The organism is Leisingera sp. (assembly GCF_034669605.1).
Taxonomy (GTDB): Bacteria; Pseudomonadota; Alphaproteobacteria; order Rhodobacterales; family Rhodobacteraceae; genus Leisingera.
Genome location: NZ_JAXMOX010000003.1, coordinates 1 through 54,238, shown reverse-complemented (window position 1 = coordinate 54,238; position 54,238 = coordinate 1). Strand labels below are relative to the sequence as shown.

General features: G+C 58.6%; 54 protein-coding genes and 2 pseudogenes. 33 read left to right on the top strand and 23 right to left on the bottom strand.

What is annotated here, in order from left to right; genetic code table 11:
* Both VOI29_RS00795 and VOI29_RS00790 read right to left on the bottom strand, forming a co-directional pair.
* A pseudogene (locus VOI29_RS00795) lies at positions 1-287 on the bottom strand (hypothetical protein); the annotation flags it as partial.
* A 51-nt stretch (positions 288-338) separates the two neighbouring features.
* Positions 339-1,049 carry a uroporphyrinogen-III synthase gene (locus VOI29_RS00790; RefSeq protein WP_323775562.1) on the bottom strand — a complete coding sequence of 237 codons (711 nt, stop codon included), beginning with the start codon at positions 1,047-1,049 and terminating at the stop codon, positions 339-341.
* Between the two features lie 89 nt (positions 1,050-1,138).
* Here VOI29_RS00790 and tsaD point away from each other — a divergent pair, with 89 nt between their 5' ends.
* The 5 genes from tsaD to VOI29_RS00765 are packed head-to-tail and all read left to right on the top strand — an operon-like array spanning position 1,139 to position 4,334.
* A complete protein-coding gene (gene tsaD / locus VOI29_RS00785) occupies positions 1,139-2,236 on the top strand; it encodes a tRNA (adenosine(37)-N6)-threonylcarbamoyltransferase complex transferase subunit TsaD (RefSeq protein ID WP_323775560.1) in 1,098 nt (365 codons plus the stop codon).
* Positions 2,233-3,195, top strand: coding sequence for an NAD(P)H-dependent glycerol-3-phosphate dehydrogenase (locus VOI29_RS00780; RefSeq protein ID WP_323775559.1), 963 nt, complete (start codon positions 2,233-2,235; stop codon positions 3,193-3,195). Before tsaD ends, VOI29_RS00780 begins: the two co-directional genes overlap by 4 nt.
* Position 3,196: 1 nt before the next feature.
* On the top strand, positions 3,197-3,469 hold the full coding sequence (locus VOI29_RS00775) for a YciI family protein (RefSeq protein WP_323775558.1): 273 nt from the start codon (positions 3,197-3,199) through the stop codon (positions 3,467-3,469).
* Positions 3,469-3,891: an EVE domain-containing protein gene (locus VOI29_RS00770; protein ID WP_323775557.1), complete on the top strand. Its 423-nt coding sequence runs from the start codon at positions 3,469-3,471 to the stop codon at positions 3,889-3,891. The genes VOI29_RS00775 and VOI29_RS00770 overlap by 1 nt, the downstream gene beginning before the upstream one ends.
* Before the next feature lie 47 nt (positions 3,892-3,938).
* Positions 3,939-4,334, top strand: coding sequence for a DUF1761 domain-containing protein (locus VOI29_RS00765; protein WP_323775556.1), 396 nt, complete (start codon positions 3,939-3,941; stop codon positions 4,332-4,334).
* A gap of 220 nt (positions 4,335-4,554) precedes the next feature.
* On the opposite strand, the gene VOI29_RS00760 is transcribed toward VOI29_RS00765, so the two are convergent.
* The 4 genes from VOI29_RS00760 to VOI29_RS00745 all read right to left on the bottom strand — a co-directional run bounded on the left by VOI29_RS00760 (position 4,555) and on the right by VOI29_RS00745 (position 7,849).
* The gene (locus VOI29_RS00760; RefSeq protein WP_323775555.1) at positions 4,555-4,818 is read right to left on the bottom strand and encodes a hypothetical protein; all 264 of its coding nucleotides are present in this window, start codon (positions 4,816-4,818) and stop codon (positions 4,555-4,557) included.
* A gap of 242 nt (positions 4,819-5,060) precedes the next feature.
* The gene (locus tag VOI29_RS00755) at positions 5,061-5,771 is read right to left on the bottom strand and encodes a PRC-barrel domain containing protein (RefSeq protein ID WP_323775554.1); all 711 of its coding nucleotides are present in this window, start codon (positions 5,769-5,771) and stop codon (positions 5,061-5,063) included.
* Between the two features lie 222 nt (positions 5,772-5,993).
* Positions 5,994-7,382 carry an adenosylhomocysteinase gene (gene ahcY, locus VOI29_RS00750; RefSeq protein ID WP_323775553.1) on the bottom strand — a complete coding sequence of 463 codons (1,389 nt, stop codon included), beginning with the start codon at positions 7,380-7,382 and terminating at the stop codon, positions 5,994-5,996.
* A gap of 152 nt (positions 7,383-7,534) precedes the next feature.
* Positions 7,535-7,849: a hypothetical protein gene (locus VOI29_RS00745; RefSeq protein WP_323775552.1), complete on the bottom strand. Its 315-nt coding sequence runs from the start codon at positions 7,847-7,849 to the stop codon at positions 7,535-7,537.
* A gap of 234 nt (positions 7,850-8,083) precedes the next feature.
* Here VOI29_RS00745 and VOI29_RS00740 point away from each other — a divergent pair, with 234 nt between their 5' ends.
* The gene (locus VOI29_RS00740; protein ID WP_323775551.1) at positions 8,084-8,680 is read left to right on the top strand and encodes an HD family hydrolase; all 597 of its coding nucleotides are present in this window, start codon (positions 8,084-8,086) and stop codon (positions 8,678-8,680) included.
* Positions 8,681-8,683: 3 nt separating this feature from the next.
* Here the strand turns inward: VOI29_RS00740 and VOI29_RS00735 are convergent, their stop codons facing one another.
* A complete protein-coding gene (locus VOI29_RS00735) occupies positions 8,684-9,238 on the bottom strand; it encodes an ActR/PrrA/RegA family redox response regulator transcription factor (RefSeq protein ID WP_024092171.1) in 555 nt (184 codons plus the stop codon).
* 81 nt (positions 9,239-9,319) lie between these two features.
* Positions 9,320-9,940, bottom strand: a complete 621-nt coding sequence (locus VOI29_RS00730) for an SCO family protein (RefSeq protein ID WP_323775550.1) — start codon at positions 9,938-9,940, stop codon at positions 9,320-9,322.
* A gap of 116 nt (positions 9,941-10,056) precedes the next feature.
* Here VOI29_RS00730 and regB point away from each other — a divergent pair, with 116 nt between their 5' ends.
* From regB to VOI29_RS00680, 10 genes are all read left to right on the top strand, one after another.
* The gene (gene regB, locus VOI29_RS00725) at positions 10,057-11,451 is read left to right on the top strand and encodes a sensor histidine kinase RegB (protein ID WP_323775549.1); all 1,395 of its coding nucleotides are present in this window, start codon (positions 10,057-10,059) and stop codon (positions 11,449-11,451) included.
* Between the two features lie 89 nt (positions 11,452-11,540).
* Positions 11,541-13,088 carry a PAS-domain containing protein gene (locus tag VOI29_RS00720; RefSeq protein ID WP_323775548.1) on the top strand — a complete coding sequence of 516 codons (1,548 nt, stop codon included), beginning with the start codon at positions 11,541-11,543 and terminating at the stop codon, positions 13,086-13,088.
* Positions 13,089-13,137: 49 nt separating this feature from the next.
* The gene (tsaE, locus tag VOI29_RS00715; protein ID WP_323775547.1) at positions 13,138-13,614 is read left to right on the top strand and encodes a tRNA (adenosine(37)-N6)-threonylcarbamoyltransferase complex ATPase subunit type 1 TsaE; all 477 of its coding nucleotides are present in this window, start codon (positions 13,138-13,140) and stop codon (positions 13,612-13,614) included.
* Positions 13,611-14,609: an aminoglycoside phosphotransferase family protein gene (locus tag VOI29_RS00710; protein WP_323775546.1), complete on the top strand. Its 999-nt coding sequence runs from the start codon at positions 13,611-13,613 to the stop codon at positions 14,607-14,609. The genes tsaE and VOI29_RS00710 overlap by 4 nt, the downstream gene beginning before the upstream one ends.
* Positions 14,609-15,301, top strand: coding sequence for a nucleotidyltransferase family protein (locus VOI29_RS00705; RefSeq protein ID WP_323775545.1), 693 nt, complete (start codon positions 14,609-14,611; stop codon positions 15,299-15,301). The genes VOI29_RS00710 and VOI29_RS00705 overlap by 1 nt, the downstream gene beginning before the upstream one ends.
* On the top strand, positions 15,291-18,224 hold the full coding sequence (addB, locus tag VOI29_RS00700; RefSeq protein WP_323775544.1) for a double-strand break repair protein AddB: 2,934 nt from the start codon (positions 15,291-15,293) through the stop codon (positions 18,222-18,224). The genes VOI29_RS00705 and addB overlap by 11 nt, the downstream gene beginning before the upstream one ends.
* The gene (gene addA, locus VOI29_RS00695) at positions 18,221-21,574 is read left to right on the top strand and encodes a double-strand break repair helicase AddA (RefSeq protein ID WP_323775543.1); all 3,354 of its coding nucleotides are present in this window, start codon (positions 18,221-18,223) and stop codon (positions 21,572-21,574) included. Before addB ends, addA begins: the two co-directional genes overlap by 4 nt.
* A 62-nt stretch (positions 21,575-21,636) precedes the next feature.
* Positions 21,637-21,957 carry a thioredoxin gene (gene trxA, locus VOI29_RS00690; RefSeq protein ID WP_323775542.1) on the top strand — a complete coding sequence of 107 codons (321 nt, stop codon included), beginning with the start codon at positions 21,637-21,639 and terminating at the stop codon, positions 21,955-21,957.
* 157 nt (positions 21,958-22,114) lie between these two features.
* Positions 22,115-22,462, top strand: a complete 348-nt coding sequence (locus tag VOI29_RS00685; RefSeq protein WP_323775541.1) for a Lin0512 family protein — start codon at positions 22,115-22,117, stop codon at positions 22,460-22,462.
* Complete coding sequence (locus tag VOI29_RS00680) at positions 22,459-22,830, top strand: Lin0512 family protein (RefSeq protein ID WP_323775540.1); 372 nt, start codon at positions 22,459-22,461, stop codon at positions 22,828-22,830. The genes VOI29_RS00685 and VOI29_RS00680 overlap by 4 nt, the downstream gene beginning before the upstream one ends.
* A gap of 52 nt (positions 22,831-22,882) precedes the next feature.
* Here the strand turns inward: VOI29_RS00680 and VOI29_RS00675 are convergent, their stop codons facing one another.
* A complete protein-coding gene (locus VOI29_RS00675) occupies positions 22,883-23,074 on the bottom strand; it encodes a DUF1127 domain-containing protein (protein WP_323775539.1) in 192 nt (63 codons plus the stop codon).
* A 220-nt stretch (positions 23,075-23,294) separates the two neighbouring features.
* On the opposite strand from VOI29_RS00675, the gene hslV reads away from it, so the two are divergent.
* The 4 genes from hslV (at position 23,295) to VOI29_RS00655 (ending at position 27,448) form a co-directional block, all read left to right on the top strand.
* On the top strand, positions 23,295-23,858 hold the full coding sequence (gene hslV, locus VOI29_RS00670; RefSeq protein WP_323775538.1) for an ATP-dependent protease subunit HslV: 564 nt from the start codon (positions 23,295-23,297) through the stop codon (positions 23,856-23,858).
* Position 23,859: 1 nt separating this feature from the next.
* Positions 23,860-24,930, top strand: a complete 1,071-nt coding sequence (locus VOI29_RS00665) for a hypothetical protein (protein ID WP_323775537.1) — start codon at positions 23,860-23,862, stop codon at positions 24,928-24,930.
* Between the two features lie 13 nt (positions 24,931-24,943).
* Positions 24,944-26,254: an ATP-dependent protease ATPase subunit HslU gene (gene hslU, locus VOI29_RS00660; RefSeq protein ID WP_323775536.1), complete on the top strand. Its 1,311-nt coding sequence runs from the start codon at positions 24,944-24,946 to the stop codon at positions 26,252-26,254.
* Positions 26,255-26,332: 78 nt separating this feature from the next.
* Complete coding sequence (locus VOI29_RS00655) at positions 26,333-27,448, top strand: alpha/beta hydrolase (protein ID WP_323775561.1); 1,116 nt, start codon at positions 26,333-26,335, stop codon at positions 27,446-27,448.
* A gap of 6 nt (positions 27,449-27,454) precedes the next feature.
* Here the strand turns inward: VOI29_RS00655 and VOI29_RS00650 are convergent, their stop codons facing one another.
* From VOI29_RS00650 to VOI29_RS00640, 3 genes are read right to left on the bottom strand one after another with little or no spacing between them, the layout of a single operon-like run.
* Positions 27,455-28,042, bottom strand: a complete 588-nt coding sequence (locus tag VOI29_RS00650) for a Smr/MutS family protein (protein WP_323775535.1) — start codon at positions 28,040-28,042, stop codon at positions 27,455-27,457.
* Positions 28,043-29,095, bottom strand: a complete 1,053-nt coding sequence (locus VOI29_RS00645; protein ID WP_323775534.1) for a murein transglycosylase A — start codon at positions 29,093-29,095, stop codon at positions 28,043-28,045.
* Positions 29,092-29,748 carry a Tim44/TimA family putative adaptor protein gene (locus VOI29_RS00640; protein ID WP_323775533.1) on the bottom strand — a complete coding sequence of 219 codons (657 nt, stop codon included), beginning with the start codon at positions 29,746-29,748 and terminating at the stop codon, positions 29,092-29,094. The genes VOI29_RS00645 and VOI29_RS00640 overlap by 4 nt, the downstream gene beginning before the upstream one ends.
* A gap of 114 nt (positions 29,749-29,862) precedes the next feature.
* Between VOI29_RS00640 and VOI29_RS00635 the strand changes: the two genes are divergently transcribed.
* On the top strand, positions 29,863-30,363 hold the full coding sequence (locus VOI29_RS00635; RefSeq protein ID WP_323775532.1) for an FxsA family protein: 501 nt from the start codon (positions 29,863-29,865) through the stop codon (positions 30,361-30,363).
* Between the two features lie 55 nt (positions 30,364-30,418).
* Entirely contained in the window at positions 30,419-30,907 is a 489-nt protein-coding gene (secB, locus tag VOI29_RS00630; RefSeq protein WP_323775531.1) for a protein-export chaperone SecB, read from the top strand.
* A 75-nt stretch (positions 30,908-30,982) separates the two neighbouring features.
* Here the strand turns inward: secB and dnaQ are convergent, their stop codons facing one another.
* The 4 genes from dnaQ to VOI29_RS00610 are packed head-to-tail and all read right to left on the bottom strand — an operon-like array spanning position 30,983 to position 33,720.
* Entirely contained in the window at positions 30,983-31,708 is a 726-nt protein-coding gene (gene dnaQ / locus VOI29_RS00625) for a DNA polymerase III subunit epsilon (RefSeq protein WP_323775530.1), read from the bottom strand.
* Positions 31,701-32,294 (bottom strand): dephospho-CoA kinase, encoded by a 594-nt coding sequence (coaE, locus tag VOI29_RS00620; RefSeq protein ID WP_323775529.1) that lies wholly within the window; start codon positions 32,292-32,294, stop codon positions 31,701-31,703. The genes dnaQ and coaE overlap by 8 nt, the downstream gene beginning before the upstream one ends.
* The gene (locus tag VOI29_RS00615; protein WP_323775528.1) at positions 32,291-33,124 is read right to left on the bottom strand and encodes a shikimate dehydrogenase; all 834 of its coding nucleotides are present in this window, start codon (positions 33,122-33,124) and stop codon (positions 32,291-32,293) included. Before VOI29_RS00615 ends, coaE begins: the two co-directional genes overlap by 4 nt.
* Complete coding sequence (locus VOI29_RS00610; protein WP_323775527.1) at positions 33,121-33,720, bottom strand: nucleoside triphosphate pyrophosphatase; 600 nt, start codon at positions 33,718-33,720, stop codon at positions 33,121-33,123. The genes VOI29_RS00615 and VOI29_RS00610 overlap by 4 nt, the downstream gene beginning before the upstream one ends.
* 410 nt (positions 33,721-34,130) lie before the next feature.
* On the opposite strand from VOI29_RS00610, the gene VOI29_RS00605 reads away from it, so the two are divergent.
* The 7 genes from VOI29_RS00605 (at position 34,131) to VOI29_RS00575 (ending at position 41,574) form a co-directional block, all read left to right on the top strand.
* The gene (locus VOI29_RS00605; protein ID WP_323775526.1) at positions 34,131-34,586 is read left to right on the top strand and encodes a CopD family protein; all 456 of its coding nucleotides are present in this window, start codon (positions 34,131-34,133) and stop codon (positions 34,584-34,586) included.
* A gap of 174 nt (positions 34,587-34,760) precedes the next feature.
* A complete protein-coding gene (gene rho / locus VOI29_RS00600; protein ID WP_323775525.1) occupies positions 34,761-36,032 on the top strand; it encodes a transcription termination factor Rho in 1,272 nt (423 codons plus the stop codon).
* A 31-nt stretch (positions 36,033-36,063) separates the two neighbouring features.
* Positions 36,064-37,350, top strand: coding sequence for a tRNA uridine-5-carboxymethylaminomethyl(34) synthesis GTPase MnmE (gene mnmE / locus VOI29_RS00595; protein WP_323775524.1), 1,287 nt, complete (start codon positions 36,064-36,066; stop codon positions 37,348-37,350).
* Between the two features lie 13 nt (positions 37,351-37,363).
* A complete protein-coding gene (mnmG, locus tag VOI29_RS00590) occupies positions 37,364-39,238 on the top strand; it encodes a tRNA uridine-5-carboxymethylaminomethyl(34) synthesis enzyme MnmG (protein ID WP_323775523.1) in 1,875 nt (624 codons plus the stop codon).
* Positions 39,235-39,852 (top strand): 16S rRNA (guanine(527)-N(7))-methyltransferase RsmG, encoded by a 618-nt coding sequence (rsmG, locus tag VOI29_RS00585; RefSeq protein ID WP_323775522.1) that lies wholly within the window; start codon positions 39,235-39,237, stop codon positions 39,850-39,852. The genes mnmG and rsmG overlap by 4 nt, the downstream gene beginning before the upstream one ends.
* A complete protein-coding gene (locus VOI29_RS00580) occupies positions 39,845-40,654 on the top strand; it encodes an AAA family ATPase (RefSeq protein WP_323775521.1) in 810 nt (269 codons plus the stop codon). The genes rsmG and VOI29_RS00580 overlap by 8 nt, the downstream gene beginning before the upstream one ends.
* Positions 40,655-40,680: 26 nt before the next feature.
* Positions 40,681-41,574 (top strand): ParB/RepB/Spo0J family partition protein, encoded by an 894-nt coding sequence (locus VOI29_RS00575; protein WP_323775520.1) that lies wholly within the window; start codon positions 40,681-40,683, stop codon positions 41,572-41,574.
* Here VOI29_RS00575 and VOI29_RS00570 read toward each other — a convergent pair.
* The 4 genes from VOI29_RS00570 to rph are packed head-to-tail and all read right to left on the bottom strand — an operon-like array spanning position 41,564 to position 44,393.
* On the bottom strand, positions 41,564-41,917 hold the full coding sequence (locus tag VOI29_RS00570) for a YbaN family protein (protein WP_323775519.1): 354 nt from the start codon (positions 41,915-41,917) through the stop codon (positions 41,564-41,566). The genes VOI29_RS00575 and VOI29_RS00570 overlap by 11 nt on opposite strands.
* A 4-nt stretch (positions 41,918-41,921) precedes the next feature.
* Positions 41,922-43,076, bottom strand: a complete 1,155-nt coding sequence (gene hemW / locus VOI29_RS00565) for a radical SAM family heme chaperone HemW (protein ID WP_323775518.1) — start codon at positions 43,074-43,076, stop codon at positions 41,922-41,924.
* Positions 43,069-43,683 (bottom strand): RdgB/HAM1 family non-canonical purine NTP pyrophosphatase, encoded by a 615-nt coding sequence (gene rdgB, locus VOI29_RS00560; RefSeq protein ID WP_323775517.1) that lies wholly within the window; start codon positions 43,681-43,683, stop codon positions 43,069-43,071. Before rdgB ends, hemW begins: the two co-directional genes overlap by 8 nt.
* Positions 43,680-44,393 (bottom strand): ribonuclease PH, encoded by a 714-nt coding sequence (gene rph / locus VOI29_RS00555; RefSeq protein ID WP_323775516.1) that lies wholly within the window; start codon positions 44,391-44,393, stop codon positions 43,680-43,682. The genes rdgB and rph overlap by 4 nt, the downstream gene beginning before the upstream one ends.
* 143 nt (positions 44,394-44,536) lie before the next feature.
* Between rph and hrcA the strand changes: the two genes are divergently transcribed.
* Entirely contained in the window at positions 44,537-45,601 is a 1,065-nt protein-coding gene (gene hrcA, locus VOI29_RS00550; protein ID WP_323775515.1) for a heat-inducible transcriptional repressor HrcA, read from the top strand.
* 9 nt (positions 45,602-45,610) lie between these two features.
* Positions 45,611-46,174 (top strand): nucleotide exchange factor GrpE, encoded by a 564-nt coding sequence (locus tag VOI29_RS00545; RefSeq protein ID WP_024092134.1) that lies wholly within the window; start codon positions 45,611-45,613, stop codon positions 46,172-46,174.
* 90 nt (positions 46,175-46,264) lie between these two features.
* Here VOI29_RS00545 and mutS read toward each other — a convergent pair whose 3' ends face one another.
* Together mutS and VOI29_RS00535 are read right to left on the bottom strand one after the other, a co-directional pair.
* A complete protein-coding gene (gene mutS / locus VOI29_RS00540) occupies positions 46,265-48,895 on the bottom strand; it encodes a DNA mismatch repair protein MutS (protein WP_323775514.1) in 2,631 nt (876 codons plus the stop codon).
* A 101-nt stretch (positions 48,896-48,996) separates the two neighbouring features.
* On the bottom strand, positions 48,997-49,830 hold the full coding sequence (locus VOI29_RS00535) for a flagellin (RefSeq protein ID WP_323775513.1): 834 nt from the start codon (positions 49,828-49,830) through the stop codon (positions 48,997-48,999).
* Positions 49,831-50,130: 300 nt separating this feature from the next.
* On the opposite strand from VOI29_RS00535, the gene VOI29_RS00530 reads away from it, so the two are divergent.
* Together VOI29_RS00530 and VOI29_RS00525 are read left to right on the top strand one after the other, a co-directional pair.
* Positions 50,131-52,386 carry an NADP-dependent malic enzyme gene (locus VOI29_RS00530; RefSeq protein WP_323775512.1) on the top strand — a complete coding sequence of 752 codons (2,256 nt, stop codon included), beginning with the start codon at positions 50,131-50,133 and terminating at the stop codon, positions 52,384-52,386.
* A gap of 6 nt (positions 52,387-52,392) precedes the next feature.
* On the top strand, positions 52,393-53,265 hold the full coding sequence (locus VOI29_RS00525) for a ribokinase (protein ID WP_323775511.1): 873 nt from the start codon (positions 52,393-52,395) through the stop codon (positions 53,263-53,265).
* A gap of 156 nt (positions 53,266-53,421) precedes the next feature.
* Here the strand turns inward: VOI29_RS00525 and VOI29_RS24510 are convergent.
* Positions 53,422-53,793: pseudogene (locus tag VOI29_RS24510) on the bottom strand (transposase); the annotation flags it as partial.
* Positions 53,794-54,238: the final 445 nt, after the last annotated feature.

Here is a 54,238-nt window from a genome sequence, read left to right as displayed (position 1 = left end):
GTCTCGGTCTCGGTCTCGGTCTCGGTCTCGGTCTCGGTCTCGGTCTCGGTCTCGGTCTCGGTCTCGGTCTCGGTCTCGGTCTCGGTCTCGGTCTCGGTCTCGGTCTCGGTCTCGGTCTCGGTCTCGGTCTCGGAAACTGACGACTCAACATCCTTAGACCCGTCAACCGCCTCGGCGGCGCTATCGTCAGGCACATCCTGTACATGCGCTTCCGCAGTGTTCTCAACCGGCTGGGAGTCACCGGGGCCAGGCTCAATCACGTCTTCCGGATTTTTCTTGTCAACCACGCCGGCCACCCCCTCGATTCCTAAAATGCATTTCTGCGAACACGCCGGACCCTACTCTGCGCGCCTCTTGCGCTCAAGCCGCGACAGCTGTGCTGCGGCATCAAGAACCGCCTCCGCCATGGCTTCGGCACTTGGCTCCTTACTTACGCGCAACACCTTGCAATTCAAGCTTTTCAAAGGCCCAGCGACAGCCCCGCTCAGCGCAATCAGATGCAAATGCGCAGCATCCCTGCACAGACTGGCAAAATGACACGCCGTTCTGGGTGAAAAAAGCGGCACGATCACATCCGTTTTCGCAGAAAGCGCGGCTTGCGCCTCCACTGACAACGGTAGAAGAACCTGATTGTACACAATTTGCGCACTGCAGGGGATACCGCCATCGGTAAGCCGTTGTGCAATCCTGCCCCGGGCGTGGCCGCCCCGAAGATGCAGCAGCGGTGCTTTCGGCGGCTTTTGCAGCAGCCTACCGACCAATTCATCCGCGCATTGCCCGAGACTGATCGCCTGCCAGCCGGCGTTCACCGCAGTCGCGGCGGTGCGCTCGCCGACACAAAAAGCCGGCAGACGGACAGCAGTTTCACGTGAAGCGGCTTCCACCCCGTTGGCCGAAGTGAAGATCACGCCTTTCACGCCGTCCAGGCTGACCATTGCCTGTATCGGCCGGATCTGCATCAGCGGTGCATAGATCACTTGCAGCCCAGCACGTGCTTCTTGAGGCAGTCCGGCCACAAACCGCTCTGCCGCTGCCAGCGGGCGTGTCATCAGCAAAGGCACCATCACGGAGCTCCCGGGATTGTTTGCAAGCCGCTTAGGTGGTAGCCCCGGCGGCAACGCGATGCAACGGTAAGGCTATGACAAAGACTCTGACCATTCTTGGCCTGGAGAGCAGCTGTGATGACACCGCCGCCGCCGTGGTTCGGCAACCGGAGGGCGCGCGGCCTGAAATCCTGTCATCAGTCGTGTTCGGCCAGACCGAACTGCACAGCGCCTTTGGCGGCGTGGTGCCTGAGATCGCCGCCCGCGCCCACGCCGAGAAACTGGACATTTGCGTGCGTGATGCGCTGGCTGAGGCTGGGCTGGCCTTGACAGACATGGATGCGGTTGCGGTCACCGCAGGTCCCGGGCTGATCGGCGGGGTGATGTCAGGCGTCATGTGCGCCAAGGGGATTTCCGCCGCCACCGGCCTGCCGCTCGTGGGTGTGAACCATCTGGCGGGCCATGCGCTGACGCCGCGGCTGACAGATGGCATTGCCTATCCCTACCTTATGCTGCTGGTCTCCGGTGGGCATTGCCAATACCTGCTGGTGCGCGGGCCGGAGGATTTCACCCGCCTCGGAGGTACCATCGACGACGCTCCGGGCGAAGCGTTTGACAAAACCGCCCGCCTGCTGGGTTTGCCGCAACCAGGCGGACCCGCGGTGCAGGCGGAGGCGGAAAGCGGCGACCCCGAGCGGTTCCGCTTCCCGCGGCCGCTGCTGGACCGGCCGGATTGCAACCTGTCATTCTCCGGCCTGAAGACCGCACTGATGCGGATGCGGAATCAGATCGCGGCGGAAAAAGGCGGCCTCACCCGCCAGGACCGCGCCGATCTCTGTGCCGGGTTCCAGGCCGCCGTGGTTGATACGCTGGCCGAGAAAACCAGCCGGGCAATCCGCTTGTACTTGGAAGTGCAGCCAGCCCGGCCAACTGTGGCTGTCGCCGGCGGGGTGGCGGCAAATACTGCTATTCGCACCGCATTGGAGATTGTTTGTGCCGAGGCTGGAGCGGCTTTCACTGCCCCTCCGTTGCGGCTTTGCACCGATAATGCGGCGATGATCGCCTATGCCGGTCTGGAGCGTTTCAAGGCAGGCGCGCGCGATGGCCTGGACCTGACCGCCCGGCCCCGCTGGCCGCTGGATCAAAGCAGCCCTGCGTTGATCGGATCGGGCCGCAAAGGGGCAAAAGCATGAACATTTCGGTGTTGGGATCCGGCGCCTTTGGCACCGCTTTGGCCATTTCCCTGGCAGGCAACGGGCCGGTGACCCTGTGGGCACGTAATGCCGTAAAGGCTCAGGCGATGCAGGACAGCCGCCGCAACGGGACCCGCCTGCCTGGTGTGGCGCTGCCGGGAAACCTTTCCGTCACTGCGGATATTGCCGAGGCCTGCGATTCCGGCGTGCTGCTGCTGGCTGTACCTATGCAATCACTGCGTGGCACTCTGGAAGATCACAAGGTCAACCTGGCCAGAAAGACGATTGTCGCCTGCTGCAAGGGCATTGAGCTGGACACCGGCCTTGGGCCCATTGCCGTCATTCAAGAGGTCCTCCCCCAAGCCGCTGCGGCATTGCTGACAGGGCCGAGCTTTGCTGCGGATATAGCCCGTGGCTTGCCGACCGCCCTGACCTTGGCCTGCCGCGAGGCGGATCGGGGCAAGGAGCTTCAGGAACAGCTAACGACAACCAACCTGCGCCTGTACCGCACAACGGACACCATTGGAGCCGAGATTGGCGGCGCTTTGAAGAACGTGATGGCGATCGCCTGCGGCGCGGTGATCGGCGCCGGACTGGGGGACAGTGCCCGCGCGGCACTGATGACCCGAGGCTATGCCGAAATGCAGCGGATGGCGCTGGCCTGCGGTGCAAAAGCAGAGACGTTGGCCGGACTGTCAGGCCTTGGTGATCTGGCGCTGACCTGCAGCTCCGACCTATCCCGCAACTACCGTCTTGGGCTTTCAATCGGCCGGGGGGAAGAGTTTGATTCCAGCATCACGGTGGAAGGTGCGGCCACATCGCGAGCTGTCGCAGAACAGGCCCGAAGGATGAATTTGGACATGCCGGTGACAGTCACGGTAACCAATTTGCTCGATCAGCGCTTGACGATCGGCGAAGCGGCGGCACATTTGTTTAAAAGGCCATTAAAAGAGGAATAAAATGCTCATCGCATTGATCGCCCGCGACAAACCAGATCACCTGCAGACCCGCCTTGATAATCGGGACGCGCATTTGGCCTATATCAACGACACCGGCGCCGTGGCACAGGCGGGTCCGCTGCTGGATCAGGATGGCAATATGGCCGGTTCCCTGGTTATTCTGGACGTCGAAGACATGGCAGCCGGCGAAGCCTGGGCAGAAAGTGACCCCTACAACAAGGCGGGCCTGTTTGAAGCTGTCGAATTGATCACCTGGAAGAAGGTCATCGGCTGATGCGTTACTGGCTGTTCAAATCCGAACCCTCGACCTGGAGCTGGGAAGACCAGCAGGCCAAGGGCGACACGGGCGAGGAATGGGACGGCGTGCGCAATTACCAGGCGCGCAACTTCATGCGCGACATGAAGATCGGCGACCGCGGCTTCTTCTATCATTCGCAGAAGGAGAAATCGGTGGTCGGCATCGTCGAGGTCTGCGCCGAGGCGCATCCGGACAGCACCACTGAAGACGACCGCTGGGAATGCGTCGACATCAAGGCGGTGCGCAGCTTTGTGACCCCCGTCAGTCTGGACCAGATCAAAGCGGATCCGCGGCTGGAGGAGATGGTGCTGGTCAGGAACTCCCGCCTCTCGGTGCAGCCGGTGAGCGAAACAGAGTGGACTGCCATCTGCGCGTTGGGGCAGACAGATCCCGGCTGAACTGACAGTTTGCTCCTTTAGCAACTTTACGCCGTGAGGAGAGCAGCATGGAATTTCTGAGTGTGATCGTGGCGGCTGCGGCGGCTTTTGCGCTGGGGGCCGGGTATTACAGCGCCCTCGCCAAACCGTGGACTGAAGCTGCCGGTGTCGAATGTGATAAAGACGGTAAGCCAAAAGGCGGGCAAAGCCCGGCGATCTTTGCGTTGGCTTTTGTGCTGCAACTGATCGTTGTTGGCATGATGCGCCATGTTTTCACTCTGTCCGGCATTGAGACCCTTGGCGCGGGCCTGGTTGGCGGCGCCGGCATCGGCTTGTTCTTCATCAGCCCCTGGATTGCTTTGAACAACATGTATGGAATGCGGCCAATGAAGCTGACGCTGATCGATGGCTGCTATGCGACGCTGGCCTGCGCAGTTGCTGGCTTGGTGCTGTGTCTGTTCTGAATTGAAAAAGGGAAGGACCTGAGGACAATCAGGACCTTCCCTTCCACCCCGCGTGCTCCACTATCCACCACACGCGTTTGAAAATCTGGTACCTGGCCGTCCTGGCCGGTGTCTTAGGTATAGGCTGCACCGGAATGATTCCGCAAAGCATTTACCTAGACAATGCAAGCTAATTTAAAAGCGCTCGGGTGTTTCACCCATTTGTACCACATGCACCAAGCTACCGACTGGATTGAGGGTTCGTACCGGTTCCAATATCGGCATCTCCGAACCCTAGATCATCCAAGCGCAGACACAGAAACGCGCCGAGATACTCGTCCGGATCAAGCCTTAAGAGGCGCAGACCGCGCAAGCCAAGCACGATCTGGCCCATTTCAATGCAATGATGGAGTTGTTCGCTGCTACAGAACGGCAGTGCGCCCGCTGCATGGTCAGCCTCGGGTTCTTCATGACGGGTAAAATCTCCGGAATTTGCGTCTGCCATCTCAATGTTGATGGGAAGATAACGACGCGGAAGTTGGCGAAGTACGGCCCCGACGCGGAGCCTTCCGCTGCGATTACGTTCCCCATTCACTTTCAAATCAAGCCTTGGTGCATTTGCTACCTAAAACAAGGGTAATCGACAATTCATCCTTAGACGTGTCTCCGTTCACATCCGGCTTCAGCGGCACAGAATCTGATCTCGGCTGCGGGGGCGCCGCACCAAGAGACGCCCCCGCAATTGCTTTACATGTAGTCACCGAGAACGACTTCGCTCTTCACCGGTTCAATTGCGCTTTCGTCAATTTCCGGCATCGCTTTCAACTGTGATTCTGACTGCGCGGTCAGCCGCAGCTGGCCGTTTTTTGTCACCTCGAATTCGGACAGGGGAATAGCAACCGAATGTTCCCCCAAGCCAAGAAATCCGCCGACTCCGATCACGCCGGAAAGCTTGTCGTCGTGAACGACCACATAGTCGATTTCACCAACGTCAGCGTCAGATGCGCTCAGCACATTCTTGCCGACAAGATCGCCAACGGTCATGGCACGCAGCTTCATTTCACCTTCGGCTGCGGGAAGCGACGGCGAGTTGGTTGATTCTGCGGTCTCGCTGATATTCGTGCCAGCAACCGGCTCGGTGCCTTCGCCCCCGTCACGCGACGGCGACTGATCCACCCCGGCTGATGCACCGGCGGGATCACTATCGCTGGCTTCCGTGACAGACTTGGTGTCGCCAACTTCTTCAAGGACGGTGCCGTCCCCTTCGTTGCCGCGGGACGGAGACGTATCGACACCGGCAGATGCGCCAACAGAACCGTCGTCATTGGCAGCAATGACCATCTCCGCTTCACCGCCTGAAGAAACACTGTTGCCAGCCGCGTACCCGGCGCCTGCAATGAGCGCAGCAGCGGCGGCGGTCAACATCATACGGGCGCTCGGCTTCATTTCGGTCTTCATGAGAATATCTCCTCAGCATTAAGTTGTTGATGCTGGGACAACGCAGCCTTCCCGAAATCCGTTCCGTCACAAACGAGATTTCTCGAAACCTTCACGTGTGAAAACCTGATAGTCTCCCGGTTCTCCTGACGCCTGGAAGACCGGGACCCTGCGCAGGCAAACCTGAAATGAAAGTGGCCCCGCCATTTGGCGAGGCCGTTCAATCTAGTGCGGTAACCGGATTTAGTAGCGGTAGTGTTCCGGCTTGAAGGGGCCTTCCGGCTTAACGCCGATATAAGCGGCCTGCTCAGCGCTCAGCTCAGTCAGTTTGACGCCAATGCGGCCCAGGTGCAGGCGGGCGACTTTCTCGTCCAGATGCTTGGGCAGGATGTAGACGTCATTGTTGTAGTGTTCACCGCGGATCCACAGTTCGATCTGGGCCAGAACCTGGTTGGTGAAAGAGGCCGACATCACAAACGATGGGTGGCCGGTGGCGTTGCCCAAGTTCAGCAGGCGGCCTTCGGACAGGAGGATGATGCGGTTGCCCGAAGGCATCTCGATCATGTCCACCTGTTCCTTGATGTTGGTCCACTTGTGGTTCTTCAGCGCGGCGACCTGGATCTCGTTGTCGAAGTGGCCGATATTGCCGACAATCGCCATGTCCTTCATCTCGCGCATATGGTCGATGCGGATCACGTCCTTGTTGCCAGTGGTGGTTATGAAGATGTCGGCGGAGGAAACTTCGTCCTCCAGAAGCACCACTTCAAAGCCGTCCATTGCGGCCTGCAGAGCGCAAATGGGATCAGCCTCGGTGACCTTCACCCGAGCGCCGGCACCGCGCAGGGAGGCGGCAGAGCCTTTGCCAACATCGCCGTAACCGCAGACCACGGCCACTTTGCCGGCCATCATGGTGTCGGTGGCGCGGCGGATACCATCGACCAGCGATTCCTTGCAGCCGTATTTGTTGTCGAACTTGGACTTGGTGACCGAGTCGTTGACGTTGATCGCCGGGAACGGCAGCTGGCCGTTCTTTTGCAGATCATACAAACGGTGCACGCCGGTGGTGGTTTCCTCGGAAACACCCACGATCGCATCGCGGGTCTTGGTGAACCAGCCGGGCGAGGCCTCCATGCGCTTCCGGATCTGCGCCTTAATAACGGCTTCTTCCTCGGACTGCGGCACCGGGATGATGTCCTCACCAGCCTCAGCGCGCGCACCCAGCAGCACATAGAGGGTGGCATCGCCGCCATCGTCGAGGATCAGGTTCGGGCCTTCCGGGAACATGAAGGATTTATCGAGGTAATCCCAATGTTCCTCAAGGCTTTGGCCCTTGATGGCAAAGACCGGGATACCGGCCTCGGCAATCGCGGCGGCGGCGTGGTCCTGGGTCGAGAAGATGTTGCAGGAAGCCCAGCGCACATCTGCGCCCAGTGCCACCAGCGTTTCGATCAGCACCGCGGTCTGGATGGTCATGTGCAGCGAGCCGACGATGCGCGCGCCCTTCAGCGGTTTGCTTTCACCGTATTCCGCGCGCAGAGCCATCAGCCCCGGCATTTCGGTTTCGGCAATGTCCAGCTCCTTGCGGCCGAAGCCTGCAAGCGCGATGTCCTTGACGATATAATCCCCTGCCATAGTCTGCTCCATTCCGGTTACGAGTACAGTTGCAGCAGGGCCTAGCACTGCAATTGTTGATATTCAACGAAGATAGCCGCGGCCGGAGCCTGTGGCTCTGGCTTTTCAGGGTGGAGAGCAGGCTGTGGGGGGAGCCCGTCAGGCAGCCAAAGTCAGCTTGGCGTGCCTGGGTCCGGCACATTTTCCGAAATGTGGAAGAATGAGGAACCGGTTGCAACAACACAGCTGACCCCATTTGCATGTGTGACCAGAACCGTAAAAGTTCCGGTTTCGTCCGACGACCAGACCTCGATCACAGTGGCCTCGGGACGGCTTTTCTGCAATCCGCCAGCGGTCAGCCGTTCAGAGTATCCGCTTTCCAGCTTCTGGGTCATGACCTCGCGGTCGCCGCAGCTGGCTGCCAAAGCCGGCGGCGCCGTCGCTGCCATGCCGAAAAGCAGAGTAATACCAAGGAGACGCTTAAACATGACAAACTCCTTTCCATTGCGTTTCACGTCAGGAAAAGGGGTTGCCCCAGAGAGGGGGCGGTGCCCCTTGTCTACCTATAATATTGGGCCGCACGGTGCCCGTTTCAAATTCACAAGGCATGAACACTCCGTTTTTGCTTGTGTTCTGACACCCAGCAGCCAAACCCGGCCAGTATTGCCCGGTTGCCGCACAGCGGGTAGTCAAAGGGGAAAGTGCCGCAACAGGAAAGCCTTATGCCCGCCAAACCCGCCCGAGCCTGGCAGCGTATGCTGTCCGGCCGCCGCCTTGATCTGCTGGACCCCACACCGGTGGATATCGAAATTGAAGACATCGCCCATGGATTGGCATTCGTTGCCCGCTGGAATGGTCAGACAATGGGCGATTTTGCCTATTCCGTGGCCGAGCATTCGCTGCTGGTCGAGGACCTTTTCACCCGGATGAATCCCAAGGTGCCGGTTAAATGGCGGCTGGCGGCACTGCTGCATGATGCGCCTGAATACGTGATCGGAGATATGATTTCTCCAGTCAAAGCAGCGGTGGGGCCAGGGTATGGCGAACTGGACTCGCGGCTGACGGCGGCCATTCACCTGCGGTTTGGTCTGCCTGCTGCTTTGCCAAAAACTGTCAAGGCGCACATCAAACGGGCAGACAAGATCAGTGCCTGGATGGAAGCGGTGCAGATCGCCGGGTTTTCAGAGACAGAAGCCAGCAGCTTCTTTGGGCGTCCGAAGCCAGAAGTCACCGACGGTCTGAATATTGTGCTGCGGCCGCCGCTGGACACCCGCATGGCGTTTCTGGGCCGCCATGCGGAATTGATGGGTCAGCTTTGACGCTCAGCGCGGACTGCGCTTGGCCAGGATCCGCTGCAGGGTGCGGCGGTGCATGTTCAACCGCCTTGCGGTTTCCGAAACATTGCGGTCGCACAGCTCATAAATCCGCTGGATATGCTCCCAGCGCACCCGGTCGGCGCTCATCGGGTTTTCCGGCGGCGGCGGCAGCACATCCTCGTTGGCCAGCAAAGCGTTCATAATGTCGGTGGCATCGGCCGGCTTGGACAGGTAATCCGTCGCGCCGATTTTGACCGCCGCAACCGCTGTGGCAATGGCGCCATAGCCGGTCAGAACTACAATCCGGCTGTCCGGCCGCTTCTCCCGCAGCACCTCGACCACATCCAAACCGTTGCCGTCTTCCAGCCTCAGGTCAACAACCGCAAAGGCCGGCGGGCGTGCCGTTGCAATGGCACTGCCTGCGGCAACCGACCCCGCGGTCTCCACCGTGAAGCCGCGTTTTTCCATTGCCTTTGCCAGACGCCGCAGAAACGGCTCGTCGTCATCGACCAGCAGCAGTGTCTTGTCGGGTCCAATGTCCTGCAGAGCAGTTTCGGCCATGCCCGGTCCTCCGCGAAGTTATTATCTGTTCACGCAAGAATATGTCCGGGCAGGGGAGAAAGGTCAAACAGCTATCCTGCCTCAGATTTTTTCGATGAAACAGGCGGTCTTGTCGGCCATCTGCTGTGCCGATTCATCGCGGCGGAAGAATTCCACAAAACCGTCCTCCGGCAGTACCAGATAGGAGAAGGTCGAATGGTCGACGAGATAGTAATCCTCGTCTCCTTCATTCTTCTTGAAATAGGTCTTGTAGGCCTTGCTGGCGGCTTTCACCTGATCCGAGGACCCGGTCAGCCCGATCATCTTTTCATGCAGGTTTTCGGCGAAATCGCCAACCGCTTCAGGGGTATCGCGGTCCGGGTCGATTGAAATAAACACCGGCGTTACACTGATGCCCCGCTCTGCCAGCACATCCACCGCATCCGCGTTGCGGGCCGAATCCATCGGGCAGACATCCGGACAGAAGGTGTAACCGAAGTAAACAATAGACGGCTCGGTGATCACATCCTTGTCGGTGACCGTCTCGCCCTTGGCATTGACCAGCTCGAATGCCCCGCCGATGGTATCGGTGCCGCCGGCAATCTGGCTGCTGCGGCACTGTGCGAATTTGTCGCCTCCGCCGCCCCCTCGGGTCATAAACCAGGCACCGCCCACAAGGGCGGCAACAAAAGCAGCAGCAAGAAGAGCATAGGCGCGGGTCATGAGATCACACTTTTCGTCAGGGAAGGGATGTTGATCGTTTACGGCGCCAGACCTATCAAGAATTACAGCTGATGCAACTGGCGCACGGCGTCACATCTGCGGGAGCAGTGAACCTTATGAGCGATCGCATCTTCAAACTGATGAACGGCCAGGAACACAGCCACTGGATCCGCCTGCGGACCCTGATCCTGCTGCGCTGGGTGGCCATTGCCGGGCAAATCACCGCCATTGCCGTGGCGCAGTACCGATTTAACCTGCAGTTGGAGCTGGGCCTTTGCTACTTGGCCATTGGCATTTCAGCCGCCGGCAATCTGATCGCCATCTTCGCTTTCCCGGAGAACAAACGCCTGACCGAGTTCGAGAACTTTCTGATGGTGCTGTTCGATCTGCTGCAGCTGGCCTTCCTCGTGTATCTGACCGGCGGGCTGAACAACCCGTTTGCCTTGCTGGTGCTGGGGCCGGTGACCATTTCCGCCGCCGTCATGGGGCTGCGCTCCACGCTGATCATTGGCGCCACCGCTGTCATTCTCGTTACCCTGATGGCAGAGTTTCACCTGCCGCTGCACACTGAACATGGTTTCATCCTGCGCATTCCCGATGTGTTCATCTTCGGCAATTGGATCGCCATCGTTATCGCCATTCTGTTCATCGGCGCCTATTCCTTCCGGGTCAGCAACGAAATGCGCTCTATGTCGGATGCGCTGAGCGCTACCCAGCTGGCGTTGTCGCGCGAGCAAAAGCTGACCGATCTGGGCGGCGTGGTGGCGGCGGCGGCGCATGAGCTGGGCACACCGCTCGCCACTATCAAACTCGCTAGTGCCGAGCTGATCGAGGAGTTGGACGACCGCCCTGAACTGCGCGAAGATGCCGCGCTGATACGGGAACAAGCCGACCGCTGCCGCGATATCCTGCGCAGCATGGGCCGGGCCGGAAATGACGATTTGCATTTGCGGCAAGCGCCCTTTTCAACCCTGGTTACCGAAGCCGCAGAGCCGCATATGAACCGCGGCAAATCCGTCATCTACCATGAAGAGCCGCTGGAGGGAGGTGACTGCCAGCAGCCTACGGTGATGCGCAAGCCCGAGATCATCCACGGGCTGCGCAACCTGGTGCAGAATGCAGTGGATTTCTCCCGCTCCACAGTCTGGATCGATGCCGCTTGGAACCACGACAGGATCATTTTGAGGATCTGCGACGATGGCAAAGGATTCCCTCCGCATCTGCTGGGCCGAATCGGCGATCCCTTTGTGCGCCGCCGCCGGGGCGAAAGCGAGCTGAAGCAGCGGCCCGAATACGAAGGCATGGGGTTGGGTCTGTTTATTGCCAAGACGCTGCTGCAGCGCACCGGCGCACAGCTGAGATTCGCCAATGGCGCGGACCCCTTCCAGACCCTCAGCCCCTACCGCGAACGGCGCGGCGCCGTTGTCGAAGTCTCCTGGCCGCGCCGAAAAATCGACGCCATGGCAGACGGTGGCCCTGTCATTGGGAAAAATAAACCTTTAGAAATTTAATTATTCACTTTTGGGCAACCAATTAAACTTCACTTAACTATTATTAGGGAACCATGCGGGTACACGAGAGCTGAACTAGGCAGGACGACATGCAGGACTTCGCTTCGATCGAATGGTTTGTACTGGCAGCGCTTTGCGCTGCAACCGCGGCCGCGGCGGTCTGGTGGCTGTCACCCGATCCGCGCCGCAATGGCATGGAACATGATCTGCTGGCCGGCGACGGCCGCACTGATGCCGTGTTCCTGTTTGACGAAAACAGCTTGATCGGCTGGTCTTCGGGCGCGCGCAAATTCATTGGCGACCAAGCAGAGAATTTTGACTGGGGCATGCTGCGCGACCAGTTGGCCCGCAACTACCCGGGCCTGCCGCAATCGCCGGGTTTCCTCAAGGATGTCGGACCGCTGGTGCTTTCAGGCACCGCCTCCGCCGAAAGCCGCGAGGCGCATTGCGAATGGATCGACGGGGTCACCCGCGTGCAGCTGCGCCGCAGCACCTTGGAAGAGCAGAACAAATCCCTCGATCAGGAGCTGACCACCCTGCGCGCTGCCGTGCATCAGGCGCCCTACCCGGTCTGGCTGCAATCAGAGGAGGGCAACGTTACGTGGTCCAACCTTGCCTATGACGACCTGAGCCAGAAGATCCGCGGCCGCAATGCTGATTTTGCCGCGCCTTTATTCACTGACCTCCACGACCCGATGACCAGCGGCAAGCCGGAACGGATCTATATTCCGCTCCCGGAAAGCAAAAAAAAGCTTTGGTATAATGTTTCCACCACCGAAACCGAGGCCGGCTGGCTGTGCCATGCGGTGGATGTGAATGCCGTGGTCGATGCCGAAGTTGCCCAGAGAAACTTCGTACAGACCCTGGCCAAAACATTTGCCCAGCTTTCGATCGGCCTTGCGATCTTTGACCGTAACCGTCAGCTGGTGCTGTTCAACCCTGTGCTGATCGACCTCACTGCCCTACCCGCCAATTTCCTCAGCTCGCGGCCCAACTTGCTCACCTTTTTTGACCGGCTGCGCGACCAGCGGATGATGCCGGAACCCAAAAGCTACTCCAGCTGGCGCCACCAAATGGCCGATCTTTTGGAGGCCGCCGCCGAAGGCCGGTACCAGGAAACATGGTCGCTTCCGTCGGGTTCCGTCTACAAGGTTTCGGGCCGGCCGCACCCGGATGGCGCTATTGCCTTCCTGTTCGAAGACATCACTGCCGAGGTCACTCTCACCCGCCAGTTCCGCTCGGAGCTTGAGATGGGCCAATCAATCATGGATCAGATGGACGAGGCGATTGCAGTTTTCGCCAGCGATGGCAGCATGACCTTCTCTAACAGTGCCTATGGCAGTCTCTGGCAGATGGACCCGGAGGCCAGCTTTGCGAAAGTGTCGATCATGGATGCCAGCCGGATCTGGCAGGATACCTGCGCGCCGACCCCGGTTTGGGGCGAGATCCGCGATTTTGTCGCTGGCGGCGATGGGCGCGAAGCCTGGTGGTCGCGTGTTCAATTGCGTGAAGGCACGCGCTTGATCTGCAAGGTTTCCGCGATCCAGAATGGTGCCACGATGGTCAGTTTCCGGGCACCGGAAACCATCGCCTTGCCGGAAGGCCAGCAGCGCTTCCCCGCGATCAGCCAGAGCTGAGCCTGAAATCCGGCTTGCAGCAGAGTGGCGGCGGCGCCATTCTAGCGCCATGACAACAGATACCGCGTCCTGCACGCTGAACTCACCGGACGATACGGCCCGATTGGCCGCACAGATCGCCGGGGCCCTGCGCCCCGGCGATTGCCTGTTGCTGGAGGGGGTAATCGGCGCCGGCAAAACCCATTTCGCCCGCCACTTGATTCAGTCGCTGATGCAGTGTCCAGAAGACGTCCCCTCGCCCACTTTCACACTAGTGCAAACATATGACGTGCCCGCCGGCGAGCTGTGGCACACTGACCTCTACCGGCTGTCCTCCCTGGACGAGATGGAGGAGCTGGGACTGACTGACGCTTTTGAGACCGCCATCTGCCTGGTGGAATGGCCCGACCGGCTGGCGGAACTGACGCCGCCTCATGCCCTGCGCCTCACGCTGGCGCTGAACCCGGAACACGAAGACCGCCGCCATTTGACGCTCAGCTGGAGCGATGCGAAATGGCAGCCCCTGATGGAGCGCATCTGCGCATGAATGACCGAACTTCCCGATGCCAGGCGTTTCTATCGGCAACGTCTTATACCGGATGGCTGCGCAGTCCGTTGGCCGGCGATGCCTCCAACCGGCGCTATGAACGGCTGACCGCCGGTGATGGCAAAACCGTTGTGCTGATGGACGCACCGCCGGAAAAGGGCGAGGATGTCCGCCCTTTCATCCGTATTGCCAACTATCTGCGTCACCAGGGCCTCAGCGCCCCGGAGATTCTGGCGCAGGACGTTGAGAATGGCTTTCTGCTACTGGAAGACCTGGGCGATGATCTTTTTGCCCGTGCCATCCAGCGGCAACCGTCGCTGCAGAAGGAACTTTATGAGGCGGCCACTGACGCCCTGGTTTCCTTGCATCGTGCACCGATACCGGATCTGCAACCATATGGCCCGAGAATTATGGCGGAAATGGCCGGTCTGGCATTGCTGAAATACCGGGACGGCGTCCTCGGCGGCCATGACCCGGATCTGCAAACCCGGTTCGAGGATCAGTTCGAAGACATCCTGCGTGAAACTGTCAAAGGCGATCCTGTTCTGATCCAACGTGACTATCACGCCGAAAACCTGCTGTGGCTGCCGGACCGCGACGGAGTGGCGCGCGTTGGTCTTCTGGACTTCCAGGACGCCCGCGCCGGCCACTGTGCCTACGACCTGGTGTCGCTGCTGCAGGATGCCCGCCGCGATGTGCCGGCCGCCGTCGAAATGCAAATGATGGGCCGCTATATCGCTGCCGCCGGAGTGGATGAATCCGGCTTCCGCACCGCCTATACAGTACTGGGCGTGCAGCGGAATCTGCGTATCCTTGGCGTATTTGCCCGGCTCAGCGTGGAATACGGCAAACCCCTTTACTTGGACCTGATCCCGCGGGTTTGGGATCATTTCATCCGCGGGCTGGAGCACCCTGCACTGGCCCCGGTTGCGGGTCTTCTGCGTGAAAACCTGCCCCCCCCATCTCCGGAAAACCTGGACAAGCTGAGGCCCTGATGCAGCGCTCCCCCGATGCCGTCATGCTGTTTGCCGCCGGGTTCGGCACCCGTATGCGGGAACTTACCCGCGACAAGCCGAAACCGACGATCGAAGTCTCGGGCCGGCCGCTTATCGCCCATGCGCTGGAATTGGCCCAAGCCATCCGGCCGGCCCGGATCGTGGCAAATCTGCATTACAAGCCAGAGCCGCTTAAAGCTATATTAGAGCCTGAAAAGGTACTCATCAGTCTCGAAACCCCCGAGATTCTCGACACCGGCGGCGGGCTGCGCCAGGCTTTACCATTGCTGGGAGACGGGCCGGTTTTCACTATGAACACTGACGCAATATGGAAGGGTCCGAACCCGCTGCAATTGGCGCAGGATGCTTGGGATCCTGATCGGATGGACGCGCTGCTGGTCTGCGTGCCGCTGGAGCGGACCGTGGGCCGCACCGGCAGCGGGGATTTCTCGGCTGATGCCGCAGGCCGCATCAGCCGTGGCGGTAATCTGGTCTATGGCGGGGTGCAGATCTTGAAAACGGACGGGTTGCATCAGGTTCCGGAACAGGTGTTCTCGCTGAATGTCCTGTGGAACCAAATGGCCGCAGAAAACCGGCTGTTTGCGCTGGAGTATCCCGGCCGCTGGTGCGATGTGGGCCATCCTGAGGGAATCACACTGGCCGAGGACCTGTTAGCCGCCGATGATGTTTGAACCAGCCAGCAAACCGCGCGTCTTTGCCGTGCCCTGCGGCGTCGATTTCCCGCGCGCACTGGTCGAGGGCTTGCGCAATCGCAGCCAGGGACAGCCGCCCGAGGTACTGGCGCGGGCCGAGCTTATCGTCAACACCTCCCGCATGGCGCGGCGGGTGCGGGGCCTGTTTGACGACGGTCCGCCACTGCTGCTGCCGCGGATGCTGATGCTCACCGACCTGGCACAGCGCGCCACCCTGGACGGCCTGCCCCCCGCCCTGCCTCCGCTGCGGCGCCGGTTGGAGCTGTCGCAGCTGATTGCAAAACTGCTCGACGCCCAGCCCGATCTCGCCTCCCGCGCCTCGCTTTACGATCTTTCCGACAGCCTGGCCGCGCTGATTGACGAGATGCAGGGTGAAGGCGTCAGCACCGATGCGATCCGCGATCTTGATGTCACCGACATGTCGGGCCACTGGGCCCGGGCGCAGGCTTTCATCGGTATCGCAGATGAGTTCACCGGCCTGCATGAAGGCGCGATGGACGCCCAGGCCCGGCAGCGGCAAGTGGTGCTGAACCTGATTGAACAATGGCAACACAGCCCGCCGCAGCATCCCATCATTCTGGCCGGCTCAACTGGCTCCCGCGGGACCACTCTGATGCTGATGCAGGCCATCGCCCGCCTGCCCCAGGGCGCGGTGGTGCTGCCCGGGTACGACTTTGACCAGCCGGATCATGTCTGGAACGGGCTGGATGATCCGATGATCTCGGAAGATCACCCGCAATACCGCTTTCACAAGCTGATGAAGGACCTGGAGCTTTCACCGGGCGACGTGCAGCCCTGGACCGAAACACCGCCGGTCTCGCCCGCCCGCAACCGGTTGGTGTCGCTGGCCCTGCGCCCTGCCCCGGTAACAGATGCCTGGATGAACGAAGGCCCGCATCTGACCGGTTTGGACACAGCAACGGAAAACGTCACGCTGGTCGAGGCCGCCACCCCCCGTGCCGAGGCGCTGGCCATCGCACTGCGCCTGCGGCAGGCCGCGGAGGACGGGCAGACCGCCGCGCTGATCACCCCGGACCGGATGCTGACCCGCCAGGTCTCTGCTGCACTGGACCGCTGGGAGATCCTGCCTGACGATTCCGCTGGCCAGCCCTTGCAGCTTTCACCTCCGGGCCGGTTCCTGCGCCATGTGGCAGGACTGTTTTGCAAACCTCTGGCCTGCGACAGTCTGCTGACGCTGCTGAAGCACCCGTTGGCCCACGATGGTGCGGAGCGCGGCAGCCATCTTCGTCAGACCCGCGAACTGGAGCTTTCCCTGCGCCGCAACGGCCCGCCGTTCCCAGATGCCGCAGCCTTTGCAGGGTTTGAAAACGGCCGGGATCTGACACCCGGGTGGGTGGATTGGCTAACCGCCTGTTTCGCGGATCAGGAATTCACCGGCACCCTGCCTTTGGTAAACTGGGTTCAGCGCCTGCGTGAACTGGCACAACACATCGCTGCAGGCAGCCAGGCAGACGGCTCGGGCACCCTCTGGGATAAGAAGGCCGGGCAGGCCGCGCTTGCCTGCATAGAAAATCTCGAAGCCGAAGCCTCTCATGGCGGCAACATGTCCGCGCGCGATTTTGCCGACCTCTTGGGCGCACTGCTGAGCCAGGGAGAGGTACGCGACCGCGATGCGCCCTATGGCTCAATCATGATATGGGGCACGCTGGAAGCCCGCGTGCAAGGCGCCGATCTGGTGATCCTTGGCGGTCTGAACGAAGGCAGCTGGCCGGAGGCCGCCAGCCCCGATCCCTGGCTGAACCGACAGCTGCGCAACCAGGCCGGCCTGTTGCTGCCGGAACGCCGCATCGGCCTGTCAGCGCATGATTTCCAGCAGGCTATCGCCGCACCCGAGGTCTGGCTGACCCGCGCCGCACGGTCAGAGGAAGCCGACACTGTGCCCTCACGCTGGCTGAACCGGCTGACCAACCTGCTGTCCGGCCTGCCGGATCAGGGCGGCCGCGCGGCGCTGGAAACGATGCGCGCCAAGGGCCGCCAGTGGCTGGGCTGGGCGGAGGCGCTGGAAGAACCAACGCCGATCCCCCAAGTGCCGCGTCCCTCACCGCGTCCGCCGGTTTCGGCACGGCCGCGGCGCCTGACGATTACGGAGATTCCCCGACTGATCCGCGACCCCTATGCGATATATGCCAAACATGTTCTGCGGTTGAAGCCTCTGACCCCTTTGGTTCAAGAACCGGATGCGTTGCTGCGCGGCATTGTGGTGCATGAGGTGTTTGAACGGTTCATCAAGGAAGTCCAAACGGATCCTTCCCTGCTGACCGCCGGTCACCTGATCGACAAAACCCGCGCATTGCTGAAAAGCCACGTCCCCTGGCCGGTTGCGCGCATCCTGTGGCACAGCCGCATCCGCAGGATCGCCAGTGACTTTGTGCTGGCAGAGCAGGAACGCCAATCGCGTGCCAAACCGGTCGCCTTTGAAGCCAAAGGCAGCGCGCGGCTGGATCCGCTGGATTTCACCATCGCCTGCCGCGCCGACCGTATCGACATGGACGACCGCGGTTTTCTGCATCTGTATGACTACAAGACCGGTGCCCCCCCCAGCGAAGCACAGCAGAAGAAGTTCGAAAAACAATTGCTGATCGAGGCCGCCATGGCCGAGCAAGGCGCCTTTGACGGCCTGGGCCCGGCAGAAGTGGCCCGCGCGCTGTTCATCGGGCTGGGGTCCAGCATGAAAGAAGTGCGTGCACCGCTGGAGGCGGAACCTCCGGCCAAGATCTGGGACGAGCTGCACACTTTGATCGGGGCTTATTTCGAGCCTGAACAAGGCTATTCGAGCCGCCGCATGGTGTATCGTGACGATATTGCTGGCGACTATGACCACCTTGCGCGCTACGGCGAATGGGACCGCAGCGCCACACCGCAGCCGGAGGATCTGTCATGACCATCCGTGATGCCGCCTCCGAGGCGCAATTCCGTGCCGCCCGGCCTGATGCCTCGACATGGCTGGCCGCCAATGCCGGGTCCGGCAAAACCAAAGTGCTGACTGACCGGGTTGCGCGGCTGTTGCTGAAAGGCGTGCAGCCGCAGCACATCCTGTGCCTGACCTACACCAAGGCCGCCGCCAGCGAGATGCAGAACCGGCTGTTCAAGCGGCTGGGTGAATGGGCGATGCTGGGAGATCCAGCACTGATCACTGCCTTGACCGAACTGGGAGAGCTCAGCACCGGACCCAACGACCTCGCGCAGGCCCGCACCCTGTTTGCCCGCGCGATTGAGACGCCGGGCGGGTTGAAAATCCAGACCATTCACTCCTTTTGTTCGTCGCTGCTGCGCCGCTTCCCGCTGGAGGCCGGCGTCAGCCCGCAGTTTTCCGAAATGGATGACCGCGCAGGCCAGATGCTGCGCGCTGAAATCATGGAAGACTTTGCCCAAGCTACCGAGGCACCGCTTGTGGAGGCCTTGGCACGCTATGTCAGCGACAGCGATTTCGAAACACTGACCGCAGCCGTGTGTCAGCGCCGCGCCGATTTCTCCCGGCCGCTGGATTGGAACGGCTTACTGGACCTGTTTGAGCTGCCGGCGGATTTTGACGAAACTGCGCTGGAAGCCCTGGTTTTCTTGGGCGGCGAGGAAGAGCTGCTGCAGCGCACCCGCGATATGCTCGGGCAAGGCAGCAGCTCCGATCAGAAAGCCGCGGACAAGCTCGCCGGCATCACCAAACCCACGCGCGCCGACCTTGACACACTGGAGAGCCTGTTCCTGACCGGTCCCGGGGCCAAGGAACCTTTTACGGCGAAACTGGACAAGTTCCCAACCAAGAAGCTGCGCGAATCGCATCTTTCGCTGATGGATCAGCTGGAGCCGCTGATGCGGCGGATCGAGGATGCGCGCACCAAGCGCATTGCCCTGGCTGCTGCCCGGAAAAGCCACGATCTGCACCGCTTCGCTGCCACCTTCCTGCCGGAGTATGAGCGCCGCAAACAGTTGCGCGGCTGGCTCGATTTCGACGACCTGATCCTGAAGGCCCGGCAACTGCTAAACGATCCCGGCGTTGCGGCCTGGGTGCTGTACCGGCTGGACGGCGGCATCGACCACATCCTGGTGGACGAAGCGCAGGATACCAGCCCGGTGCAATGGGACGTGATCGAGAAACTGGCGCAGGAATTCACTGCCGGCGAGGGCGCCCGCTCGGATGTCGAACGCACGATATTCGTGGTCGGCGACAAGAAGCAGTCGATCTATTCCTTCCAAGGCGCCGACCCGGATGCCTTTGACCGGATGCAGCTGGAATTCGGGAACAGGCTGTCGGAAACCGGGGCAGGTCTGCAAGACGCATCGCTCGATTTCTCCTTCCGCTCCTCTGCAGCGATCCTGAAACTGGTGGACTTGGTGTTCCGCGACAGCCCCCGCGCCGGTTTTCGCAAAGACGCGCTGCACCGCGCTTTCAAATCCGATCTGCCCGGCCGGGTGGACCTTTGGCCGGTGGTCGGGAAGGTCGAGGATGACGAGGATCCCGATTGGACCAGCCCCGTCGACCGGCCCAGCAGCCGGCATCACACAGTGATCCTCGCCGAACGCATCGCTCAGTCGATCAAGGGAATGATCGAGACCGGCACCACAATCCCAGAGGACGGCTCTGAGCCCGGCACCTTCCAGCGCCGCCCGGTGCAGGCCGGAGATTTCCTGATCCTGGTGCAGCGCCGCTCCGATCTGTTCTCGGAGATCATACGTGCATGTAAAAAGGCAGAACTGCCGATCGCCGGCGCCGACCGCCTTAAGGTGGGCGCCGAAATGGCGGTCAAGGATATCGCAGCACTGTTGCGGTTCCTGGCCTTGCCGGAAGACTCTTTGTCACTGGCGGAGGCTCTGAAATCACCTCTGTTCGGCTGGAGCGAGCAGGCGCTGTTCGATCTGGCACACCGGCGGGAGGCGATGTTCCTGTGGCCGGCATTGCGCGACCGGGCAGGGGAGTTTCCCGAAACCATGGCCGTGCTGAATGATCTGCGCGCCAATGCCGACTTCCTGCGACCCTATGACCTGATTGAGCGCATTCTGACCCGTCACGGCGGCCGTCAGAAACTGCTGGGCAGGCTGGGACCGGAAGCTGAGGACGGTGTCAACGCGCTGCTGTCGCAGGCACTGGCCTATGAACGCACCGATGTGCCCAGCCTCACCGGTTTTCTGGTCTGGATGCAGACCGATGATCTGGAGATCAAACGCCAGATGGGTGCAGCAGGCAATATGATCCGGGTGATGTCGGTGCATGGCTCGAAAGGTCTGGAGGCTCCGATCGTGATCCTTCCGGACACCGCCAAACGACAGCCACCGCGGGATGCCGAAATCATGCTGGCGGATGGCACTCCAGTCTGGAAGCTGCCCAAGGACCAGATGCCAGCCGCGATGCTGGCCGCCCGTGAAGCCGCGCAGGAGAAACTGAAAAATGAACGGCTGCGCCTATTGTATGTGGCTCTAACCCGAGCGGAAAAATGGTTGATCGTTGCCGCAGCAGGCGACGTCGGTGAGATGAACGACAGCTGGTACCGTATGGCGGAACGCGCCTTGCGGGACAACGGGGCGGTGGAGCTTGATATCGAAGGCGGCACTGGACTTCGCCTGCAACACGGTGATTGGGACGGACTTCCTCTGGTTGAAAAGCCTGGCCAAAGCGTTGAGAAACACAGTCTGCCGGAAGTCTTTACCCGTCCGTCAGGACCTTATGCTGCGCCGGCGCCGGCTCTCAGCCCCTCGGATCTGGGCGGGTCCAAGGCCTTGCCAGGGGATCAGGGCCTGGACGAGGAGGCGGCCAAGGCGCGCGGCTCCCGGCTGCATCTTCTGTTGGAGCATCTGCCCGGCCGGCTGCGGGAGGAGTGGCCCGTATTGGCTCAAAATCTATTGCAGGAAGCAGATGACGGCGCAGAGCTGCTGGTTGAGGCCTCGGGCGTTCTTCAGAACGCTGCCCTCTCTCACATTTTCCAGAATGACACATTGTCGGAGGTGCCCGTTACCGCAGATTTTTACGGATCGCGCTTGCATGGCATCATAGACCGGCTGGTTGTAACCCCGGAAAAAGTCCTGGCGGTGGATTTTAAATCCAACGTGACTGTACCCGAAACTCCTCAGCAATGCCCGGAAGGCCTGCTGCGGCAGATGGGGGCCTATGCCCATGCGCTGGCGCAGATTTATCCGGACCGCGCCATCGAAACCGCGTTGCTTTGGACCCGCAATGCCACCCTTATGCCGCTGCCGCACAAGCTTGTGACAGAGGCACTGCTGCGGCGTATGGAACCTTGACGATCGGTTAAGCCGTACCTAGGTTCCAACTCCAGTTGCCACACACTCATGGAGACATGCATATGTCCACCGTAGCCGTCACCGACGCCACTTTTGACGCCGAAGTCAAGAACTCCGATATCCCCGTAGTAGTGGATTTCTGGGCTGAGTGGTGCGGCCCCTGTAAGCAGATCGGTCCCGCTCTGGAAGAACTGGCCGCGGAATTCGGCGGCAAGGTGAAAATTGCCAAGGTCGATGTTGACAACAACCCGAATTCGGCCGCCGCCATGGGCGTGCGCGGTATTCCGGCGCTGTTTATCTTCAAGGACGGCCAAGTGGTTTCGAACCGTGCCGGCGCGGCTCCCAAAGCAGCGCTGCAAAGCTGGATTGAAGAGTCGATCTGACTCTGATCCCTGTTGCAGATTTAAAAGGGCTGTCCCCGCGGGGACAGCCCTTTTCTTTTGCCCGCAAACACTGGTGCACCTGCGGACGGCAAACTGGCTCTTTCCTTTGCGCCCATTGCCTGCAACCGTCCCGCCCAGAACAGGTACAGGAGGCACTATGGCCAAGACACGGGTATTGGTGGAATTCGGCATGGGTACATCGCTCCGGCGTGAAGATTACACCGAAGCCGCTCGCCGCGCGATCAAGGACGCGCTGTGGCATAATTCCGTCAACATGGCGGAACTATTTGATTTTCAGAAAGAAGATATGATCATCGACGCTGAGATCGGGGTCCAGAAACCCGAGTCCGTGGACAAGGATGCGCTGTTGGGGATTTTCCCTTACGGCCAGCCCAGCATCCGTGTTGTGGAAGGGGGGCTCAATATCGACAAGCCCCAAGGCGGGCGCACGGTGATCGCCAATGCGGCCGTGGTTGTGTCCTTTGACATGGAGGCGGAGGAATGAACGAAAAACGCATTATCCTGGAAATGGGCACCGGCAATGATCTGTATGGCCAAAACTACACAAAGGCAGCCCGCCGTGCAGTGCAGGACGCATTGCACCACTCGTCGATCACTCTGTTTTCCAAGCTCGGGATTGATCACAACGAAATGCGGGTGGACGTGACGGTTGCCGTGCAGCAGCCGGAAGCAGTGGATTGCGATTTAGTGGCACAGGATCTGCCGCGGGGCCGGGCCAGCGTGCGAGCCGTGAAAGGCGGGCTGGACGTAGAGGATGCCGAAGCCGGAACGCATCATGTGGTCGCCACTGCTGCAATTGAGGCCTGGCTGCCGGATCAGGCTGGCAAGTATAAAACCAGTGTCCGGAAATGAACAAAGCCGCCCGATAGCGGGCGGCTCATTCAAAACTCTGGATAAACAGGGATCAGATTTTAGAGATATCAGCGCGTTTCATACCAATGTCTTCCAGCTGATCGTCCGACAATTGTGCCAGAGCCTTGCGGGTTTGACGGGCCTCGTTCCATTCCACGAGAGCAGTTTTCACGTTGATCAGTCCGTCGACCACGCGGAGAACGGTGACTGCTCCGAGCGGCGCATAGATGTTTGCGGTAGTCATAGCGCTAGTCCTTCTGAGAAACAGCCGACCCTGTGCCGGTTGTGAACCCCATGTAGGATGTGCGGCTGAGTCTCACAATTGCCGGTTCAACAGCCCCGATTTGCATTTACTGCATAGCAGTGAACAGCCATGCAGCTGCTGCCCGGCAATGGACTTTGCGCGTTCTCTTGTGCCGACGGTGGGATGGTTCCATATAGAGGGCAATAAAGCGGAGGCATATATGGCAGACGATCAATTCCCCGGCTGGCACGGCACCACCATCATCGGTGTGAAGAAGGATGGCCAGGTTGTCATCGCCGGCGACGGCCAGGTGTCGCTGGGGCAGACGGTGATCAAAGGCACGGCCCGCAAGGTGCGTCGCTTGTCACCGGGCGGATTTGACGTGGTGGCGGGTTTTGCCGGCTCGACAGCCGACGCCTTCACCCTGCTGGAGCGGCTGGAAACCAAGCTTGAGGCGACTCCTGGCCAGCTTGCACGGGCCAGTGTCGAGCTGGCCAAGGACTGGCGCACCGATAAATACCTGCAGAAACTTGAGGCCATGCTGATCGTCACCGATGGCGCAGACATGTTTGTCATCACCGGTGCCGGCGACGTGCTGGAGCCTGAGCACAATGTAGCCGCTATCGGCTCGGGCGGGAATTTCGCACTGGCTGCCGCCCGCGGTATGATGGACAGCGGAAAATCCGCCGAACAAGTGGCCCGTGATGCCATGGCCATCGCTGCCGATATCTGCGTCTACACCAATGGCAACCTCACTGTTGAAAGCATAGGCCAGGAAAGCTGACGTGACCCAGGTTGATCAAAATGATCTGCGGGCTGCTGTTGGGTCCGGATTGTTGACCGAGGCCCAGGCCGCGTCGCTTCTGGCTATGGCGCATAGCCGCAGAGGCGCACGGGAGAACCTGGCACCAGGGGATGAACCCTTTGAGCTTTTCAAAGGGTTCAATGAAATCTTCATTGTCATCGGGCTTGTGATCCTGGCTTCTGGCTGGATGGCCTTCACAGCCGTTGATCTGGCTGGGTCAATCGGCGGTTACCAGGACAAGGCGATCTATTCAGCCATCGCCGGCGCAGCCGTGCTATGGATGCTGTCTGAATATTTCATACGCCGCCGCCGCATGGTCGCACCAGCGATTGCTCTTTCCCTTCTGTGGGCCGGCAACGCCGGTGCCGGTTTCTCGGCTGGTTTTTCCCAGCCCTTCATGATTGCGCAAAACGACTATTCAAGCCTGCCGCTGCCATTTGCGCTGGCAACGGCCGCCGTCACTGTGTTTTGGCTCCGCTTTCGCGTTCCTTTTGCCATGGCGCTGATCGCTTTGGGTGTTTTTGTCCTCGCCCTGTTGTCGGGATCGATACAGGCAGGCACCCCTGCCGGGGTGAGCGACCTGTTTCTGCTATCGGCCAGCGGGCCGTTTGCTTGGATCACATTGGCCGTAGGGTTCGCCGTATTTACCGTAGCCATGTCGTTTGATCTCAGCGATCCGCACCGTGTGACCAGACGCTCGGCCCAAGGTTTCTGGCTGCACGTCGTTGCAGCCCCGGCCTTGGTGAATACAATTGCCCTCAGCCTGCTGAACGCCGGAACTTCTGGTTCCAACATGCTGCTGATCAGCGTCCTGCTGGTGTTTGCCCTGATTGCAATCATCATTGACCGGCGCTCGTTCCTGATTGCCGCAATCGGCTACAGTGTTTCCCTCGCAGGAACAGTCTTCAGCGGCGAAGGCACCGCCATTACGATCCTGGCACTTGGCGTGTTCCTGGTGGCTTTGGGGGCCTTCTGGAGCCATATCCGGGCTGTGCTGCTCTCACTCTTGTCTGGCGTGCTGCCGCTTGGCCGGCTGCCGCCATCCCATTGAAACGGAAATATCCATGACTGATCTGACCCCTCGCGAAATCGTCTCTGAACTGGATCGTTTCATCATCGGCCAGAAAGAAGCCAAACGTGCTGTTGCCGTGGCGTTGCGCAGCCGCTGGCGGCGCAAACAGCTTTCCGATGACCTGCGTGATGAGGTGTATCCGAAGAACATCCTGATGATCGGCCCCACAGGAGTCGGCAAGACAGAGATTTCCCGCCGGCTGGCAAAACTGGCGCGCGCGCCCTTCATCAAGGTTGAAGCGACAAAATTCACAGAAGTCGGTTATGTCGGCCGCGATGTGGAGCAGATCATCCGGGATCTCGCTGACGGCGCCATTGCCCAGACCCGCGAATTCATGCGCGAGGATGTGAAGGCCAAAGCTCAAAAATCCGCCGAGAACCGGGTTTTGGAAGCTATCGCCGGCACGGATGCCCGTGAAGCAACCCGCGAGATGTTCCGAAAGAAGCTGAAATCAGGCGAACTGGACGACACAGTGATCGAACTGGATGTCGCAGACACCTCCAATCCGATGGGCAATATGTTCGAAATTCCCGGCCAGCCCGGCGGCAACATCGGCGCTCTGAACCTAGGTGATCTATTCGGCAAGGCGATGGGCGGCCGAACCACCCGCAAGAAGATGACCGTTTCTGAAAGCTATGAGGTGCTGATCAGCGAAGAGGCTGACAAACTGCTGGATGATGAGACCGTGACCCGCATCGCGCTGGAATCGGTGGAGCAGAACGGCATCGTCTTCCTGGACGAGATAGACAAGGTCTGCGCGCGCCAGGAAACCCGGGGCGGCGACGTCAGCCGCGAGGGTGTGCAGCGGGATCTGCTGCCGCTGATCGAGGGCACTACCGTCAGCACCAAACACGGGCCGGTCAAGACCGACCACATCCTGTTCATCGCCTCCGGTGCCTTCCATATTGCCAAACCCTCGGACTTGCTGCCGGAACTGCAGGGCCGTCTGCCGATCCGGGTGAGCCTGCGGGCGCTGACCGAAGCGGATTTCGTGCGTATCCTGACCGAGACCGACAATGCTTTGACACTCCAATACACTGCATTGATGGGCACGGAAGACGTCGAAGTGACCTTTACCGACGACGGTATCGCCGCGTTGGCCAAAATCGCCGCCGAAGTGAACCAGGCGGTGGAAAACATAGGCGCACGCCGACTTTACACAGTGATGGAGCGGGTGTTTGAGGAGCTCTCCTTTACTGCCCCGGACCGGCCGGGCGACACAGTCACTGTGGACGCAAGTTTTGTGAAGAAAAACCTGGGCGAACTTGGCCGGTCAGCCGATGTCAGCCGATACGTGCTGTAAAACACCAGGCAAAATTGCAGCCTCTGGACTTTGGCGGCAGGTGCAGTAGCCTGCCACCAATTGATTGAGGTAAACAAAATGCACGGGCTGCGCCTGATTTCCGGTGTGATCATGGTCTTTCTGGCGGCTTGTACTGACAGATCTTATACGCCAACAGTTCCAGAAGCGCTGGAACTGGGCACACCTAAGACCATTTTTGCCGCCACAAACCGTGAACCGCTGCCTGACGGCACCTTTGGGCCGGACCGCACCGATGCAGTCAGCCTCCTTGAACTCACGGTTTCAATTCCGCCGGATCATAAACCCGGCTCGCTGAAGTTCGGCTATGCGAAACCGGACCCCGTCACTGAATTCACCATGGCGGGACGCAAGACATTCGAAACCGAGGCCGCCTTTTCCATCCGGCTGCAGCAAGAACTGGCAAAGTTTCCCCGAAAGGAGCGCGAAGTCACGGTTTTTGTGCACGGCTTCAATTCCACCCAGGCCGAGACCGCTTTTAGGGCTGCCCAGCTTGCTCATGACATCAACCTCCCCGGGGCAACGGTTATCTATTCCTGGCCAAGCAAGGGCCGTCCGCTTGGCTATGCCTACGATGGCGACAGTGTGCTGTTTGCCCGTGACGGGCTGGAAGCTCTGCTGCGCAAACTGCGCGCTTCCGCGGTCGAGCGTATTGTACTCGTTGCCCATTCCATGGGGGGGCTGCTGACGATGGAAACCCTGCGCCAGATGGAGATCAAATCTCCCGGCTGGACAGCGCAGAACCTGGGCGGTGTCATCCTGATGTCACCAGATTTGGATGTCGACGTGTTTAAATCTCAGATGCGGAGATTCAAGCAGGTGCCGCAACCGTTCCTGATTTTCGTGTCGCGAAAAGATAACGTTCTGACCCTGTCACAACACCTGCGCGGCCTGAATGGCCGTGAACGGCTCGGGAATCTGGACAGCCTTGACGCAGTCAACGGTCTGCCGGTTGAAGTGATCGACACCACGGCCTTTGCAGGTGAAGCGGAGACGCAGCATTTTGTGGCAGCCTCCTCGCCGGCGCTGATTGCATTGCTAAACAGTGCTCGGGAAACCGCGGACTCGTTTACGCATAGACAGGACCTGCTGCGAAAGATCCTGCCGGGTCAAATTGTCATTCAAGACAGAACCATCAAGGTTGCACTGGAAAAAACGCCCGCAGACAACAGATAGGCGGGTTCAACGGCTGCGTCTGAGATAGACGTAGTAGGCACCTTCACCGCCATGGCTGATGTGGGCAGGGGTGACCTGCATCACCGCTTGCGCCAGCGGCGGCAATGACAACCATTGCGGCACCTTGTGGCGCAACACTCCGCGCGGAACCGGCATCGGACCTGGCTCGTCGCGGTGCTTTCCCTTGCCGGTGATCACCAGAACCAGCCGTTTTCCGGAGGCTTGGGCAGACAGGATAAACCGGGTGAGAGCAGGATGCGCGGAGTCGATCCGCATGCCGTGCAGGTCCAGCTTGCCTTCCGGCTTAAGCTTACCGCGCTTCATGCGGCGGAAGGATTTCTCATCCATCTGCACCGGATCGCTGGCCAGGCTGCGGGCAAGAGACGGCTTTAAATCGTGTTTCAGAGGCTTTGGCTTGGCGCGGCTGCCAATCTCAAACGGATCCAGTCCCGGCTCAAGTGGCTTAACCGGTTTGGGTTTCAGCATCGGCGGGGCAGGCGGCTTGGAAGGCCCGCCGGGATGCATGCGTTCCGCGTGTTTCACAACCTTGTGCCAGAGGTCGATCTCATCTCCTGTCAGTTTCCGCCGTGTCATTCAAAGGTCGTCCGGCAGCATCGCATAGGCCCGCTGAATCGGCAGCAGAACAACCATCCGCCCGGGGTCTTTCATCGTTCCAGCGGTCTCGCCGGCGGCATCACCTGTACCGACAAATATATCAGCCCGCTGCGCGCCCTTTATTGCGGATCCTGTATCCTGCGCCACCATCAGGCGGCGCAGGGGCATATGTCCATCCTTTTCCACCCAGACCGGCGCACCCAGCGGAGTGTATGCGGGGTCGGCGGCAATAGTTCGCATCGGCGTGACCGACCGGTTCATTGCGCCAAGCGGCCCTTTGGACGCGGATACTTTGCGCACTTCGCGGAAGAACACATAGGACGGATTGTGGAACAGCAGTTCCCTGCCGTCCGACGGGTTGCGCCGGACCCAGGATTTGATCACTTGGGCACTGACCTGATGGGCGTTGTAGACGCCGCGGCGCACCAGTTCCTTGCCGATGGATTTATAAGGGTGCCCATTGGCGCCGCCGTAGCCAACCCGAATCATCGAGCCGTCCGGCAGGCGGATCCTGCCAGAACCTTGAATTTGCAAAAAGAACAGCTCCACCGGGTCGTCCACCCAGGCAATCTCCAGCCCGCGGTCTGCCAATACACCGCTGGTCAGAATATCCCGCCGGGACAGCCACAAATCGGTGGAGCGGGCCTCGGGCGGCATCTTGTAGGCCGGGTAGCGAAAGCGTTCTGTCGGATAGCGGGAACCGCTCAGCTCAGGTTCGAAATAGCCGGTGAACAGAGCTGGATTGCCATCCTCGATCAGAACCGGGCGGAAGAACAGCTCGAAAAACGCCTGTGCCCCTTCGGGAGTCTGAGCTTGCGCGGCCTTGCACAAGGCAGCCCAGTCGGGATCCCTCAGGTTCTTGCAGGTTTCTAAAAAAACCTGCAGCGCATGGGCATGATCGTCTTTTGCCCAGCCGTCCAATTGGGCAAAATCCAAGATGCTGGACACGGTTTCAGAATGCGCCCCTGAGGCGGTCATCGCGGCACCTGCGAATGCAGCTGCCCCAAATACCCCCCGAAGCGCCGCAATCATGCGTCCGTCGCTACCAGCTGCCAATTGGGATCATCGGCGCCCATGTTGCGGGCAAAGATCCAGGTGTCCTTCTGACGCTTCACAGCCTTGGGATCGCCTTCGACGATGTCGCCACCGCGATCGCGGACAACGGACGTCATTTCACCAACAAACCGCATGGTGATTTCGGCCCGGCCCGTCTGTGTGTCAAATGTGGCATCTGCCACGGTGGTTTCACGCACGCCAACAAACTCGGCCTCGATTTTGAATCCCTGATCCTCACGCTGCGCAACGGCATCCACGAAGCTTTCGAAGACGTCCTCGGCCAGGAACGGCTGGATGTCGTCCAGGTTGCCATGCTCAAAGCCCATCAGGATCATTTCATATGCACTGCGCGCGCCCTGCACAAATTCCTGCACCTGAAAAGACGGTTCAGCCCGCTTCATCTCAGCCAGTGCCAGAGCCTGCGGGCTGCCGTCAGCCACATAATCGGTAATGTCACGGTCCGGGCCGCCTTCGATCACTTCCAGATCGGGCCGGCGGCTCCGCGCTTCGGATTGCGGCAGCGGTGGCTTTTCAAAACCTTCCCGTGATCCAAGTACGCTTTTTAAGCGCAGGATCAGAAACACGGCAATACCGGCCAGAACCAAAAGCTGAATCACAGGCGACTCCATGGATACCTCATGCTAGGCGTTCGTGCTTTGTTTGAAACCAAAGCGATCAGACCTTATGTAGGTGACGGACGGGGGCAAGTCTACCGCCCGGGCGTATGATCGTAAGGAAACTCCATGTATATCTTCCTGGCCTTTCTAATGGTTCCAATCATTGAAATTGCCCTGTTTATTCAAATCGGCGGCGCAATCGGGTTATGGCCGACCTTGGCTATCGTGGTTCTGACAGCGGTGCTGGGCACCTGGCTGGTGAAAACTCAGGGACGAATGGCAATGGGGCAATTGCGCTCGTCTTTCCAGCAAATGTCCGATCCGGCCGAGCCTTTGGCCCATGGTGCCATGATCCTTTTTGCCGGCGCGCTGCTGCTGACTCCGGGGTTCTTTACAGATGCCTTTGGTTTTGCCCTTCTGATGCCACCGGTGCGGCTGGCGGTTTTCCGCTACCTTCGGGCACGTGTCACAGTGGCGCAGTTCCAGATGGGGCCCGGCAGCATGCAGGGCCGTCACTATCCTGGGACCGCCGGCAGGCCGGATGACACCATCGACGGAGATTTCGAAGATGTGACTCCCAGTGACCGTCCAAACGGCCCGTCAGGCTGGGTCGACGGCCCCCGTTGAGCTACCCGAACCAAGCTGCTAAGCACGGTCAAAAGAATTTTTCAGGAGTATCCCGATGGCCGAAAACGGCGAAGCCCAGCAGCAGCCGCAAGTCAAGATGAACATTTTGGGCCAGTTCATCCGCGACATGTCATTTGAAAACGTGATGGCGCAAAAGGGCACCGGCGGCGACGTTCAGCCGGATGTCAGTGTGCAGGTGAACCTGGATGCAAAAAAACGCTCGGTTGAGAACCAGTATGAAGTTGTCACCAAGCTGACTGTTGAATCAAAGAACAAGGAGGGCGGCGAAGTCCTGTTCGTTCTGGAACTGGAATATGTCGGCGTCTTCAACATCGCCGGCGTGCCGGAAGACCAACTGCACCCGTTCCTGCTGATCGAATGCCCGCGCATGACCTTCCCGTTCCTGCGCCGCATCGTGTCGGACGTCACCCGCGACGGCGGCTTCCCGCCGCTGAATCTGGACAACATTGATTTTGTGGCGATCTACCGCAACGAACTGGCCCGCCGTCAGACCGAAGCGGCGGCAGCAGCTCCTACTCAGTAAAGTTTCAAGCCCGCCTAACCAAAAAAACGCCGCTGTGATTCAGCGGCGTTTTTCATTTTTGGATCCTGCCTTGGGTCAGGAAACCTTCCACAAAGCCTCTTCCCCCAGGTTGGCCACGAATTCTTCATGAGCTGCCAGTTCCTCTGCGGTGATCCGCTGGGGCAAAGCCGATGGACGGGGGACAGGGCGCCAGTCATCCTCCACCCGGGTTGTCTCTGAAGTTGATTGGGCAGACAGACCAAAATCCGGCTGGCGGCCGCCGATCAGCTCCAGATAGACATCAGCCAGGATTTCAGAGTCAAGCAGTGCTCCGTGCAAGGTTCGGTTGGTGTTGTCGATATTGAAGCGCCTGCACAGCGCGTCCAGCGTAGCTGGCGAACCAGGAAATCTCTTGCGCGCTATCGCCAGCGTGTCGAGCGCTTGATCCATCGGCAGCTTGGGCAGGCCCATCCAGTCCAGTTCCGCGTTCAGGAACTTCATGTCAAAGCTGGCATTGTGAATGACCAGTTTGGAGTCCTGCACGAAATCTAGGAAACTCTGCCCGACTTTGGCAAAAACCGGTTTGTCCCGCAGCGTCACCGCGCCGGGTTGCGGTTTTTGCGGCGGCTCCAACAGGTCAGGACCGATGCCGTGAACCGAAAACGCCTCAGCCGGCATCGAGCGTTCCGGGTTGATATATTCGTGGTACGTCTTGCCAGTGGGCATGTGATTGTACAGCTCTACCGCACCGATTTCAACAATCCGGTCACCGGAGAACGGATCAAACCCGGTGGTCTCGGTATCAAGAACGATTTCACGCATCTGCCAGTTTCCTCCTGATGTCTGCGAGGATCTCTGTCACCTGCGCCGCGGCGTGCTCAAGCGTGTCCGTCTCGATCGCATAATCGGCGCGGGCGCGTTTCTCCTCAATCGGCATCTGTTTTTGCAGGATATGCTCGAATTGCTTAACCGTCATCGTGCCGCGGGCAAAAACCCGCTCTTTCTGTGTCTCTGCATCAGCGAACACGCAAGCCACTGCGTCCATTTCAGCATCACTGCCCGTTTCAAACAGCAGCGGAATGTCAAACACCAGGATATCGCTTTGCGCTCTTGTCCGGAACTCTGCCCGGTCCTTTGCGACAAGCGGATGCACGATAGCTTCGATATGTTTCAATGCATCAGGATTTTCACTGATGATACACTTTAACCCAGCACGGTTTACCGCGCCATTCTGGATAGCATCTGGGAAGGCCGCGCTCATTGGCCGAACCGCAGCGCCTCCCGCGCTGTAAAGCCGGTGCACGGCGGCATCTGCATCCCAGACCGCACACCCTTTGGCGGCGAACAATTTAGCGGTCGTGCTCTTGCCCATTCCGATGGAGCCAGTAAGGCCAAGGCTGAAACTCATCCGAGAGCCGCCGCCCGCGCTGCAGCATCCACATCAGGGCGGTGTCCGAACCAGCGTTCAAACCCTGGCACAGCCTGATGCAACAGCATGCCCAGCCCATCCACCACAGTGCAGCCAGCATCCTCAGCCGTCAGCAGCAAGTCTGTTTTCAACGGCGCATAGATAAGGTCGGTCACAACCGCATCGGGCTGCAACCCATCCAGCGGAACCCGCAGACGAGGCTTGCCCTGCATTCCCAAGGAGGTGGTGTTCACAATCAGCGCACCTTCTTCGATGACATTACCGGCCTGGACCCATTCGACCACCCGGACCCGGTTGCCAAAGTCCGAATGCAACTGATCGGCCCGGCCGCGGGTGCGGTTGGTCAGCAGGATCTCCCGCACTCCGGCCTCCAGCAATGAGGCAACTACCGCGCGGCAGGCACCGCCGGCACCCAATAGAACCGCCGGGCCGGATTCCGGGTCCCAGTCCGGCGCTCCCTGGTGCAGGTTGGTGATGAAGCCGTAGCCGTCCGTATTGTCGGCGAGGATTGTTCCATCGCTTCGGAAAATCAGCGTATTGGCGGCGCCAATGAGTTTGGCCCGGTCGGTGACCTTATCCGCAATCTCCATAACCGCTTCTTTGTGCGGAATAGTGACATTAGCCCCGACAAAACCCATCTTCGGCATCATCCGGACCGTCTCTGCCAGATCTTCAGGTTCCACATGCATCGGCACATAGTAGCCGGAAATACCATATGTGCTCAGCCAGTGACGGTGGAGCTGCGGAGATTTGGAATGTGCAACCGGACAGCCGATCACGCCGGCGAGCGGGATTTTTGCTACTGTCATTGCTCGATTACCCCTTGCAATCCCAAGTAACTGATAAGCTCCATCAACGGCAATCCCAAAACATTAAAGTAGCTGCCATCGACGCTGGCAAACAGCCGCACACCTTCTTCCTCCAGCTTGTAAGCACCCACCGCATGGCGGATGCTGGGCCAGTTCCGGCCAACATAATCCTCGAGAAATGCATCAGTGCTGTTCCGCATGAGCAGACGGACCTGTCCTACATGGCGCCAGATCGGTTCACCGTCACGGTAAATCACGGCCGCAGACAACAGCATATGCCGTTTGCCACGCATGCCCTTCAGTTGAGACAACGCGTCCTCGGCGCTGGTAGGTTTCGAAAGAAGGTTCCCTTCGAAATCTAGCACCTGATCACATCCCAGCACCAGTTTTCCCGGATGTTTTCCGCTGATTTTACGCGCCTTCGCCTCTGCCAACGCATCGGCAATATCGCGCGGAAGAGCCTCTTCGGCCAAGAGCGCAGATTTGATCGCCTGCTCGTCCAGGCGCGGTACATCGATTTCAAATTCTATCCCGGCCTGACGCAGCAGTTGCGCCCGGATTCCGGAACCAGAAGCCAGCACTATGTGGGCAGTCATGTGGAAAACCCCGTGGGAAAGAAGCAAACGGTTTCAGAACGTTTTGTATGGTTTTCCGCGGTTAAGTAAAGACTCACGGGGTTGACGCACATCCCGGGATTCAGTTCGCTGAGTCGCCCTTTGTGGGTCAGGATAACTTTGCTTTAGTGGATATGCCGGCTCTCCCCGGTTCATCCCAGCCTTATCCCCAAGCACAGATGGGGATGCGCGGCGTTAACGCACCTTATTTCCGGGGTGTTTAGAAGAATCTTATGACTTCTTTCCCGTCCAGTCTGGAATCTTATCCCTGCTGGGGATAAGCGGAGGAAGATTCACTTATCCACCGGAATCCATGCACACTACAAAAACATCATCCTTCTAATATATCTTTAATTATTAGGGTGATCAGATCTGACCGGGGAGACTTGCCTATGGATCCGAGCGACCTGATGTTCACGCTCTACCCGTATGCCAAATCACTGCACATCATGGCTGTACTCAGCTGGATGGCAGGGCTTTTCTATCTCCCCCGTCTGTTCGTGTATCACGTGGAGCAAGCACAGAAGGTTCAGGACACAGTACCGATCTTTCTGGAAATGGAAGAAAAGCTCCTCCGGGTTATCATGCGCCCAGCAATGTATGTGTCGTGGGCCGCTGGACTATTCATTGTGCTGACACCGGGTATCGTTGATTGGAGCTCGGTCTGGCCCTGGACCAAGGGCGTGTCAGTGATCGCGATGACCTGGTTCCATCACTGGCTTCTGTTCCGCTTTCGCGACTTTTCTGCCGGCGGGAACAGACTGTCTGGCCGGCAGTTCCGGTTGATGAACGAAGTGCCTACCGTTCTGATGGTGGTGATTGTTGTCTCGGTGATCTTCAAGTTCTAACGCAGAGGCGCAGAAAAGGGCCTTGCAGCCCCGGAACGACTCCAGCCGGCGTTTGACTCATCTGAAACGAGTCCCTATGTATGGCAGCCAACGGGTCCGTCCGGGCCACCGTGTTTTCCAATCCTGTCGTGTGACCAACCCCTGGATGAACGGGGGAGTAGAGGCCGTATCTATATGACCGTGCAATCCCTGAATCTGTCCGATCTCCAAGCTAAAAGTCCCAAGTCTCTGTTGGCAATGGCCGAGGAGCTGGAGATCGAAAACGCCTCGACCATGCGCAAGGGCGAGATGATGTTTCAGATCCTGCGTGAACGTGCAGATGAGGGCTGGGACATCAGCGGTGACGGCGTGCTTGAAGTATTGCAGGACGGTTTTGGTTTCCTGCGTTCGCCTGAAGCTAACTATTTGCCGGGTCCAGACGATATCTATGTTTCACCCGACATGATCCGCCAGTATTCATTGCGGACTGGCGATACTGTTGACGGCCAGATCAAGGCGCCGCTAGAGACCGAACGCTACTTCGCGCTGACCAATGTCACTTTGATCAATTTTGAAGAGCCGGAGAAAGCCCGCCATAAGATCGCTTTCGACAACCTCACTCCGCTCTATCCTGATGAACGGTTGAAAATGGAAGTCGAGGATCCCACCATCAAAGACCGCTCGGCGCGGGTGATTGACCTGGTGGCTCCGATCGGCAAAGGCCAGCGGTCGCTGATCGTTGCACCGCCACGTACAGGTAAGACGGTGATCCTGCAGAATATCGCGCACTCCATCGAGAAGAACCATCCTGAGTGCTATCTGATCGTTCTGCTGATCGACGAACGCCCGGAAGAAGTGACTGACATGCAACGTTCGGTGAAGGGCGAAGTTGTCTCTTCGACCTTTGACGAGCCGGCGACTCGCCACGTTGCAGTCTCGGAAATGGTCATCGAAAAGGCCAAGCGGTTGGTTGAGCATAAACGAGATGTTGTGATTCTTTTGGACTCCATCACAAGACTTGGTAGAGCCTTTAACACCGTGGTGCCATCGTCGGGCAAAGTTCTGACCGGGGGTGTTGATGCAAACGCCCTGCAGCGGCCCAAGAGGTTCTTTGGTGCAGCCCGGAACATCGAAGAGGGTGGTTCGCTGACCATTATCGCCACCGCGCTGATTGATACCGGCTCGCGTATGGACGAAGTGATCTTTGAAGAGTTCAAAGGTACCGGTAACTCGGAAATCGTGCTGGACCGCAAGATTGCAGATAAGCGGGTGTTCCCGGCTATCGACATACTCAAGTCCGGCACCCGAAAAGAGGATTTGCTGGTCGACAAGGTTGATCTGGCCAAGACTTTTGTGTTGCGCCGGATTTTGAATCCGATGGGCACAACCGATGCGATTGAGTTCCTGCTGTCTAAGCTTAAGCAGACAAAGTCGAACACCGAGTTCTTCGATTCGATGAACACCTAATCAGGGCGGTCTGGAAAAGAAGGGCCATCCCATGGAAACGATCTTTGCGCTGGCTTCCGCACAGGGGAAGGCCGGGGTCGCGGTAATCCGCGTCTCGGGTCCTTTGGCGCATGAAGCCGGCGCGCAACTTTGCCGTGGCGCGTTGCCGGCGCGGGGCAAAAGCCTGAAAATCCTGAAAGACCAATCAGGAGAGCGTCTTGATGAGGCTTTGGTGCTGAGCTTTACGGCTCCCAAAAGCTTCACAGGTGAAAATACTGTTGAATTTCAAGTGCATGGAAGCACAGCTGTGGTTGCAGCAGTGCTTGAAACCTTGGGCCGTATCGCCGGTTTGCGGATGGCTGAGCCGGGTGAATTTACCCGTCGCGCCTTGGAAAACGGCAACCTGGACTTGGCTCAGGTTGAAGGGCTCGCGGATTTGATTGACGCGGAAACCGAAGCGCAACGCAGACAGGCCCAGATAATTCTTGCCGGCGGGTTGGGGGAATTGGCTGAAACCTGGCGCGCAAGTTTAATCCGTGCGGCATCCCTGATTGAAGTAACGATTGATTTCGCTGATGAAGAAGTACCAGTAGATGTAACTCCGGAAGTTTCTGCTCTACTGGCCGAAGTTCAAGCCGGCCTTGCAAGAGAAACTGATGGAGTGAAAATTGCAGAACGGATCCGCAGCGGGTTCGAAGTGGCTATCATTGGGGCTCCCAATGTCGGGAAATCAACCCTATTGAACGCGTTGGCCGGCCGCGAGGCAGCCATTACGTCTGAATTTGCCGGCACCACCCGGGATGTTATCGAAGTGCGGATGGATCTGGCAGGCCTGCCGGTGACATTGCTGGACACCGCGGGATTACGGGATACCGAAGACCACGTAGAAGGTATTGGTATCGCTTTAGCACGGAAACGCGCAGAAGATGCTGATTTAAGAGTGTTTTTGGCGGAGAAGAATGACATTCTTGATGTCGCGATGGAGGATGGAGATATCCGTCTTCAACCAAAGGCTGACCTGCGCGGCGATGCAGAGAATGCGATCTCAGGAAAGTCCGGGCAGGGTATAGACAGACTTGTCGAACACATCTCTCTGATTCTGAAAAACCGGTCGTCTCAAGCGGGTATTGCTACGCGCGCTCGACACCGGGATGCGATGTTGTCTGCTTTGGTAAGTTTAGACGAAGCGCAGGATATACTATCGCGCGGTCCTGGATTTTATGATATCGCCGCCGAGGAGATGCGCTCGGCTATACGGGCGCTGGAAACGCTGGTGGGCCGGATCGGAGTGGAGAATCTCCTGGACGAGATTTTCTCGAGCTTCTGCCTGGGGAAGTGAAGGAGTGTTTCACGTGAAACATCCGAAGTATGATGTGATTGTTGTTGGTGGCGGGCATGCCGGAACTGAGGCGGCCCACGCTGCAGCACGCATGGGTGCAGCTACAGTTCTGATTACCCTGAATCGAAACGGCATCGGTGTGATGTCGTGCAATCCTGCTATCGGCGGATTAGGTAAGGGGCACCTTGTCCGGGAAATCGATGCTCTTGATGGAGTAATGGGACATGTTGCTGACCTTGCGGGAATACAATTCCGGCTGCTGAATCGCCGAAAAGGGCCCGCGGTTCAAGGTCCAAGAGCCCAGTCTGACCGGGCGATCTATCGTCAGGAGATGCTGAGACTGACCGAGGCACAACCAAACCTAGATATTCTGGAAGGTGAGGTTACGGATTTCCTGATGGCGGGGGAAGCCGTATCTGGCGTTGTGCTGGCCGATGGCAGTGAAGTTCCAGCCAAGGCAGTTATCCTGACCTCCGGGACATTTCTGCGCGGTGTCATACACATCGGTGAAACTTCAAGGCCAGGAGGTCGGATAGGCGATAAGCCTTCGGTAAAGTTAGCGGAACGCCTGGATAGTTTTGATCTGCCGTTGGGCCGGCTAAAGACCGGCACACCACCTCGGCTGGATGGGCGCACGATAGATTGGGATAGTCTGGAAAGACAGCCCGGAGATGAGGATCCGGTATTCTTCTCATTTATGAGCAGGGGCGCGAGCGCCAAGCAAGTTTCCTGCGGGATAACACATACCAACGCGCAGACTCATGACATCATCCGAAAAAATCTGGAACGGTCAGCAATGTATGGCGGCCATATTGAAGGTGTCGGGCCTCGGTACTGCCCATCAATTGAAGACAAAATCGTGCGGTTCTCCGAAAAGGACTCGCACCAGATTTTCTTGGAACCGGAGGGCGTATCGGACCACACGGTCTATCCGAATGGAATTTCCACAAGCTTGCCGCTGGACGTCCAAGAGGCGTATGTCCGCTCCATCAAAGGGTTAGAGAAGGCAAATATTCTTCAGCCAGGCTATGCAATTGAATATGACTATGTAGACCCTAGGGCTCTGAAACTGGATCTGTCATTGAAGGATGTGCCGGGCTTGTATCTGGCCGGCCAAATCAACGGTACAACCGGATATGAAGAGGCCGCTGCGCAAGGCATGGTCGCCGGCTTGAACGCTGCGCGCAAAGCCCAGGCGAAAGACCCTGTAACTTTCGGCCGCTCAAACAGCTACATTGGCGTGATGATCGACGATCTTACTACTAATGGCGTTACTGAACCCTACCGTATGTTCACGTCGCGGGCGGAATTCCGGCTGTCCTTGCGGGCAGATAACGCGGACCAACGGCTTACGCCTTTAGCTATCGAAATCGGCTGCGCGGGAGTAGATCGTCGGAGTGCGTTCTTGGAAAAGAACGAGCGCTTAGCATCAGGCCGGGATATTCTGAGGTCGCAATCGTTCACCCCAAAACAGGTATCTTCCGCTGGTATACGGATTAATCAAGATGGAACCCGTCGCGACGGGTTTGATGTTCTAGCGTTTCCGGATGTCACTTTTGAGGACCTTATTCCGCTTCTGCCTGAATTGGATGGAGTAGATCATGAGGTTCGCCGGCAATTGGAGCGGGATGCGCTCTACGCCAACTACATCGCACGGCAACAAAGGGAAGTTACAGCGATAAAGAGAGATGAGGGCTATCTATTCCCTACAGATTTTTCATTCGAGGGAATCGAAGGCCTGTCCAAAGAGTTGCAAAGTAAGCTTTCCCAGTCCCGTCCTGAAACCCTGGCGCAGGCTGCGCGCATTGATGGTATGACTCCGGCTGCGCTTGCTCTTCTTCTGGCCCGCTTACGGCGTGGCCTGCCGCGGAAGGGGAAGTCCGCGTGAATAGGACAGCGATTATTGAAGAGCTTGATGTTTCACGTGAAACATTGTACCGATTTGAGGTTTTTGAACAGGTTATACGTAAGTGGAACCCAAAAATTAATCTCGTTTCGAAGTCCAGCTTGGATCACCTATGGATGCGTCACATTGTCGATTCTGTGCAAGTGTTTCGGTGTAGTGACTCAGTTGAACACTGGGTTGATATTGGAAGCGGCGGAGGTTTCCCCGGTCTGATTGTCGCTCTACTTGCTGCAGATGAAGTACCTGGCATGAGGGTAACCTTGATTGAAAGCGATCAGAGAAAATCTGCATTTCTTCGGACCGCCGCACGGGAATGTGGTGCTAAAGTGGCCATCTTAACGGATAGAATTGAACGGGCTAGGCCCCAAGAAGCTGACGTTCTTTCTGCTCGGGCGCTAGCCGATTTAACTACTTTGCTGGGATTTTCTGAACGCCATCTTTCGCCTGCAGGGGTGGCGTTATTCGCAAAAGGTGAAAGCTGGAAAAAAGAAGTGGATAACGCGCGGCAGCAATGGCAGTTCGATGTGGAACCGGTTAAAAGTCTGACAGAACAAGAAGCAGTAATCCTGAAAATAAGGGAAGTGGCACGTGTCTGATTACTCCCGCCCCGAGGGGCCTCGTATTATCGCGGTGGCAAATCAGAAAGGCGGAGTTGGAAAGACAACAACAGCCATCAACCTTGCGGCCGCCTTGGTGGAAACCGGATTGCGCGTGCTCGTCGTCGATTTGGATCCGCAAGGGAATGCTTCAACCGGACTGGGTATTGAACCGTCTGACCGGGATCTGACAACCTATGATCTTTTAGTTGAAGATTCATTGCTGAGTGACGTCATTCAGAGGACTGAGATTGAGGATCTGTGTATTATTCCAGCCACGGTTGACCTAAGTTCGGCTGATATCGAACTCTTTACCAATGAAAAACGCAGTTTCCTGCTGCACGACGCTCTGCGTCAAACAGCAATGGACGAGTATGATTGGGACTACGTCCTAATTGATTGCCCGCCCTCCCTGAACCTTCTGACAGTCAATGCAATGGTGGCAGCGCACTCGGTTCTGATTCCGCTGCAAAGTGAATTCTTTGCCCTGGAGGGGGTGACCCAGCTTATGCTGACAATTAGGGAAGTTCGGCAGTCAGCGAATCCAAACCTACGGATCGAAGGAATTGTCCTAACCATGTTTGATCGCCGTAACAACTTGTCGCAGCAAGTAGAACAGGACGCGCGGGACAATCTGGGTGATCTGGTGTTCCAAACGAAAATCCCGCGCAATGTCCGGGTGAGCGAAGCACCTTCCTATGCGCAGCCGGTGCTGAACTATGATACGAATTCTCTGGGTGCACAGGCATACCGCGCATTGGCAGAAGAGATCCTGAATAAACATCACAAGATAGCGGCATAAATGAAGAATACCTATCGGAGGCAATCATGGCAGACAAGAAAACAAAACCACGCGGACTCGGCCGGGGATTGTCAGCGTTGATGGCAGATGTGAACCCTGCGCCGGTGAGCACGCAGGCAGAGGCTCCGCGGAATGCGGAAGTTCTGGTTCCTATTGAAAATGTCATTGCTAATCCGAACCAGCCGCGTCGTCAGTTCCTGCAGGAGGACTTGGATGATCTGACTGCGTCGATCAAGGAAAAGGGCGTTCTGCAGCCACTGATAGTGCGGCCGCGGCCGGGCGGAATGTACGAAATCGTTGCTGGCGAACGCCGGTGGCGCGCCTCTCAGGCTGCCCAACTTCATGAAGTGCCTGTCCTGATCCGGGATTATTCGGATGTTGAGATGATGGAAGTGGCCATTATCGAAAACATTCAGCGCGCGGACCTGAATGCACTGGAAGAGGCACAGAGCTACAAGCAACTGATGGAAAAATTCGGCCATACGCAAGAACGGATGGCTGAAGCACTTGGCAAAAGCCGTAGCCATATTGCAAATCTAGTGCGCCTTCTGCACCTGCCGGAAGATGTTCAGATCCTGGTGCAGGAACGCAAATTGTCGGCTGGACACGCTCGTGCGCTGATTACCTCTGACAACGCTTCAGACCTTGCAGCAAAAATTGTCAAGGGAGGGCTGTCGGTTCGCGCAACGGAAGCGCTGGTCAAGAAAGATGCCGCAGGTGCACTGACCTCGGTTACGAAGAAGCCGAAAAGGATACCGGAAAAGGATGCGGATACCCGCGCTCTTGAAGGGGATCTGTCGGCTGTGCTGAAAATGAAAGTGTCCATTGATCACAAGCCCGGCGGCGAGGCCGGCGCTGTAGTTATCAGTTACGATAACCTGGATCAGCTGGACGAACTGTGCAACTTGCTCAGCCGCTAGGCCGGGTCCAAATGAACAGAAGAACGGCAGATAGGACGACGGTTTGAATCCCTAAAATATGACTGGGAATACCAAGCATCAGAGACAGTCCGAAAACGGCGGCAATCGAGACGGTTGCCGCCGTTTTTGCACCTGATCGGATGGCGCCGCGCTCGCGCCAATCCAGGATCATTGGGCCAAAAATATTGTGATCCACAATCCAACTATGCAGGCGCTCAGATGAGTTTGCGAAAAAGAACGCAGCGAGTAGAAGGAAGGGAACAGTTGGCAGCAAGGGCAGAACAATACCTATGACGGCCAAGGCAACACAGAACAGTCCAAGGCCAGCATAAATAAAACGCATTGCTTCAATCCATTAACAGTTCGCGGAGGACCGCATTCAATAGGGCGCGTCCCTGTTCCGTCGCGCGAAGCCTCTGGTCAGAGATAGTTACCATGCCCATCTGGACAAGGTCTGCCAACCGGTTCTGAGGAAGTTCTGCGCCTGAAAGTTCGGCGAAACGCACCATATCCAGACCTTCAGAGAGGCGCATCCCCATCATCAAGTATTCCACCGCAGCAACTTCTGGGGAAAGAGAGTCGCGAAGGGATTCTCCGTTACCGTTTCTGACCGCTGCCAGCCAGGCTCCTGGGGCCAGATGGGTTTCCGTGGCATATCGGGAACCGTTCAAAGTTAACCGGCCATGGGCGCCGGGGCCGATCCCGGCATAGTCGCCGTAGCGCCAGTAGATCAGATTGTGACGAGATTCCGAGCCTGGCTTGGCGTGGTTGGAAATTTCATAACAGCCCATACCATAAGACGCACAAATTTCCTGGGTCGCTTGGTACATGTCCGCGGCCGTGTCGTCAGCCGGCAAGTCCCGCAGCTTGCCCCGGGCATAGCGGTCACCAAAAGCGGTGCCGTCCTCAATAGTCAGTTGGTAGAGCGACAGGTGGTCAATAGTCATTGAGAGCGCCTCACGCAGTTCAGCCTCCCAGCCTTTCAATGTCTGACCCTGGCGGGCATAAATCAGATCAAAGCTGACCCGGTCAAAGCAATTTCGGGCGATGTCGAAGGCGGCTTTGGCCTCGGAGACGCTATGAATGCGTCCCAGCCGGTGCAGATCTTCGTCATTCAGAGCCTGAATGCCCATCGAGACCCTGTTGACCCCGGCATCCCGGTAGCCGGCAAAGCGGCCAGCCTCGACAGAGCCTGGATTCGCTTCAAGAGAGATTTCTATGTCATTGGCAAAGGGCCAGATTTCACGTGCTTTTTCAATAACTGCAGCTACGGTTTCAGGCTGCATCAATGAAGGTGTGCCGCCGCCAAAGAATATTGAGTTGAGGACGCGGCCGGAAAGCTGCTGTGACAGTCTGTCCAGTTCATTTACATAGGCCCTAACCCATAGGTTCTGGTCAATATTTGCGGAGACATGACTGTTGAAGTCGCAGTAAGGGCATTTGGCCTGGCAAAAGGGCCAATGCACATAGAGGCCAAAGCCTGCTTTGCGCCAATCATCCACCGAAACAGCCCTGGACGAACTGGGTAACTGCCTTACCGCGGTGGCTTATCTTGTTTTTTTCTTCGGGGTCCATTTCGGCACAGGTGATGTCATAACCGTCTGGCTGGAACATTGGGTCATAGCCAAAGCCATGCTCGCCGCGGATCGGCCATATAAGTTGGCCGGGCATCACGCCTTCGAACACTTCGTCGTGGCCGTCAGGCCACGCAATAACCAGGGTACAGCGGAACTGGGCGGTGCGGGGGGCTTCGGCGCCAACGGCGTTCAGCTTTTCATTCGCACGCGCCATCGCCCTCTGAAAATCACGGCCATTCGGGGTTTCTGCCCAGTCGGCGGTATAGACACCCGGGGCACCATTCAGCGCATCAATAGTGATACCGGAATCATCTGACAGGGCTGGCAGGCCGGTTGCCTTGGCAGCTGCGTGGGCCTTGATCCGGGCATTGCCGACAAAGGTGTCTTCAGTTTCTTCCGGCTCCGGCAGGTTCATTTCGCCGGCGCCGGCGACGCTGACGCCAAAGGGGGCGAGTATCTCGGTGATCTCTTTCAGCTTACCCTTGTTGTGGGTGGCGACAAGCAGTTTGCCGCCTTCCAGTTTGCGGGTCATTTGCAGGCAGCCTTTTGCATCTCTGCGAGTTCTGTGGTGCCTTTGGCGGCCAGATCCATCAGCTGGTTCATCTGGTCCCGGGAGAACAGGGAGCCTTCGGCAGACATCTGAACTTCGATCAGCTTGCCCGATCCGGTCATGATAAAGTTTCCGTCGACGCCGGCCTCTGAGTCTTCCGGATAATCCAGATCCAGCACCGGCTGGCCTGCGTAGATGCCGCAGGATACCGCCGAGACCGGATCCGTCAAAGGATCCATCTTCACATCGCCGGCTTTCATCAGCTTGTTGACTGCCAGGCGCAGAGCCACCCAGCCGCCGGTGATCGAGGCGCAGCGGGTGCCGCCATCGGCCTGCAGCACGTCACAGTCGACGGTGATCTGACGTTCGCCCAGGGCGACGCGGTCAACACCGGCGCGCAGGGCCCGCCCGATCAGACGCTGGATTTCTACAGTGCGGCCGCCTTGCTTGCCCGATGCTGCTTCGCGGCGCATGCGGGTGTTTGTGGCGCGCGGCAGCATGCCGTATTCTGCAGTGACCCAGCCAAGTCCGGTTCCCTTGATAAAGGGCGGCACGCGGTCTTCGATGGTGGCGGTGCACAGGACGTGGGTATCGCCGGCCTTGATCAGGCAGGAGCCTTCAGCGTGCTTGGTGAAGCCGGTCTCAATTGACACGGCGCGCATTTCATTCAGTTCTCTTCCCGAGGGTCGCATGGCACATCCTTTATTTTCTGGCTTGGGGATATCCCCCTGTCGACAGGCGATGCAAGCCCGATTGACCTTTTCGCGCGCTGCTCTTTAATGACATCCGGGCTTTGGGTTCCTATGTTGAATCCGCAAGAAACGTTGGAAGACTGATGAGCGAAGCGAACAATATCCTTCAAGACCTGAATGACCGCTCGCGGGAAGTTTTCCGGACGGTGGTTGAAAGCTATTTGGAGAGCGGCGATCCAGTTGGAAGCCGTACGCTGACACGTTCACTGAGCGAAAAGGTAAGCGCGGCCACCGTTCGCAATGTTATGCAGGATCTGGAATATCTTGGCCTTCTGGACAGTCCGCATGTAAGCGCTGGCAGGGTGCCCACCCAAATGGGTTTGCGGATGTTTGTCGATGGGCTGCTGGAGGTTGGTGACCTCAATGCAAACGACCGCCAGAAAATCGATGCAACGCTGGGCAAGAATGCCGGCGATGTTGGCGGCATGCTGGACAGGGTCGGCGCGGCACTGTCCGGTGTCACGCAAGGCGCCTCGCTGGTGCTGACACCCAAGCATGAGGCGGAAATCCGGCATATCGAATTTGTTTCTCTGGCGCATGACCGGGCGTTGGTGGTTCTGGTGTTTTCCGACGGTCATGTGGAGAACCGCCTGTTCAAGCCGCCGCCGGGCCAGACACCGAGTTCGATGCGGGAAGCGGCGAATTTCCTGAATGCGCTGATTGAGGGGCGGACGCTGAGCGAGGTGCAGCGGGAAATCCAAAAAGAGATATCGGCACGGCGGCAGGAAATCGACAGCCTGGCACATGCTATGATCGAAAGCGGGCTGGCCGTATGGGAGGATGAGGGCAGCGATCAGGCACGGCTGATTGTGCGCGGCCGGGCGAATCTGCTGGCCGAGACTGGAGCGGCCGAGGAGTTGGAGCGGATCCGAACCCTGTTTGACGACCTGGAGCGCAAGCGTGATATCGCCGAATTTCTGGAACTGACTGAAGACGGCGATGGCGTGCGCATTTTTATCGGTTCCGAGAACAAACTTTTCTCACTTTCGGGTTCCTCTTTGGTGGTGTCTCCCTATATGAACGCGGATCGAAAGATCATCGGTGCGGTAGGGGTGATTGGCCCGACGCGCCTGAATTACGGACGGATCGTGCCGATAGTGGACTATACGGCACAACTGGTCGGCAAACTGTTGTCTGACCGGAGTTAGAGGTGAAACATGGCAGAGCTCAAGGACGAAGACTTTCTGGATGACATCGCTGCCGCCGAGGCTGAAGAGCTGGCGGGGCAGACCGAGGAATTTGATGATGCCTCGCTGGAAATCGATGCGCTCCGGGCGGAACGGGATGAGCTGAAGGACCGGTTCATGCGGGCGCTGGCGGATGCCGAAAACGCCCGTAAGCGCGGTGACAAGGCGCGCCGGGAAGCGGAGAATTATGGTGGCTCGAAACTGGCCCGTGACATGTTGCCGGTTTACGACAACATGAAGCGTGCAATCGAGGCGGCGACCAGCGAGCAGCGCGAAGTTGCGGCGGCGCTGATCGAAGGTGTGGAGCTGACCATGCGCTCGCTGCTGGGCGTGTTTGAAAAGCATGGGATCCGGGTTGTATCGCCAGAGGTTGGCGACAAGTTTGATCCGCAGGTGCATGAGGCAATGTTCGAAGCACCGGTGCCGGGCACTAAGGCTGGTGATATTATCCAGGTGTCCGCCGAAGGCTTCATGCTGCACGACCGTTTGCTGCGCGCGGCGCAGGTCGGGGTGTCTTCTACGCCGGCTGGCTAAAGGGAAGCAGGCCCTCCGGGGCTTGCGCCTCGGCAGGAAGCTTATTGGCAATGAAAGAAAGGCGGAGCCGTTTGGCGCCGCCTTTCTGTTTTACGTAGCTGCCTGTTTCAGCTTGTAGAGAATCTCCAGCGCTTCCCGCGGCGAGAGCTCGTCCGGGTGTATGCTTGCGAGGAATTCCTCAGCAGGAGAGGGGCCAACCGGTGCCGTTGGCTCTGGCGGCGGTGCGGCAGCGAAGAGTGGAAGATCGTCAATCTGGATTTTCGTTCCGCCTTCACGGCTGCCTTTCTCGAGCATGTCGAGTACATCTCGAGCACGCGCAACAACCGATGCCGGAAGGCCGGCCAACTGCGCCACTTGCACGCCATATGACCGGTCAGCAGCGCCTTTATGCACTTCGTGCAGGAAAATCACTTCGCCTTCCCATTCCTTGACCGCCACTGTGGCGTTGTCGACGCCTTCCAACTTGGCGGCAAGCTGGGTCAGTTCGTGGTAATGGGTCGCAAACAGCGCGCGCGAGCGGTTAACATCATGCAGGTGTTCCAGAGTGGCCCAGGCGATGGAGAGACCATCATAGGTCGCAGTGCCACGGCCGATCTCATCCAGAATCACCAGAGCCCGGTCGTCGGCCTGATTTAGAATAGCTGCGGTTTCGACCATTTCCACCATGAAGGTGGAGCGGCCGCGCGCGAGGTCGTCGGATGCACCGACCCGGCTGAAAAGCTGGCTAACGACGCCGATATGGGCACGTTCCGCGGGAACGTAGCTTCCCATTTGGGCAAGCAGGGCGATCAGAGCGTTCTGGCGCAGGAATGTTGACTTACCGGCCATGTTCGGACCAGTAAGCAGCCAGACCGCCGCGCCGTCCTGTGCTGACAGATCGCAATCATTGGCCACAAAAGTCTCACCGCCTTGCCGCCGCAGGGCATGCTCCACCACCGGGTGGCGTCCGCCTTCCACGTGAAACGCGCGGCCGCCGTCAACCTTGGGACGGCTCCAGTTTTCGCCACGTGCCAGATCGGCCAGACCGGTCAGAAGATCCAGCTCAGCCAACCCGCGGGCGGCAGTGTTGAGGCGGGCGGCAGTCTTCAAAATTGCCCCGGAAAGCTTTGCATAGAGCCGCTTTTCAGTTTCAAGAGCCAGGTTACCGGCATTCAGGATGCGGGTTTCGATTTCGCTCAGCTCCACAGTCGTGAAACGGACCTGATTGGCGGTTGTCTGGCGATGGATATAGGTTTCGTTCAGTGGCGGCGACATCATTTTATCCGCGTGGGTCGCGGTGGTTTCGATGAAATAGCCCAGCACATTGTTGTGCTTGATTTTCAGTGACGTGATGCCGGTATGTTCCGCGTATTTCTGCTGCATGGAAGCAATCACCGAGCGGCCTTCGTCGCGCAGGGTGCGGGCTTCGTCGAGTTCCGGGTCGTAACCGGTTGCGATGTAACCGCCGTCCCGCGCCAGCAGTGGCGGTTCTGCCACTAGGGCCGCTTCAAGGAGCGACAGCAGATCGTCGAACCCTTGAAGATCTGACATGGCACCGGCCATAAGCGCAGGCAGTTCGAGACCGGCGCAGAACCCAGCAATTGCTTCGGCCTGCGACAACCCGTTGCGGATGGCAGCCAAGTCGCGCGGGCCGCCGCGCTCCAGAGCCAGGCGGGAGAGCGCCCGGTCCAAGTCCGGTGTTTTGCGCAAAGCCGCGCGCAGGTCTTCGGCGGTCTGTGCGTGGTCAACAGCGAAATCCAATGCGGCAAGGCGCTGGTGGATGACATCCAAATTGCGGGACGGGCTGGACAGCCGTTGCTCCAGCAGTCGGGCACCACCGGGGGTAACTGTCCGGTCGACAACAGCCAGCAGAGAGCCGTTGCGGCCGCCGGAAAGCGAGCGGGTCAGTTCCAAGTTGCGGCGGGTGGCTGCATCAATCTGCACAACCCGGTCCTGCGCCTCCTGCTGCGGCGGCTGCAACAGCGGCAGTTTGCCTTTTTGGGTGATTTCCAAATAGTCGATCAGCGCGCCCATGGCTGAGACCTCGGCACGGGTGAAAGTGCCAAAACCATCCAGGGCGCTGACGTTGAACAAGGTGCAGATGCGCCTTTCCGCGGCGGTACTGTCAAAGCTCGCCTTGCCTAGCGGTGTGAGCGGGATCTTATATTCATCGGCCAGAGGGCGGGCGGTGCCATAGGCCGGGCCATCCGCAACGATGAGCTCCGAAGGCGCCAGACGGGCCAGTTCGGGAGACAAGCGGATCCGCGCAACCGGCATCACATGGAACGCGCCGGTGGAAATGTCCGCCCATGCCAGTGCGGCTTCGTCCCGCAGTTCAGAGTAGGAAACCAAGAAATTGTGGCGCCGGGCTTCCAACAGAGACTCTTCGGTCAGCGTGCCGGGGGTCACGAGCCGCACCACATCCCGTTTCACCACCGTTTTTGAACCGCGTTTTTTGGCCTCAGCCGGGCTTTCCAGCTGTTCGCCCACGGCTACGCGAAAGCCCTTGCGGATCAGGGTCAGCAGATAGCCTTCGGCAGCGTGGACAGGCACTCCGCACATCGGAATGTCCTTGCCATTGTGCTTTCCGCGTTTGGTCAACGCTATATCCAGGGCTTCTGCGGCGTTGACTGCGTCCTCAAAGAACATCTCGTAAAAGTCGCCCATCCGGTAAAAAAGCAACGCATCCGCATGTGCTGCCTTGATCTCGAGATACTGCGCCATCATGGGCGTTACGGTCATGAAAATTCCCCCGGGTCGTCTTTGTAAGACGTGTACTATGGGGGTGGTCCGAGGAAAACCCGGATGTGGCTGCCGCCAGGATCCTCAGCGGCAGCCTGCTGTCAGTAGAGATTGCGGAGCGTGTCGGGCATCGTATGGACGATGGACAGTGAGACTGAACTCAGCTGCTGTTGTGCCTGCAGCGCCAGGAGTTTTGCCGCCGCCTCCTCCGTGCTGGTGTCGATCATCAAACTGACCCCACGGGTGATCGTATCCGACAACTTTCCGACGAACTGGTTCTGTTCTGCAATGCCGCTGGCGCTGGCGCCTAACGCAGCAGAACTGCTGATTGCATAAGTCAGGAAACCCTCGATTTCGCCTAGGGCGGTCAGCGCACTGGCGCTGTCGGTTATGACAGTCCGGTTGCCGATGTTAAACTGCGGGCTGCCTTCGAAGTCCACACCATCGACGCTGAGCGTCGTCAGGCCTCCGGCCGCAGACAGTGCAGACGGAACAGCCAGCGCTGTGCCGCCATTTCCGTCCACGTCGGTCTTCAACAGGTTCACGCCATTGAAATTGGATGACGAGATTATTGAATTGATCTGCTCGGTTCTAAGCGACAGAGCAGCTTCGAATTTGCTGAGATCCCCCATCCCGCTTGCCGCCATAACTGCCAGAGACCTCATTTCGGTCAAAGTATCAGCGATCTGTTCCGCTCCGGCGGAAGCAACCGCCACGGTGGCTTCACCCAACGACAACGAGTCCGAGACAGAGCGTAATCCGGAGACATCTGAATCCATCAGCTCGGAGATCGCCCAAAGGGCGGCGTTATCCTGCGCTGTGTCGACTTCTTTGCCGGTGGATATGCTGGTTTGTACGGTGTCGAGCTGGCTACTGACGCCGCCCAATGCCTGCAAGGCAACCATCGCTCCGGAATTGTTCTGGAAGCTTATCATCCCTCAGTATTCCTTCGATCCTAGGCCCGTGTTCCGGGTGTACAAATGACATTCTGACAGGTGCTTCTCAGGCCCATGAGTTCAAGCGCGCAGCACCACCTGGCGGACAGGTGCGTGTTAATACCTATTAGTAAAATACAACGGCTGGAGATCTGCTTTAAGGTGAAATCTTGACGGCTTCTATCGTCTTTTAGTCGTGTTTATCTCAATTCTGGCCATACAGATTCTTGAAAGCCCGGATTGAGGGGCGCGGTTGGCTGGGCTAAGACGGACTGTGACGAGGAGAGGACACGAGATTAAATGCCCAAAACAAAGATCACCGACGCAGAAGCCCTGGCGTTTCACCTGGAGCCGTCTCCAGGCAAATGGGAGATCAATGCCACTGTCCCGATGACAACGCAGCGGGATTTGTCGCTGGCGTACTCTCCCGGCGTTGCGGTGCCTTGCGAGGCAATCGCGGAAAATCCAGAAACTGCCTATGATTACACCAATAAGGGTAACCTGGTTGCGGTGATTTCTAACGGCACGGCGGTCTTGGGGCTGGGCAATCTGGGGGCTTTGGGGTCCAAACCGGTGATGGAGGGTAAATCTGTCCTGTTCAAACGCTTCGCCGACGTGAATTCGATCGACATCGAGCTGGATACCGAGGATCCGGACAAGTTCATCGAAGCGGTCAAGCTGATGGGGCCGACTTTTGGCGGCATCAACCTGGAGGACATCAAGGCGCCCGAGTGTTTCATCATTGAGCAGAAGCTCAAGGAAGAGATGGACATTCCTGTCTTTCACGACGACCAGCACGGAACCGCGGTGATCTGCGCGGCCGGCCTGATCAATGCGCTGCATTTGTCGGGCAAGAAAATTGAGGATGTGAAGATCGTCCTGAATGGGGCAGGAGCAGCCGGCATTGCCTGTATCGAGCTGCTGAAAGCGATGGGCGCACGGCATGAAAACTGCATTGCCTGTGACACTAAGGGAGTGATCTACCAGGGCCGCACAGAAGGCATGAACCAGTGGAAATCGGCCCATGCGATCCAGACCGACCTGCGCACCCTAGAAGAGGCGATGCGCGGCGCGGATGTGTTCCTGGGCGTCTCGGTCAAGGGTGCAGTGACGCAAGAGATGGTCGCCTCGATGGCGGACAATCCGGTGATCTTTGCCATGGCCAACCCGGATCCTGAGATCACTCCGGAGGAGGCGCATGAGGTGCGTGTCGATGCCATTGTCGCGACCGGCCGGTCGGATTACCCGAACCAGGTCAACAACGTGCTGGGTTTCCCCTATCTGTTCCGCGGCGCGCTGGATATCCACGCCCGCGCCATCAACGATGAGATGAAAATAGCCTGTGCCCACGCTTTGGCTGCCCTTGCCCGCGAGGATGTGCCGGACGAAGTGGCGCTGGCCTATGGCAAGTCTCTGTCTTTTGGCCGCGACTACATCATTCCTACCCCCTTTGATCCCCGGCTCATCCACCGGATTCCGCTGGCGGTGGCCAGGGCCGGCATGGATACCGGTGCCGCGCGCCGCCCGATCGTGGACATGGACGCCTATGAGGTCGGATTGAAATCCCGCATGGATCCGACCGCTTCTATCCTGCGCGGGTTGAATGCCCGTGCCCGTTCCGCCCAGTCCCGGATGATTTTTGCCGAAGGTGACGATCCCCGTGCGCTGCGCGCTGCGGTGATGTACCAGCGTTCCGGCTTTGGGAAATCATTGGTTGTGGGCCGGCAGGAGGATGTGCGGACCAAACTGGAAAAGGCCGGACTTGGCGATGCCGTGCGTGAACTGGAAATTGTCAATGCAGCCAACACGCCGAATTTCGATGTTTACAAGGACTTCCTGTATAACCGCCTGCAGCGTAAAGGTTTTGATCACAAGGATATTCACCGGCTGGTAGGACGTGATCGGCACGTATTTGCCAGCCTGATGCTGGCGCATGGGCATGGCGACGGCCTGGTCACTGGCGCGACTCGGAAATCAGCCCATGTTCTGGAGCGGATCAACCATGTGTTTGATGCCGACGCCGACCATGGTGCCGCCGGCGTAACGGCGCTGCTGCACAAAGGGCGGATCGTTCTGATCGGGGACACTTTGGTGCACGAATGGCCGGATGAGAACCACCTGGCAAACATCGCTGAACGTGCCGTGGGCGTCGCCCGCCATATGGGGCTTGAACCGCGGGTGGCCTTTGTCAGCTTCTCCACCTTTGGTTACCCAGTGTCAGAACGCTCTGAAAAAATGCATGTCGCGCCCACCGTGCTGGATAAACGCGGTGTTGATTTCGAATACGAAGGTGAGATGACCGTTGATGTGGCGCTCAACGAGCGGGCTCAACGGTATTACCCGTTCCAGCGCCTGAGCGGCCCGGCTAACATCCTGATCGTGCCGGCCCGCCACTCGGCCTCGATCTCGGTCAAACTGATGCAAGAAATGGGCGGCGCCACGGTGATCGGCCCGATCCTGTCCGGTATCGACAAGCCGGTCCAGATTTGCTCGACCACCTCCACCACCAATGACATTTTGAATATGGCGGTACTGGCAGCCTGCAACATCGGGTGATCTCATATGGCAATCTGGAACCTCGGCTCGATCAATGCGGACATGGTTTATGCTATGCCGCATTTGCCGGCGGCGGGGGAAACCCTTGCCGCCCGGCACCTTGACCGGTTTCTTGGCGGCAAGGGGGCGAATATGTCCGTGGCCGCGGTTCGGGCCGGCAGCCAGGTGCATCACATCGGTGCGGCGGGCCCTGACGGGGTCTGGGCGGTTGAGCGATTGAAGGGCTATGGAGTTGGAATTCGCGATATTGCCGAGGTGGACACCCCGACGGGCCACGCCATCATTGCGGTGGAACCAAAGGGTGAAAATCAGATCATCCTGTTTCCGGGCGCCAACCGTGCGCTGACCCGGAACCAGCTGGATCAAGCGCTTTTGCGGGCATGTGCAGGCGACATTCTAGTGATGCAGAATGAAACCAACATGCAGGAGGAAGCTGCCCGCGCGGGCCGCGATCGCGGGCTGCGGGTCTGCTACGCCGCCGCCCCCTTTAACTCGGACGCAGTCCAAGCGGTTCTGCCATTTCTCGACTTCCTGATCTTGAACGAGGTGGAAGCCGGACAGTTGAAAGAGGCGTCTGGAAAGTCACCCGATGAGCTTGGCGTCAAAGACGTGATCATCACTCTCGGCGCCAAAGGCGCGCGGCATATAAACGGCGAAACCGGTGTGATACTGGATGTTTCCGCTCTTCCGGTGACACCAGTAGATACGACGGGGGCAGGAGACACTTTCACCGGATATGTTCTCTCAGGTCTGGATCGGGGTTTGCCGTTGGCAGAGGCAATGTCACTGGCCACGCAGGCTGCGGCGCTGATGGTCACGCGCCATGGCACAGCGGACGTGATCCCTGAACTTAAAGAAGTTCAGGCGGCTTGCTTTTGATTTGAGACGGTTTACCTCTTTCTGGTCAAAATACATCGAGGGAATTGGCCGTCAGGCCAAGGTGGGCAGCGTCCCCGCTTTAATGCCCTTCGATAAAAGGTGCGGCATCGCTTCACAACTGAGCTACCCGATCACCGGCCAGTCGGGAACGGGGAGGCCCGGGTCCAGAACCGGCGCCGTGGTTTCATCTATTACCCGGCAGGTGATTTGCAGGGCAAATCTGCCGAGAGGGCCTGAACAGCTTGCCTGAGCCCTTAAGGTGCTCAGCGAGCCGGTCGACTATCAGGCCAAAGTGGAAGGCGGCGGTGCCAACCCAAACGGCGAGCGCGCTGAGGTGGAGATCAATCCCGGAGCGGGCGAGGATCTGGCTCTGGTGGTATAATGGCAAATGGTCCGAGAACTTGGCTGCCAGGACTTGCGCGATGGTGCCCCGGTCGGCAGCCCGCCGTCGATCAGATGCGCAGGGGCCGGTGCCTGGGTGACACTCTCGGTGCAGGCGCAGCAGGCATACTTGGGGCGGAGGGTGACCCCTCTCGTGCATGACGCTGAGCTGTGCCAGATTGCAGATGATTTGCACCGCCTCATAATGACCGCTGCCGTCGCGGCTGACGTTTTTGCAAGTCGGGTTTTCAGTCTTGCCGCCGGTACAGCCCGCACAGCTTCGATCACCCCGGGCACGCTTTCATAATCGCTTTCCACACACCAGCCCCCCGGCCACGGTCAGCACGACAGTCGCTTGTGCTTGTGCTTGCACCGGATTGGCATGAGCAACCGTACCGATCGTAAAAAGGCCCATCAAAGTCAAAGGTCCCAGTCTGTCCAGTAAACGCATTCTGGCCTTTCATTCTTGTCTTAGGCTGATCCTTGGCTCCCATGCGATAAGGGAGCCGCTGACCGGCACCTCAAATATGCCGGACAGCGGCGGGGGACGGATCGGGACATTCCAGGTCGTGCAAGGACCGAAAAGCAGTGT

Excerpts from the sequence above, each read along its gene's own strand:
- VOI29_RS00755 (WP_323775554.1), bottom strand. The coding sequence starts at position 5,771 with ATGAAGACCGAAATGAAGCCGAGCGCCCGTATGATGTTGACCGCCGCC.
- addB (WP_323775544.1), top strand. The coding sequence starts at position 15,291 with ATGATGTTTGAACCAGCCAGCAAACCGCGCGTCTTTGCCGTGCCCTGC.
- VOI29_RS00710 (WP_323775546.1), top strand. The coding sequence starts at position 13,611 with ATGAATGACCGAACTTCCCGATGCCAGGCGTTTCTATCGGCAACGTCT.
- VOI29_RS00790 (WP_323775562.1), bottom strand. The coding sequence starts at position 1,049 with ATGACACGCCCGCTGGCAGCGGCAGAGCGGTTTGTGGCCGGACTGCCT.
- VOI29_RS00740 (WP_323775551.1), top strand. The coding sequence starts at position 8,084 with ATGCCCGCCAAACCCGCCCGAGCCTGGCAGCGTATGCTGTCCGGCCGC.
- VOI29_RS00655 (WP_323775561.1), top strand. The coding sequence starts at position 26,333 with ATGCACGGGCTGCGCCTGATTTCCGGTGTGATCATGGTCTTTCTGGCG.
- VOI29_RS00640 (WP_323775533.1), bottom strand. The coding sequence starts at position 29,748 with ATGGAGTCGCCTGTGATTCAGCTTTTGGTTCTGGCCGGTATTGCCGTG.
- VOI29_RS00765 (WP_323775556.1), top strand. The coding sequence starts at position 3,939 with ATGGAATTTCTGAGTGTGATCGTGGCGGCTGCGGCGGCTTTTGCGCTG.
- regB (WP_323775549.1), top strand. The coding sequence starts at position 10,057 with ATGAGCGATCGCATCTTCAAACTGATGAACGGCCAGGAACACAGCCAC.
- VOI29_RS00705 (WP_323775545.1), top strand. The coding sequence starts at position 14,609 with ATGCAGCGCTCCCCCGATGCCGTCATGCTGTTTGCCGCCGGGTTCGGC.
- VOI29_RS00760 (WP_323775555.1), bottom strand. The coding sequence starts at position 4,818 with ATGGCAGACGCAAATTCCGGAGATTTTACCCGTCATGAAGAACCCGAG.
- tsaD (WP_323775560.1), top strand. The coding sequence starts at position 1,139 with ATGACAAAGACTCTGACCATTCTTGGCCTGGAGAGCAGCTGTGATGAC.
- mnmE (WP_323775524.1), top strand. The coding sequence starts at position 36,064 with ATGGAAACGATCTTTGCGCTGGCTTCCGCACAGGGGAAGGCCGGGGTC.
- VOI29_RS00635 (WP_323775532.1), top strand. The coding sequence starts at position 29,863 with ATGTATATCTTCCTGGCCTTTCTAATGGTTCCAATCATTGAAATTGCC.
- secB (WP_323775531.1), top strand. The coding sequence starts at position 30,419 with ATGGCCGAAAACGGCGAAGCCCAGCAGCAGCCGCAAGTCAAGATGAAC.
- VOI29_RS00720 (WP_323775548.1), top strand. The coding sequence starts at position 11,541 with ATGCAGGACTTCGCTTCGATCGAATGGTTTGTACTGGCAGCGCTTTGC.
- VOI29_RS00530 (WP_323775512.1), top strand. The coding sequence starts at position 50,131 with ATGCCCAAAACAAAGATCACCGACGCAGAAGCCCTGGCGTTTCACCTG.
- VOI29_RS00675 (WP_323775539.1), bottom strand. The coding sequence starts at position 23,074 with ATGACTACCGCAAACATCTATGCGCCGCTCGGAGCAGTCACCGTTCTC.
- VOI29_RS00535 (WP_323775513.1), bottom strand. The coding sequence starts at position 49,830 with ATGATAAGCTTCCAGAACAATTCCGGAGCGATGGTTGCCTTGCAGGCA.
- ahcY (WP_323775553.1), bottom strand. The coding sequence starts at position 7,382 with ATGGCAGGGGATTATATCGTCAAGGACATCGCGCTTGCAGGCTTCGGC.
- VOI29_RS00730 (WP_323775550.1), bottom strand. The coding sequence starts at position 9,940 with ATGACCCGCGCCTATGCTCTTCTTGCTGCTGCTTTTGTTGCCGCCCTT.
- VOI29_RS00570 (WP_323775519.1), bottom strand. The coding sequence starts at position 41,917 with ATGCGTTTTATTTATGCTGGCCTTGGACTGTTCTGTGTTGCCTTGGCC.
- VOI29_RS00650 (WP_323775535.1), bottom strand. The coding sequence starts at position 28,042 with ATGACACGGCGGAAACTGACAGGAGATGAGATCGACCTCTGGCACAAG.
- addA (WP_323775543.1), top strand. The coding sequence starts at position 18,221 with ATGACCATCCGTGATGCCGCCTCCGAGGCGCAATTCCGTGCCGCCCGG.
- trxA (WP_323775542.1), top strand. The coding sequence starts at position 21,637 with ATGTCCACCGTAGCCGTCACCGACGCCACTTTTGACGCCGAAGTCAAG.
- VOI29_RS00545 (WP_024092134.1), top strand. The coding sequence starts at position 45,611 with ATGGCAGAGCTCAAGGACGAAGACTTTCTGGATGACATCGCTGCCGCC.
- VOI29_RS00610 (WP_323775527.1), bottom strand. The coding sequence starts at position 33,720 with ATGACTGCCCACATAGTGCTGGCTTCTGGTTCCGGAATCCGGGCGCAA.
- VOI29_RS00685 (WP_323775541.1), top strand. The coding sequence starts at position 22,115 with ATGGCCAAGACACGGGTATTGGTGGAATTCGGCATGGGTACATCGCTC.
- VOI29_RS00735 (WP_024092171.1), bottom strand. The coding sequence starts at position 9,238 with ATGGCCGAAACTGCTCTGCAGGACATTGGACCCGACAAGACACTGCTG.
- VOI29_RS00775 (WP_323775558.1), top strand. The coding sequence starts at position 3,197 with ATGCTCATCGCATTGATCGCCCGCGACAAACCAGATCACCTGCAGACC.
- rdgB (WP_323775517.1), bottom strand. The coding sequence starts at position 43,683 with ATGACCCGCAAACTGGAAGGCGGCAAACTGCTTGTCGCCACCCACAAC.
- hslV (WP_323775538.1), top strand. The coding sequence starts at position 23,295 with ATGGCAGACGATCAATTCCCCGGCTGGCACGGCACCACCATCATCGGT.
- rho (WP_323775525.1), top strand. The coding sequence starts at position 34,761 with ATGACCGTGCAATCCCTGAATCTGTCCGATCTCCAAGCTAAAAGTCCC.
- rph (WP_323775516.1), bottom strand. The coding sequence starts at position 44,393 with ATGCGACCCTCGGGAAGAGAACTGAATGAAATGCGCGCCGTGTCAATT.
- VOI29_RS00525 (WP_323775511.1), top strand. The coding sequence starts at position 52,393 with ATGGCAATCTGGAACCTCGGCTCGATCAATGCGGACATGGTTTATGCT.
- VOI29_RS00770 (WP_323775557.1), top strand. The coding sequence starts at position 3,469 with ATGCGTTACTGGCTGTTCAAATCCGAACCCTCGACCTGGAGCTGGGAA.
- hslU (WP_323775536.1), top strand. The coding sequence starts at position 24,944 with ATGACTGATCTGACCCCTCGCGAAATCGTCTCTGAACTGGATCGTTTC.
- VOI29_RS00645 (WP_323775534.1), bottom strand. The coding sequence starts at position 29,095 with ATGATTGCGGCGCTTCGGGGGGTATTTGGGGCAGCTGCATTCGCAGGT.
- VOI29_RS00780 (WP_323775559.1), top strand. The coding sequence starts at position 2,233 with ATGAACATTTCGGTGTTGGGATCCGGCGCCTTTGGCACCGCTTTGGCC.
- hrcA (WP_323775515.1), top strand. The coding sequence starts at position 44,537 with ATGAGCGAAGCGAACAATATCCTTCAAGACCTGAATGACCGCTCGCGG.
- VOI29_RS00605 (WP_323775526.1), top strand. The coding sequence starts at position 34,131 with ATGGATCCGAGCGACCTGATGTTCACGCTCTACCCGTATGCCAAATCA.
- dnaQ (WP_323775530.1), bottom strand. The coding sequence starts at position 31,708 with ATGCGTGAAATCGTTCTTGATACCGAGACCACCGGGTTTGATCCGTTC.
- VOI29_RS00680 (WP_323775540.1), top strand. The coding sequence starts at position 22,459 with ATGAACGAAAAACGCATTATCCTGGAAATGGGCACCGGCAATGATCTG.
- VOI29_RS00575 (WP_323775520.1), top strand. The coding sequence starts at position 40,681 with ATGGCAGACAAGAAAACAAAACCACGCGGACTCGGCCGGGGATTGTCA.
- VOI29_RS00615 (WP_323775528.1), bottom strand. The coding sequence starts at position 33,124 with ATGACAGTAGCAAAAATCCCGCTCGCCGGCGTGATCGGCTGTCCGGTT.
- mutS (WP_323775514.1), bottom strand. The coding sequence starts at position 48,895 with ATGACCGTAACGCCCATGATGGCGCAGTATCTCGAGATCAAGGCAGCA.
- coaE (WP_323775529.1), bottom strand. The coding sequence starts at position 32,294 with ATGAGTTTCAGCCTTGGCCTTACTGGCTCCATCGGAATGGGCAAGAGC.
- tsaE (WP_323775547.1), top strand. The coding sequence starts at position 13,138 with ATGACAACAGATACCGCGTCCTGCACGCTGAACTCACCGGACGATACG.
- VOI29_RS00745 (WP_323775552.1), bottom strand. The coding sequence starts at position 7,849 with ATGTTTAAGCGTCTCCTTGGTATTACTCTGCTTTTCGGCATGGCAGCG.